This is a genomic window from Mesorhizobium sp. M8A.F.Ca.ET.218.01.1.1 (assembly GCF_004791165.1).
Taxonomy (GTDB): domain Bacteria; phylum Pseudomonadota; class Alphaproteobacteria; order Rhizobiales; family Rhizobiaceae; genus Mesorhizobium.
Map to the genome: position 1 here is coordinate 170332 of NZ_SRUZ01000007.1, position 54417 is coordinate 224748.

The following is a 54417-nucleotide window of genomic DNA, read 5'->3' on the forward strand; positions in this document are numbered from 1 at the left end:
CCGGCATCATCGCCAGCAGGAACGCCACCGCCGGGTCCTGGCTGACGATCTGCGTCGCCATGATGAAGGCGCTCATCGTCGCCACCGTGCCGACCGACAGGTCGATGCCGCCGGTCAACATGGTCATGGTCTGGCAGCCGGCAAGGATCGCCAGCGGAATGGCGAATTTGATGGTGTTGGCGATCCAGCGCTCGTTGACGATGCCGGGACGCAGGATCTGCAGGATCACCACCAGTATGACGAGCAGGATGATCAGCGGCACCAGCGGCCGGTCGGCCATGAAGCGCTTCAGGCGGCGGCCGAGGGGGACGGGGGTTATCGCTGATGTGCTCATGGGGTGGGTCCGATGTTCTGGGAGGGTAGCGCTCTACGGCGCCCCCCTCTGTCCTGCCGGACATCTCCCCCACAAGGGGGGAGATTGGCCGCTTTGGCGCCCCACTCTTTTCTGCAACGTTGAAGATTGGCGAAAGCCGCAACAACAGCCAATCTCCCCACAAGTGGGGGAGATGGCCGGCAGGCCAGAGGGGGGCGCCGTAGAGCGCTACGCTCTATATTTCTCTCTCCCATCATTGCCGCCCCCGCATCGTGATAAACGCGCCGAACATCACCACGGCGACCATGATCAGGCCTTCGATGATGGCGGTGACGTTGGGGTCGATGGCGAGCAGCGTCAGGTCCGTGCGCACCAGGCGCAGCACGAAGACGGCGACGATGGGGCCGAGCAGGCCGCCCTTGCCGCCGCCGAGCGCGACGCCGCCCAGCACCACGGCGGCGACGCTGGCGAGCAGATAGGGGCCGGGAATGGGAGCGCCGATGCCGGTGCTCATGGTCAGCGCCAGCCCGCCCATGGCCGCGAACAGCCCGGACAGCGCGTAGGCGATGATGCGCGTGCGGGCGACAGGCACGCCGCTGCGGAACGCCGCCAGCTCGCTCGAGCCGATGGCGTAGATGGAAAGGCCGAGGCGCGAGCGCCTGAGCGGGACCCAGATGACGCAGAGGCAGACGATCAGCACCAGCAGCGCCTTGGGCAGCCAGGCGTCGATGGCGTCGGGCAGGCCCGGTATCGGCACGGTGCCCGAGATCATCGCCTTCAGCCATTCTGCCGCGGCGCCGCCCGGCGCGCCGAGCACCAGCAGGGCCGCCCCTTGCAGCACGAACAGCATGGCGAGCGTAACGACGATGTCGGGCACGCGGGTGACGACGATGAGCAGGCCGTTGAGGGCGCCCAGCACAAAACCCATGGCGAGCACGAAGGGCACCACGAACAGCGCGTATTCCTCGCTGGCGCCCGCCATCATCGAGGCGGCGGTGACGCTGGTCAGTGCCATCATGGCGGCGACCGAGAGGTCGATGCCGCCGGCGATGACGACGACGGTCTGGGCCGCGACGGCAAAGGCGTAAGGCAGTACCGCCCGCGCCAGCGAGCCGAAATCGCCGCTGCCATAACCGGGCTGGATCAGTTTTGTGACGATGAACAGAACGATGAGCAGGGCGAACAGGCCTGACACCCAGCCCTGGCGGCGCAGGAAATGGTTCATGGCGTCGTCCCCGAAGACGGGGACTGGGGATCGGCCAATATGCCGATATCGGCCTTGGCGCCGCGCGGCAGGCCGTAGGCGGCCCGCATCAGCGCCGATTCGTCCGCTTCCTCGACCCGAAAGATGTCAACGAGACGGCCGCCGAAGATGACGATGACGCGGTCGCAGACGCGCTGCACCTCCTCGAGTTCCGAGGTGTAGAACAGCACCGACTTGCCGTGGCCGGCGAGTTCGCGCAGCAATTTATAGATCTCCTGCTTGGTGCCGACATCGATGCCGCGTGTCGGATCGAAGCACAGGATGGTGCGGGCGTCCGCCGCGATCCAGCGCGCGATGGTCACCTTCTGCTGGTTGCCGCCGGACAGGCGCTGCACCTCGCCCTGGGCGCGGGTGTCGATCTGCAGGCGCTGGATGGCGCTCTGCACCGTGGCGCGCTCCTTACGCATATGAATAGGCCCCCAGTTGCGCAGGGCGGCGCTGAAAGGGAGTGCAATGTTCTCACGCACCGAGCGCTGCATGGCGAGCGCCTCGGAACGGTCGCCGGGCACATAGGCGATCCCCGATCGGATGGCGTCGATCGGATGTGAGAATTTTACTGCCTGGCCGTCGACCTCGATCGTGCCGCCGGATGGCCGGATCGAGCCGGCAAGGGCGGCGAACAGCTCGTCCTGGCCCTGGCCTTCGAGCGCGACGACGCCGGCCACTTCGCCATCGGCGAGATCGAAGGAGACATCGCTGAGCTTGATGCCGACGCGCAGGTTTTTCACGGTGATGCGCGGTCGGGCAGGGGCGGATGCCGCCTTCTCGCTGACGCTTCGGGCGGCGACCTTGGCCTTTTCGATGCGGGTGCCCAGCATCAGCTCGACGATCTCTTCCTCGACGCCCGGCACGATGTCGACGACGCCGACGGTCTCGCCGTCGCGCAGCACGGTGGCGCGGTCGCAAAGGGCTGCGATTTCGACGAAGCGATGGGAGATGAAGATCACCGCGCGGCCGGCGTCACCCTGGCGGCGGACCACTTCCAGCACCTTTTCGGCAAGGTTGGCGGGCAGCGCCGCGGTCATCTCGTCGAGCAGCAGCACGTCGGGTTCAACGGCGAGCGCCCGGGCCAGATCAAGCACCCGCAGCACGGCCAATGGAATGTCGCGCGCGCTGTCGCGCAGGTCGAGGTCGGCGATGCCGAGTTCGCGCACCCAGGCGCGGAACGGCTCGACCGGCGTTCCGGTGAGCCGCAGATTGGACAGCACGTCGAGATCGGGGATCAGCGACGGCTCCTGGTAGACCGGCAACAGCCCGGCGCGGCGCGCGGCCGCCGGCGAGCGTATGTCGCGCGCCTCGCCACGGATCAGGATGCGCCCGGCATTGGCCGAAATCGCGCCGGTCAGGATCTTCACCAGCGTCGACTTGCCGGCGCCGTTGGCCCCCATCAACGCATGCACCTCGCCCGGCAGGACGGACAGCGACGCATTGCGCAGGGCGGCGACCGCGCCGTAGTTCTTGGCGACGCCCGTGGCGTCGAGGAGGGGGCTGGTGGTCAAATTGATTGGGTCTCTATTTATGAGGTCGAATAATTAGAAATGTCGGCGCCGCCCCTCACCTGCCTGCCGGCATCCTCTCCCCGTATAGAGACGGGGAGAGGGGGGCTTGTCGCCGGCATTGCGGCCAGCTTCTCTCTCCCCGTTTACGGGGAGAGATGTCCGGCAGGACAGTGAGGGGCAGCGCCGACGGATGGTCCGTTGGCAAACCTCAGCCTTACTCCCCCGGCCCCTTGCAGGCCACGATCTGCTCCTTGGTGTAGGTCGTCCAGTCCGGGATCGAGATCGAGACCGGCCATTCGGGGCTCAGCGACGGGTCGGCGGCCGCCTTCAGCTTGGCCTTGCCTTCGTCGGTGGCGTTGTCCCAGAGCTGCGGGTCGACCAGCACGGTCTGCTGGGCCGGCTTCTTGCCGTCGAGGATCTGCAGGGCCAGCGTCACGCCGGCACCGCCGATCGAGCCGGGGTTGGTGACGGCGGCACCGACGAGGCCCTTGACCGAGCTCAACTGGCCGACGAAGCCGGCATTGTCGGCGCCGACGACCGGCACCAGCGGCGCCTGCGATTCGACCAGCGCGTCGACGATGACGTTGTCGATGCCGGAGGTCCAGATGCCGTTGATTGGCGTGCCGGTGGCGAGGAACGACAGCATCTGCTGCTTGGCCTGGTCCTGCTGCCAGCCGGTGAAGACTTCCTGCGCGACCTTCACGTCGGGGAATTCGGCCAGCGCCTTCTTGAAGCCTTTGTCGCGATCCGAGTCGGCCGAGGCGCCGGCGGCACCGCGCATGTAGAACACCTCGCCCTTGCCGCCCATCTGGCCGAACAGCCATTTGGCGCCGAGATAGGCATACTGCTCCTGGTTGTTGGAAATGATGTAGGCCGATGGCTCGGTGACCGCCTGGTCGACGGCGACGACGACGATGCCGGCCTTGGTGGCTTCTTCAAGACCCGCCTTGATGCCGGCCGGATCGGCGGGGTTGACGACGATGGCGTCGACCTTGGCGCTGATCAGGTTGCGGATGTCTTCCAGCTGGCCGGCGGCATCGGTGTTGCGGTGGGCGATGTTGAGCTTGGTCACTTCGCCCGAGGCGAGCGCCTGCGCCTTCATGGCGCACACCATCTCCTCGCGCCAGCCATTGCCCTGCACGGTGTTGGAGATGCCGATCGTGTACTTGCCAGCCGCCGACGAGATGCCCACCGAGGCGAGCAGGGCGGCGCTGGCAAGCAGCGGAACCATGGTCAGATATGTCTTCATTTCAGTCTTCCTCCACATTGTTTTTCAGTTCAGTTCCAACCCGTTAAGCCGTGCCACTCACAAACGGAGTCAAGTGGCTCGCCTTGCCGTCATTTGACGAAGGGACGCAGCACGTCGCGGGCGAGCAGAAAACCCCGCTTCACCTGATCGTCGCTGCCTTCAAATCGCCTGTCCTCGTGCTCGATGATGACCGAGCCGTCATAGCCGGCGCGGTAGAGGCCGGAGAAGAAACCGCTCCAGTCGACATCGCCCAGCCCCGGCATGCGCGGCACCTGCCAGCCTATCCCGGCCGAAAGGATTCCGCGCTCGTACAAACCATCATGATCAATCATCAGGTCCTTGGCGTGGACATGCAGCATGTAGGGGCCGAATTCCCTGATGAAGCGGGCCTGGTCGATCATCTGCCAGACCAGGTGCGAGGGGTCGAAATTCATGCCGACATCGCCGCCCCAGCTCTCCAGGATGCGGCGCCAGACTTGCGGCGAATAGGCGATGTTGTGCCCGCCCGGCCATTCGTCATAGCTGAAGATCATCGGGCAGTTCTCGAAGGCAAGCTTCACCCCGTGGTCGCGTGCATGGGCGACGATCCCGGGCCAGACTTTCAGCGCATCCTGCCAGTTGACGTCGACGGTTTTGGAGGCATCGCCGCCGCAGAAGGTGTTGACGACCGGCACGCCCATATTGGCGGCCAGCACGATCACCTTCTTCAGATGGCCGATGACCGCCTCGCGGTGGGCCGGATCGGGATGCAGCGGGTTGGGGTAGTAGCCGAGGCCGGAGATGGACATGTTCTTTTCCGCCAGCGAAGCGGCAATCTCTTTCGCCTGCGAGGCCGAGGTGCCGGCGGCGTCGATATGGCTGGTGCCAGCATAGCGGCGGGTGGCGCCGGAGGTTTTCGGCCAGCAGGCGATTTCCAAGGCCTCGAAGCCGACGGAGCTTGCCCAGCCGGCGACCTCGCCGAGCGGCGTCTCCGCGAATGGTGCGGTGAGCAGTCCAAGTTTCATCATGCCTCCCCTGACCGCGAACCCGCGATCGATGCCTATAATGCCGATAGTTTGGATCGTTTCAACCTCGCGACCCCGTCTTGCTCCAGACTGTGTCGAACGGCCGCCATCGGATCGTCCGAAAGCAGTTCGCCCAGCGCTGAAGTCACCGTCTTGCGAAACGCCTCGTCGGCGGCAAGGCCAGGGTCGAAAATCGTGTCGATGGCCAGGATGGCCGAAGCCAGCGCCGGCGCGTCGCGTCCGGTTTCGTCGGCGATTTCCGCGACCTTGCCGGCACAGGGATCCGAAACCGGCCAGCGTTTGCCGAAGCGCGCCGAGGCCAGGATGAGATAGGCCATCCAGCCGGCGACCGGCACCGACAGCAGGCCGATGCTGGCGCCTTGGCTCAGCCGGTCGCGGATCGGGTTGAGCAGGCGCTGGACGATCTTTTGCGATCCATCGGTAGCGATCTGGTGGTTGCGATGGCGGATCGCTGTGTTCTTCAGCCGGCCAAGGCTCTGCTCGACATAAGCCAACGGCTCCATGCCGGGCACCGGCGTCAGTGTCGGAAGCGTCTCCTCGACCAGCATGCTCCTGACGAAGACCGACAGCAGCGGGTCGGCGATGGCATCGAATGTGTGTTCGAGCCCCGCCAGCACGCCGAGCGTGGCGAGCGTCGTCTGCGCCCCGTTCAGCACCCGCATCTTGAGATGCTCGAACGGCGTGACATCGTCGACGAAGGTCGCGCCGGCCAGGTCCCAGCGCGGCATGCGGCCGGCGAATTTCTGCTCGATCACCCACTGCCGGAACGGTTCGCCGACGGCAACGGCGCCGTCGCGATAGCCGAACCATTGTTCGACGCTGTCGAGGTCATCCGGCGACACAGCCGGCGCGATGCGGTCGACCATGGCGGAGGGGAAGGCGGCATTGGCCGCGATCCAGTCGGCGAGCCCATTGCCGCGCCGTTCGGCAAAGCCCCGCACGACATTTTCCAGGATGACGCCGTTGGTCGGAATGTTGTCGCAGGAGAGCAGTGTTAGCTTCAGGCCATGCGTGGCCCTGCGCTGCTCCAGCGCCAGCGCCAGGATGCCGGGCAGGCTGCGTGGCGCTTCCGGATTGGCGAGATCATGGACGATGTCGGGATGGCCGAGATCGAGCGCGCCGGTCGACGGGATATGGCAATAGCCTTTTTCCGTCACCGTCATCGTCACCAGTTCGATGTCGGGCGAGGCGAGCACCGCGAGCGCCGGTGCGGCGCTGTCCTGGCTGTCGACCACCTTCACGATGCTGCCGATGATGCGCGCCTCGACATGGTCGTTCTCGCGGATCAGCCTTGTGTAGAGGCCGCCTTGCCGGCCAAGGGTGTCGGCGAGCGCCGGCGGGCGGATGTTGATGCCGACAATGCCCCAGCGGTCGAACTTCAGCGAGAGCAGGTCGTCGGTGTATTCGGCCTGGTGGCAGCGGTGGAAGGCACCGACGCCGAGATGGGCCATGCCGGGTGACAGCGATGCGCGGTCGTAGGTCGGCTTTTGCACGGCGGCGGGAAGCCGCTCCAGCAGGCCAGGCCCAAGCGTTTCGATGGCGTTCACCGGTTCGCCCCGATCACCGACTGCTCCTGGTCGATCACCGCCCCGGTCATCGGCCCGGCCGCGTCGGAAAGCAGGAAGACGGCGAGGTTGGCGATATCGTCCGGCCCGAGCAGCCGGCCAAAGGGCTGGGCGGCGTTGGCGGCGTCAAGCCAGCCCGGGCCATGTCCGAGCGTCTGCGCCTGCATCACACGCTCGGTCGGCGTGTCGGTCCAGCCGACATTGATGCCGTTGACGCGGATGCGGTCGAAGCGGTGGGCGTTGGCGGCGTTCTTGGTCAGTGTCGCCAGCGCGCCCTTGGTGGCGGAATAGACGGCAAGCTCGGGTGAGCCGCAATGGGCGTTGATCGACAGGATGTTGACGATCGCGCCCCCCTGGCCGCGTTTCCGCATGTCGGCAATCGCCGCTTGCATCAGGAAGAACGGCGCGCGCGCATTGACGGCGAACAGCGCCGCCCAGTCTTCGGGGCTGGCGTCGAGGAAGGACGCGCGGTCGGTGAGGCCGGCGGCGTTGACCAGGCCGTCGATGCGACCGAAGCGCTCGATGCAGGCCTGCGCCAAAAGGGCCGGAGTTTCCGGGTCTCCGAGGTCCGCGGCGACGAAGAGTGTCGGCGTGCCCAGCCGCGAAAGCTCCGCCGCGACCGCATCGCCACGCGTCTTCTCGCGGCCGGTGACCAACAGCCCGGCCGCGCCGGAGCGCGCCAGGGTCTCGGCGATGGCACGGCCGATGCCTTGCGTCGACCCGGTGACCAATATCACCTTGCCTTCGAGCCTGATCTCCATTCCTCCTCCCGGAACAAAGTTTCTATTTTTCAAAATATGGAACGATAATTCCCGGTAGTCAATTGTGCCAGTGGCGGTTCATCAGATGACATCCTAAAGTCTGCACCGCCCCTCACCTGCCTGCCGGCATCCTCTCCCCGTATAGTGACGGGGAGAGGGGCGCTGTCGTCACCGATTTCGCCAATCACCAATGTTGCAAAGGGGGTGCCAGCGCTGAGGCCAGCCCCTTCTCCCCGTCACTATACGGGGAGAAGTGCCCGGCAGGGCGATGAGGGGCGGCGCGGGCGTCGATAATTTATGGTCGCCGCCACAAGTCGAAACTCTCCATCAAAACCTCCAATATTCACTTGCCGCGCTTTGCCGCCACGCCATGGACCAGCGCCATGCCGACCGCCAGCGACGCCGCCAGCGAGCGGAAACCGGCGAAGTCGGATTCCACCACCTCCAGCCAGCTGCCCGAGAGCCGGATCAGCGGCGAGAAGGTGCTGTCGGTGATGGTGACGATGCGGGCGCCGCGTTCGTGCGCCACCGCGACGAGGTCGGGCGTGATCGAATTATAAGGGCTGAAGGATACCGCCAGCACCGCATCCTGCCTGCCGATACAGCCGACCTGGTCGAGCGCGGTCGAGCCGACATTGTCGACCAGCACGTTGCGCACGCCTTGCTGCGAAAGCGTCAGCGACAGGTAGGTGGTGACGGGGAAGGCGCGCTTGGAGCCGATGACGTAGATCAGGTCGGCGTCGGCCAGCGTCGCCAACATCTTCTCGAAGCTTTCGACATCGAAGCCGCTTTCGATGCGGCCGAGCGAGGCCAGCGAGGCGCCGACCATGCCGCGCAGGAAATGCATGGCGGCGTTAGGCTCGGTCTCGGCGCGCTGCTCGCCACGGCCTTCCGGCCAGGATCCCTTGACGTGGTCCTTGAATAGGCCCTGGAAATCGGAAAAGCCCGAATATCCGAAGATCTGCGCGAAGCGCACCAGCGTCGAGGGCTGCACGCCGGCCTGTGCCGCCACTTGGGCGATGGTGCCGAGCGCGACCTCGCTCGGATGCTGCCACAGGAAGATCGCCACCTGGCGCAGGCGCTTCGGAAAATGCACCGTGCCGGAGGACAGCACCGCGCGCAGCTCTTCATAGGTCTGCGGCTGTATATAGCCAAGGGCCGCCAGCGAACGCCCGCGCTTGCGCGTTGCCGCCTCGTCGGCACTGGATCGTCCGGATGGTTTTCTCGCCCCGCTCATGAATTCAGGCTAGCGCGATACGATCGTTTTACAATATGGAAATTGGAAATCCTGTTCGAGGGTGGTAGGGGGGCTCGGTAAGTCCTTCCAACGTCGTCATCCTAGGGCGAAGCAGGAGCGAAGCTCCGTCGCGGAGACCCCTGGAGCTGCTCCGCAGCCCAAGGGATCCATGCCGTGACAGTTGCCGAGGAACGCGGCGGAATCAGAAGATTCTGCACCGTCGCAACGCCTTGAAGCCACGGCATGGATCCTGGGGTCTGCGCCGCGTCGCTGCGCTCCTTGCTCCGCCCCAGGATGACGAAGTGATAGGTGGAGGAGGAAACATGGTCTACGCAACATCGGACGGGTCGGCGGGCACGCGCTTGAGGGTGGGCATGGTCGGCGGCGGCCGCAACGCCTTCATCGGCGCGGTGCATCGGCTGGCCATGCGGCTTGACGACCAGATCGCGCTGGTCGCCGGCGCGCTGTCGTCCGACCCGGACAATGCCGCCGCCTCGGCCGCCGAAATCGGCATCCAGCCTGACCGCAGCTATGCCGATTATCGCGACATGGCCAAGGCGGAGGCCGCGCGGCCGGACGGCATCGAGGCGGTCGTCATCGTCACGCCCAACCATCTGCACGCGCCGATCGCCACCGCCTTTCTCGAAGCCGGTATCGACGTGATCTGCGACAAGCCGCTGTCGACGACGCTTGATGACGCGCAAGCGCTGGTGGCGCTGGCGCGCGCGAAAAAGCGGCGCTTCGTCGTCACCCTCAACAACACCGGCTACGCCATGGTGCGCCAGGCGCGCGAGATGGTGATGGCGGGCGAACTCGGCCGGATCGTGTCTGTGCATGGCGCCTATATCCAGGACTGGCTGACCAAGCCGATCGATGCCGATGGCCAGAAGCAGGCGGAATGGCGCACCGATCCGGCGAGGGCAGGGCAGTCGGCGGTGCTGGCCGATATCGGCGTGCACGCCTTCAACCTGGCAAGCTTCATCTCCGGCCGCGAGGCCGAGGCTGTATCCGCCGATTTGTTCACCGCCGTGCCGGGGCGCCGGCTCGACGACAATGCGCATGTGCTGGTGCGCTGGACCGACGGCGCGCGCGGCACGATCCTGGCCAGCCAGACGTCGCCCGGCCACTACAACGACCTCTCCGTGCGCATCTATGGCGACAGAGCCGGGCTCGAATGGTCGGGCACGCGGCCGGAGGAACTGCGCTTTTCCGTCCATGGCGAGGAAACCCGCACGCTGGTGCGTGGCGGCCATGGCTCGACGGCTGAAGCCCGGCGCGTCTCGCGCATGCCGGCGGCGCATCCGGAGGGCTATATCGAGGCCTTCGCCAATTTCTACCGCGACGCCGCCGACATCATCCGCGCCCACCGTTCGGGGGGCGTGGTCGATCCTGCCCGCGCGGCACAGGTGCCCGACGTGGTCGACGGCGCGCGCGGCGTGAAGTTCGTCGCCGCCGCCGTGGAGTCGAACGCGGCCAGCGGGGCGTGGACGGCGGCGCGGTTTGGGGGATGACAGCCAATCTCCCCCTCGTGGGGAGATGCCCGGCAGGGCAGAGGGGGGCGCCAAGGATCACTGCCTATCGGTATGATCCTCTTTCACGCAAGCCTCCGACGGACATACCTGATTGACCGAGACGTTGGCGGGACAGCGCCCCCCTCTGGCCTGCCGGCCATCTTCCCCTCTTGGGGGAGATTGGCAGCTTTGCCGTCGGCGATCATGCCACGCCCAGTTGCCCCGCCAGATCCGACAGCATCGGGCGCTGGCCCTGCAAAATCTTCACCTCGGCCTCGGCCAATGTGAACCAGCCGGCTCTGTCGACCTCCGGGAATTCCTTCATCGATCCGGATCGCGGCGGCCATTCCATGGTGAAGGTGTTGCTCCTGATGACGGCGGCATCGATGTCGGCCTCGACGGACCAGGCCGAGACGATCTTGCCGCCCGGTTGCCGGTAGTCGCCAAGACGCGCGAAGGGGCCTTCGACCTTCGTGCCGAGCTCTTCCCCGGTCTCGCGTCGCGCCGCCGCCAACTCGTCCTCGCCCTGGTCGACGAGGCCCTTCGGGATCGACCAGGCGCCATCGTCCTTCTTCGCCCAGAACGGGCCGCCGGGATGCACCAGCAGCACCTGGATGTCACCACCGCTGCGGCGATAGATCAGCAGGCCGGCGCTGCGTTTTGCCATGTTTGCATGTCCGTTTGCGGCACTGGTGCGAAGTCTGCCGATCTTGCACCGGGAAATTGCGACGCTATGTCAGGCGCATCCGGATTGCACCTCATGCGCGAGTCCGGCAATCTGATAGCATCGCTTTGGGGCGGCGTCGAAAAGTCAGGTGATTCGTTCGAATGCAGCTGGGTCTGATCGGCTACTATAGCGACTTCGTGGTCTATCCGCTGGTGATCGCCGTATTGGGCGTGGCCGGGCTGATCGAGGCCGGAGAGGAAGGCGCGCCGGACTGGATCGGCACGGCGCTGATCTGCCTTGGCCTGTGGACGCTGATCGAATACGTCCTGCATCGCTTCGTGCTGCACCACGTTCCCTGGATCCGGGACCTGCACGACCGTCACCATATCGAGGAGCGCAGCCCGGTGGGCACGCCCACCTGGCTCAGCCTCGGCGTTCATGCGCTGGTGGCGTTCCTGCCTGTCTGGATGGTCTCGGATTTCGCGACCGCCAGCGCGGTGAGCTGCGGTCTGATGCTGGGCTACCTCTGGTACATCAGCGTCCACCACATGATCCATCACTGGCATCCGACCCATCCGAGCTATCTCTACATGCTGAAGCGCCGCCACGCGGTGCATCACCATGTCGACGAGAACGCCAATTTCGGCGTGACGTCGATTTTCTGGGATCGGATTTTCGGCACCGCGCGGCTTTGATGTGGGGCTGCCGGGGCAATGAGAAACGCCGGGCCTGAAATCTAAGCCGAGCGATCTGGCCAGAACAACCAGATGAGCGCGGCGGCCATCAGAACCCAAATTCCAACGATGAATGCCAGACCGCCGCGGCTGGTCGGCCTGGATCGGCGAATGGCTGCCGCGCGAAACTCAGCCATCAAAGCGGCGGGGATCAACTTCACCGCAAGCAGGATGCCGAGCGGTACGATGATCAGATCGTCCAAATATCCGAGGACGGGAATGAAATCGGGTATCAGATCGATAGGACTGAGCGCGTAGGCGGCGACCGCGCCGGCGGCAACCTTGGCGTACCAGGGAACGCGGGGATCGCGGGCGGCCAGCCACAAGGCGACCACATCGCGCTTGATGGCCCTTGCCCATTGCTTTGCCTTGTCAAGGATGGTCACACGGCAACCCTCTTTTATTAGATCTCGACAGTCGGCGCCGCCGCTCCCTTCGCTTCGATCATTGCAACCATTTTCGCGATCTGCAAACTGCCCCGCTAGCCAATTTCGCCTCTTCTTGACAAGCGGTGCCTGCCGGATGCTAGTTGCCGCCAGACGCCTGGGTGTGGGGGAATTGCCGTGAGGAAGACCTATCAAAAGCCGGTGCTGGTGAAGCGCGAGCTGCTGTCGGCCGTGACCGCGGCGCCGCCTGGTTCGGCACGTTGATCCGCAAGGCGTGAGCGACGGGAGGGCTTCTCCGCTCACAGCTCCTTTTCCGCCAGTTCCCTGAATTCGTCGGGCACCGAACGGGCCGCCTCCAGCGCCACCGTGCCGTAGCCGACCGCCTGTTTGCCGAAGCGCTCGCGGATCTTGTCGACGGCGCGGTCGGCGCCGAAACGGGCGAGGCCCTTTCGGCTGCCGGGGCGGCGCTTTTCGTCGGCAAGGCCGAGCGGCAGGTCGAGCTGCAGCTCGGCGCTCTCTTCCAGATGCGAGACCGAGATCGCCAGCAGCGAGATGGTTTTCTCCCGTGGGTGATCGGCGAGCACGCCGCGCACCAGGTCGCCGGCGATCTCGGCCAGCATGATCGTCGCCGAGATCGGCTGTTCCAGCGTGATCGAGCGGGTGACGGCGCTGAGATCGGCGAAGCGCACGCGCACCGTCACCGTGCGGCCGGGGCGGTTCTTGGCGCGCAGCCGGCTGGCGACGCGGTCGGCCAGATGCAGCAGTGTCGGCACGATCACCCGCGCCACGGCCGGCTTTTGCCCAAGCGCCGATTGCGCGCCGGCCGAATGCGCCCGGCGCTTCGTCTCCAGCTTGCGCGGGTCGCGGTTCCACGCCAGGGCCGCGAGCTTGTCGCCGGCGGCGGGGCCGAGCAGCCGCGTCAGCGCGCCGCTGTGGGTGCGGGCCAGTTCGCCGATGGTCTCGACGCCGATCTCGGCAAGCCGGGCCCTGGTTGCCGGCCCGACGCCCCACATCAGCGAGACCGGCAAATCGTGCAGGAAGGCAAGCTCGGTGCCGGGGTCGACCACCACCAGCCCGTCGGGCTTGGCGACCTGCGAGGCGATCTTGGCCAGGTGCTTGGTACGCGCGACGCCGATCGAGATCGGCAGGCCGAGTTCTGCCCGCACACGGCGGCGGATCATCGTGGCGATCTCTTCTGGCTGTCCGAACAGATGCGTGCAGCCGGCGACATCGGCAAAGGCCTCGTCGATGGAGATGCGCTCGACCACCGGCGTGAAATCGTCGAGCACCTTGATCGCCGCGTCGCCCAGCCGCTGGTAGTGGCTGAAATTGCCGCCGACGAAGATCAATTGCGGGCAAAGCTCGCGCGCCTTGCGCCCCGGCATGCCGCCGCGCACGCCGAAGGCACGCGCCTCATAGGAGGCAGCGAGCACCACGCCGCCGCCGACCGCGATCGGCTTGCCGCGCAGCGTGGGGTCGAGCAACTGCTCGACCGAGGCATAGAAGGCGTCGAGATCGGCATGCAGGATGGTGGCCGTTGTTTCCATCCTGTTCCGCTCATCCGCGATTGCTGATAGACCGGAACATATAGAGAACAAAAGCGGACCATTGTCAATCGGGAGGCAGGTTGTGGAGGCATCTCGTTGGGGAGTGTGACCTAGTTCAAATGCTTCGACTGGCTACCCAGGCGGCAGTGCTGCCCTCATTGCCCTGCCGGGCATTTCTCCCCGTATAGTGACGGGGAGAAAGGCCGGCGGCTCCGCCGGCGACCCGCGGCGCCGACTTTCAAGGAAGCTGCTTCGCCCTTAGAACAGCGCTCCCGCCTACACCATATGCTCTGCCCGCAGTGCCACCTTCATCCGTTCCAGCGCCGGCTCGCCGCCGGCAGCCAGTTCCTCGGCGATACGGGCCAGCTTGTCATCGGCGTTGCGGTGCTTGCTGCCCCAGGCGCCGAGCGTGGCAAGCACCGGCAAGAGGTCGATACCGGCCTCGGTCAGCCGGTAGATTGCCTTCAATCCGTGGCTCGGGTCGTCGCTGCGGGTAAGGATGCCTTCGTCCTGCAGTGTCTGCAGCCGCTCCGCCAGGGTGCGCGAGGAGATGCCTTCATCGGATTGAAGGAACTCGCGGAAATGCCTTTTGCCGGCGAAGATCAGGTCGCGGATGATGAGCAGCGTCCAGCGGTCGCCGAGCACTTCCAGCGACAGGTTGATCGGGCAAGCGGATCGTTCGCGCGTCGACATCCCTATGGTTCCAATTTTAAATCACTTTACTATTGACATCATTTTTCCCGACAGGTCAAATGGTTCCGAAAGTAAACCATCCTTAGGCAAATCTGATGAGGACACCCGATGAAAAAGCTCATCCTGCAGATGCAGATGTCGGTCGACGGTTTCGTCGGCGCCGACGCCGATCACCCGTGGCAGCTCTGGGAGTGGGGCGACGACAATGGTTGGGACGCCGAGCTGAAACAGGATTTCAACGCCGTGTTCGCCGGCATCGACACCATCCTGCTCAGCCGCAAGATGGCCGAGGAGGGCTATCTCACCCATTGGGGCAATGCGGCGAGGAAATATCCGGCCGATCCCTTCTATGCTTTCGCCCGGCGCATCGTCGAAGCGCGCAAGGTGGTGCCGAGCGACAGGCTCGAAGCCTCGCGTTGGGAGCGCACGACGGTGGTGAGCGGCGACCTGCCGCGCGAGGTCAACGCGCTGAAGGCGGGCGAGGGCGGCGACATGGCCGTCTTCGGCGGCGCCGGCTTTGCGTCGGCGCTGATCGCGGCCGGGCTGGTCGACGAGTTCCAGCTGTTCGTCAATCCTGCCGTGCTGGGCGCCGGCCGCCGTATCTTCGACGAGGGCGGGTTCCGAAACCTGCGGCTGCTCGGCTCGAAGGCCTATGCCTGCGGCATGGTGGTCAGCCGCTACGCGCAGGCAGGCTGATCCGGCGCATACTGGCCTCGCCCCGATAAAAAAGACGTTTGGCCGGAATCCTTTGCCCGCTTCTCTTCGTCTTCAAGATGCGGTCGCCGAAAGGGCGGCCGCATCGATGCTGAATGGAGAGACAGACCATGATCCTGGTGACAGGCGCCACCGGCCTGAACGGCAAGGCAATCGTGCGCGAATTCGCACGGCAGAAGTATCAAGTGAGGGCGCTGGTTCGCGATCTGGACCGGGCATCCGCGGCAGGGCTCGGCGGACTTGCGGGCGTCGACCTGATCGAAGGCGATATGCGCCGGGCGGAGACGCTTGGCGCGGCACTCGACGGCATCGATCGCGTGCTGATGATTTCGACCGCCGCGCAAGACATGGTCGAGACGCAGTGCCGGTTCATCGACGCCTGCAAGCAGGCCGGCGTCGCGCATGTGGTGAAGTTTTCCGGTGCCGAATCCAACATCGGCTATGACGCGACCAAGTTCCGCTTCACGCGCATGCATGAGGAGGTCGAGCGCTATCTGGAGGGAGCGGGCATGGCGTGGACCCACCTGCGCCCCAGCCAGTTCATGCAAGTCTATCTGCGCGACGCGCCGACCATTGCCGCGGAAGGCGCTTTTTATCTCGCGCTCGGCGATACCGAACTGTCGCCGGTCGATGTCGAGGACATCGCCAAGGTCGCCGTCCGGCTGCTGCGCGATGGCGGCCACGAAGGCGAGAGCCTCGACATGACCGGACCCGAGGCGCTGACCATGAGCGACATCGCGGCGCGGATTTCGCAAGGGATCCGCAAGCCGGTCCGCTATGTCGATGTCAGCCCGCAGGAGCGCCGGCGCAATCTGCTGGCCGCCGGCGTCCCTGCCGACTTCGCCGATGCGCTCGACGAGCAACTGGCGGAGCGGCGGCGGCGGCCGAAATCGCGGGTGCATCTGGCCACGCATGAGATGTTCGGCGTGCGGCCGACGCCGTTCGTCGAATTCGCCCGGCGGCATGCCGCGATGTTTGGCGGCTGAGCGCGTCCGCAAAAAAAAGCGCCCACCGCCACGTATCCTTTTTGCCTGCCCGTACGTCTCTGCCTTCGAAGGTCGCGCCTTCCGCGATCCGCAACCCCAGGAGAATATCATGGCGAGCATCGAGAGCGAGGCAAACAGGAACCATTACGCGGCGATCGCGGCCAATGCGAGCAGGCTGACCAGCCCGCAGGCGATCATCGACCACAACGATGTCCATTGGACGGCGCTGACCGGCGAGCCGCGCGGCGTTGACTATATCGAGGTCGATGCTGGCGGCGTGCCGGCGATGTGGGTCATGCCCAAGGGCGCCGACGAGCAGCGGGTGCTGTTTTATGCGCATGGCGGCGGCTTCATCGGCGGCTCGATCTACACCCACCGCAAGCTGGTCGGCCATCTCGCCAAGGCCGTCGGCTGCCGGGCGCTGGTCTACGATTATCCGCTGGCGCATCAGGCCAAGCATCCGGCCCAGCTCGAGGCGGCGATGGCAGCCTGGAACTGGCTTGTCGACCAAGGCTTCGACCCCCGGCGGATCGTGATCGCCGGCGACTCCTGCGGCGCGGTGCTGACCTATGGCGTCCTGCAGCGGCTGCGCGCGCAGGGGCGGCCGCTGCCCGTTGCCACGCTGATCATCTCCGGCTGGTTCGACATGGCGATGACCGCTGCCAGCTACGAGACTAACCGCGAAAAAGATCCGGCCTTCGCCAAGGCTGGCGTCGACTGGCTGGCGGCCAATTTCATCGGCGATGCCGATCGGCGCGATCCCGAGGTCAGCGCGCTCTACGCCGACCTCTCCGGCTTTCCACCCATCTTCCTGCAGGCAGGCGCCGACGAGACGCTGGTCGACGAAAGCCGCATGTTCGCCGAGCGGGCGAGACAGGCAGGCGTCGAGACCCGGCTCGACGTCTTCGACGGCATGCTGCACTCCTTCCAGATGATGGCCGGGCGGGCGCCGGAAGCCGATGATGCCATTGCCCGCTTCGCCACCTGGGTACGGCCGAGACTGGGGCTGCCGGCAGCCGGTGAGAAGACCAGCGAAAGGGCGGCGTGAGCATGCGGCGGCTGATCGTGTCGAGTTTCGTCTCGCTGGATGGCGTCATCGAGGGACCCATGACATGGGCCTCGCCGTTCTTCGTCGGGGAGAATGTGGACCATGCCTTGCAGGCGCTTTCGAACGTCGAGTTCTTCCTGCTTGGCCGCGTCACCTACGAGATGTTCTTCGCACGCTGGCCAGATATCAGGGATAGCCCGTACATGGACCGCATCAACGGCCTGAAGAAGCTGGTCGCCTCGACGACGCTGAAGACGGTGGGGTGGAATGCCGCGCTGATCGAGGGCGATGTCGCCGAGGCGCTTGCGGCGCTGAAACGCCAGCCGGGCGGCGACATCCTCAAATATGGGGTGTCGCAGCTCGACCGCACCTTGCTTGGCGCGGGGCTGGTGGACGAGTATCATCTGTCGATCGTGCCGACATGGGTCGGGCAGGGCAAGCGCGCCTTCGACGATGTCGGACCGGTCGATCTCGATCTTGTCGGCACGCATCGTTTCGACAATGGCGTGGTGACCCTGACCTATGTGCCGCGATGAACCAGCAGATCCGCAAATCCCCCGACACGACGCAGGCCATGCGGGCCTGGCCTGAGCCCGACCGCGTGTTCGACCTGCGCTATGCCGCGTTCCTGGAGACGGTTTCGCATCTGCGCGCCAGGCTGCATCGCTATTGCGCGCGCATGACCGGCTCGGCGCTGGATGGCGAGGACATCATGCAGGAGGCGCTGTTCGAGGCCTATCGCAAGATCGAGCTGCTCGACGATGCGCAGGCGCTGCGGCCGTGGCTTTTCCGCATCGCGCATAACAGGTGCATCGATTTCATCCGCAATCGCCGCACGCGGTATGCGGCCGAAGCCTTCTATGCCAACGACGACATCGTGTTGCCGGTCGAGCCGGCCGGTCCGGGCGCCGGCCGCGCCATCGAGCGGCTGGTGGTGCACTTGCCGCCGAAGGAGCGCGCCTGCGTGCTGCTCAAGGACGTCTTCGACCATTCGCTGGACGAGATCGCCGATTTGGTCGGTTCGACATCGGGCGGCGTCAAGTCGGCGCTCAATCGCGGCCGCGCCAAGCTCGCCGCCTTGCCCGCGCAACCGGTCGCGGTGCCGCCGCATGATCCTGAACTGGAGCGGCTGCTTGGCCGCTATGTCGCGCTCTTCAATGCCAGGGACTGGGACGGGGTGCGGGCTCTGACCAGCGCCGACGCGCGGCTGCGGGTCTCGGACTGCTATAACGGCCTGCTCTCCCGCTCGCCCTACTTCGTCGAATATGAGCGCAGCGAGCTGCCCTGGCGCATGCGGCCAGGCACGATCGAAGGGGAGATCATGCTGGTCGTCGACAGGCAATATGGCGAGGTCTGGCGGCCGGCCTATCTGGTGCGAATCCGTGCGACCGGTGGGGCGATCGACCGCATCGCAGACTATTATGCCTGCCCGTGGATACTAGACATGATCGCCGCCGACGGAGTGACCCGATAGGCCGTTACCTGGAGAGGAAATCCGTGATCAGCTTGACGGTGGCATCGGGGTTTTCCTCCATGATCCAATGACCCGAAGCGGGCACGACGGCTCCGGTCACGTCACTGGCGACGAGGCGCAGGATGTCGGCCTGGCTGGTGCCGGCCGATTTTTCCGCACCCGCGGCGAGCACCGGCATGGACAGCTTGCCGCTGCCGGCCAGCATTGCCTGGTTGTCGATGGCGTCCTGGTCGAATGCCTTGAACTGCTCGAAGGCGTCATGCATGGCATGCGGCCGTGCATAGAGTTTTGCGTAGTGGACGCGCGTCGCCTCGTCGATCTTCTTCGGGTCGGCCGACAGTTCGTTGTAGAAGCGGTCGAGGTAGATGCGCTCGCGACCCGCGACCAGCCGCTCCATGTCGGGGCCTCGGAAGTTGAAGTGCCACAGCAGCGGGCTCTGCTTGATCTTGTCCCAGTCGCCGATGCCCGGCAGCGGCGCGTCGATGACGACCCATTTGGTGATGCGCTTGGGATATTGCGCGGCCAGCGCGTAGCCGACCATGTTGCCGATGTCGTGCGTCACCAGGTCGGCCTTGTCGATCTTCAGCGCATCCATCACGCCGGCGATGTCGACCGCCTGGTTCTTCTTGGTGTAGCCGTCGTCGGGATGCGCCGAAAGGCCCATGCCGCGCAGGTCCGGCACGATCACCGTGTGATCCTTCATCAGGGCTATCGCGGCCGGCGCCCACATGTCGCCGGTATCGGCGAAGCCATGCAGCATCACGATCGCCGGACCCTTACCGCCGACGCGGACGTGCAGGCTGGTGCCGTTGGTCTTGATCGTCTGCGTCTTGAAGCTGGCAGGAAAGGCGACCACGCGGGCCGAGGCCGGAACGCTCATTGCCAACAACCCGAGCACGATGACCAAAGGACGAAACATGTAAGCACTCCTGGAGATTTTGTTCTATCACCGCGGTATCGCGGTTTTGTGAACTATGACACCATGCCCTTGATTTCGTTAGGCGACGGACGCCTGATTGTGAATTCGGGAAAGCCGAACAATGCTGAAGCTCGAAGCCGCCGCCGCCTTTGTCGCCGTGGCGGAATCCGGTTCGATCACCGAAGCGGCCCGGCGCATGGCGCTGTCGAAATCCGTCATCAGCGAGCGGCTGTCGGAACTCGAACGCGGCCTCGGCACGAAGCTGCTGGACCGCACGACGCGCAAGCTTTCCATCACCGAGACAGGACGAAGTTTCTATGAACGCGCCAAGCGCATCATGCAGGAGGTGGCCGATGCCAGCGCCGAGATCGCCGAGCGCCGCGGTGAACTCGCCGGGCCGCTCAGAATAGCGGCGCCGACCAGTTTCGGAATCCTGCATCTCGGCCCGGCGCTGTATGGCTTCCTGGCCAAGCATCCGGGGATTGAGCTGACGCTCGATCTCGACGACCGCTTCGTCAGCATAGTGGCCGACGGCTACGACGCCATTTTGCGTCACGGGCCAGTGGTCGACGACGGCCCCGTCATCGTCAGGAAGCTGGCTTCCAGCCGGCGCTTCCTGGTGGCCGCGCCGGACTATCTCGAGACATTCGGGCGGCCCGGGACCGTCGAGGACCTGAAACGCCACAAGGGCATCATCTATTCCATACGGGGCGCCGCCGACTGGCGGTTCAAGGTTTCACGGCGGCTGACGACTGTCCGCCCTCAGACCACGTTGCGCGTCAACAACGGGATCCTGATGCGCGATGCCGCGCTTGCCGGCCTCGGCCTGGCCCTGCTTCCCGCCTATTTCATCCAGGCGGAAATCGCCGACGGGCGGCTGGTGAGCGTCGATGTCGGCGCCGAGCCGGAAGGAGCCAGCATCTACATGGCCTTTCCCGAGGACCGGCGCGGATCGGCCAAGCTGCGAGCGCTCACCGCATGGCTGCGCGATGTGTTTGGCGACCCGCCCTACTGGGAAGCATGAGGCCGGCATTCACCTGGCATCATGGAAGATAATGCCGACCGTGTGGCGCATGCCTGAGCGCAGCCGGCTGACGCCGTGGCGCAAATTGACGCGGTAATTGCCTTTCGTGCCCTGCACCGGCCGGTTGTGGACGGCGAAGGCCACCGCATCACCCTGGCGCAAGGGCACCACTTCGACCCGGCTCTGCATGCGCGGCCGCTGTTCGGTCAGCGCGAATTCGCCGCCGGTGAAATCCTCGCCGGGCTCCGAAAGCAGGATCGCCACCTGCAGCGGGAAGGCGAGGTCGCCATAGAGGTCCTGGTGCAGGCAGTTGAAGTCGCCAGGCACATATTGCAGCAAAAGCGGCGTCGGCCTGACCTGGCCGGCGGCATGGCACTGGTCGAGGAACGCGGCATGCGTGGCGGGGTAGCGCATGGCGATCCCCATGCGCTCGTTCCACCGATTGGCGACCTCGGCCAGCCTGGGATAGAGCGCGCCGCGCAGGCCGCCGATCAGGTGGGGCAGGGGATAGCGGAAATAGCGGTATTCGCCTTTGCCGAAGCCGTGCCTGGCCATGTGAATGTGGCTGCGGAAATGCTGTTCCTGGGGGTAGAGGCCGGCGAGCTGCCGGCACTCTTCGGGTGAGAGCAGCTTTTCCATCACCGCGCAGCCGAAGCCGTCGAGCTCGGTGGTGAGCGCCGGCCAGTCGTAGGCGGCGAGCCGTGTCTCGGCGGCTTCGACCAGCGATGGGGCAACCCTGGCGTCGGCGTTCATATCGCCGACTCCCGCTCGAGCAAGGCGCGCTTGCGTTCGATCCCCCAGCGGTAGCCGGACAGCGAGCCGTCGGCGCGCAGCACGCGGTGGCAGGGAATGCCGAGCGCGATGGGGTTGGCGGCACAGGCCGTCGCCACGGCGCGGGCGCCGTCCGGCATGCCGAGGCGCCGGGCAAGGGCGGTGTAGGTGATGGTGGCCCCCCATGGGATCGTGCGCAGCGCGTCCCACACGCGCCGCTGGAAGCGCGTGCCGTGGCTGAGATCGAGCGGCAGGTCGAGGCCGGCGCCGGGCATTTCGATGAAGCGCGCAATCGCCACGAGATCGTCGCGCAAGCCGGCCTCGTTTTCGAGCGGCACCCTGCCGGGGAAGCGGTTGGCGAGGTCCTGTTCCAGCGTATTGGCGTCGGAACCGATCAGGATGGCGCAGATGCCGATAGGACTGCGCGCCACGAGGATGCGTCCAAGCGCGGACTGGCCGATGGCATAGGTGATGGTCTCCAGGGCGGCGCCGGCGCCCGTCGCCGGCATATGGGTTTGCATGTGGTTCATTGCCTTCACTCCTTCTGTGTGCCTGAACCCTAGCGACGGGCCGGATGTTCCTCACTCCGATGCTTACTTTCAAATTCAAATCTCGGGCGCCTGACGACGCGGAGGCAGGTGCTCTACGGCGCCCCCCTCTGTCCTGCCGGACATCTCCCCCACGAGGGGGGAGATTGGATGTCATCATCGCCTTCGCCAATTTCCAACGTTGCAAGAATGAGCGGGGCGCCAAAACTGCCGATCTCCCCCCTTGTGGGGGAGATGTCCGGCAGGACAGAGGGGGGCGCCGTAGAGTGTGAGGTGTACTAGGCGACACGCGTGACGCAGGCCTCGCCGAGCAAGAACACCTCGCCTGATAACAGCCGCAGCTCGATCTCGCCGGTGGCGGTGCGGTTCCACTCAGCCTTGCCTCCGTGGACCAGTTCGCCGATGGCGGCCATGACCAGCGCCTTCGCGTCCTCTCTGACGGCAGCGCCGTTGGCGATCTGGCTGTTGGCACCGGTGGTGGGAGACCTGGCCATCGCGCGCATTGCCGAATCCTCGTCAGGCCCGCGAGGACCGGTAGGTCGTCGCCGTCCCGCCGGCCTCGCGGTCGAGCAGCGCGCGTTTGCGCTCCGCGCCCCAGGCATAGCCCGACAGGGCGCCGTCCTTCCTGATCACGCGGTGGCAGGGAATAGCGACCGCAAGGGCGTTGGCCGCGCAGGCGGCGGCGATGGCGCGGGTCGCCTTCGGCGCGCCGATACGCCGCGCGATCTCGGCATAGGAAACGGTGTGGCCGGCCGGGATGTCCCGCAAGGCCTGCCAGACGCGCTGCTGGAACGCGGTGCCGCGCACGTCGAGCGGCAGGTCGAGACCGAGCGCCGGCGCCTCGACGAAGCCGACGACGCGGGCGACCAGCGCCTCGTAGTCGCCGTCGCCGCCGACCAGCCGCGCCTTGGGGAAACGGTCCTGCAGGTCGCGCACCAGCGCGTCGGGATCCTGGCCGAGCAGGATGGAGGCGACGCCCTTGCGGCTCGATGCGACCAGGATTGTGCCGAGCGAAGTTTCGCCGACGGCGAAGCGGATCTCTTCGTTGGCGCCGCCGGCGCGATAGCGCGTCGGCGTCATGCCGAGCATGCCGGTCGACTTTTCGTAGAAACGCCCGCTCGAATTGAAGCCCGCATCGTAGATCGCCGATGTCACGCTGACGCCGTCTTCCAGCCCCTGGCGGACGCGGGCGGCACGCCGGGCCGCTGCATAATCTTTCGGCGTCAGCCCCGTGAGCGCCTTGAAAACGCGGTGGAAATAGCCGGGGCTGCGGCCGGCGGCATCAGCCAGTTCGGCGAGCGAGGGCTCGTCCTCGCTCGCCTCGATCCTGCGGCAGGCATCGGCGACCATCGCGGCGTTGGCGGCTTCGAGCGAAGGGCCGTCCGGATTGCAGCGCCGGCATGGGCGAAAGCCTGTCGCCTTCGCCTGTTGTAACGTGTCGTGCAACTGGACATTGGCGGGGTTGGCGCGCCGCGACGGGCAGGACGGCCGGCAATAGACGCCGGTCGTGGCCACCGAATACCAGAATGCGCCATCGGCCGACTTGTCGCGCGCCACGATGCGCGCCCAGCGCGGATCGTCGTCCACCGGCAGTGGCGCGGGTTGCAGATGTTTGGTCAGGGTGATGAACATAAGCGCATAGAAGCCGCCAAAAGGCCGCCTCGCCACCCGTTTCCTGCCGAACGGCGCAGATCGCGTCCGACGACCCCCCGGCCTGTCCTACGCCGCGCGCTTGGGCTCCACCGCGAAGGGGCTGAGGCCGAGCCAGGTCTGCATTTGCCTGCCGATGGCCTGGTCGCCGGTCAGGACGACCTTCGCGCCGGCCTTCTCGACGGTGAGCAATCCCATCCAGATCGCCGTCATCGTGTGCAGGTCGGTCGAGACATAGAGGTCGACGTCGAAGCCCGGATCGTACCAGCACAGGTCGACCTCGCCGTGCTTTTCGACGATCAGCCACCAGGAGCGTTTGGAAGCGGGGAGTTCCTGATACAGAAATTGTATCACCGTGCGTCCTTCCGGCAGCGGCGAAGGGTTCAAATTGCGCCGCATGTCCCACATCAGCAGCGACGGATCGAGATTCTTCAGCGACAGCCGGGACTCGACCCATTTCTGGCCCCAGAACCCCATCGCCTCGACGACCGGACGCAGATCGCGGCCGGCCTCGGTCAGCCGGTAGTCGAAGATCCCTTTTTCTCCCTGGACCTCCTTGCGCTCGACGATCCCCGCCAGCTCAAGCTCCTTCAGCCGTTGCGACAGAAGGGTCGGCGACATTTTCGGCACGCCGCGGCGCAGGTCATTGAAGCGGGTCGACCCCGCCACGAGCTCGCGCATCAGCACCATCGTCCAGCGGGTGCACAGCACCTCGGCGGCCATCGATAGCGGGCAGAACTGTTTGTATCCGTGCTGGGTCATGACTGTGCCTCTCCCTCGAACCTGCGGCCAACATTAGTCCTTCGTGATTGAAGCGGCGAGTACAGAAACTGTACCGGCCCGGTACAGATCGCGGACTGGCTGGCGCTGGCCCTGCCATGCGAGCCCTTTGGCCGGTGCACGGGATACCCCTGTGCGCCGCAACCAGGAGACCACAATGACTGCTTACGTTATCGCGGACATCAAGATGAAGGACCCGAAGTGGGTCCCGGCCTACGCCGCCTCGGTGCACGACCTCGTCCACAAGCATGGCGGCAAATATCTGTCGCGAAGCGGCAATGTGACGACGCTCGAAGGCATGCCGCTCGACACGACGCTGATCGCCCTGATGGCTTTCCCGTCGGAAGCCGCGGCGCGCGCCTTCACCAGCGATCCGGCCTATGCGCCTTTCGTTTCGGCCCGCCAGGACGGCAGCGACAGCCGTTTCCAGCTGATCGACGACACCGATCTGGCCGGAACGATCCCGTACCTGCCGAAGGGATGACCGGCATTCGCCGCGTTTTCGGGATCTCCACGCAACAACAGCCACGGCGCTTGCCTGTCGCGCCGCCGTATTGTCGGCGGCCGGCCAGCCGTGCCTTTTCAACAGGAATGGATATGGAATCAAACTTTCGCAACGGGCTTCTCATGGTGGGGGCCGTGCTGGCCGTCTGCACGACCTTCGCACAGGCGCATCAGGAGGCGGCGGGCGCGCAGGATGCCAATCCGCTGGCCGAAAAGGTGCGGGCAGCCAACAGCCGGTTTCTCGACGTCAACGCCGCGACGGCGGAAGGCTATGCGCCCATTCCCTGCGCCAGCGGCATCACCGGCGGCGCCATGGGCATCCACTATGTCAATGGCGGGTATCTGAAGGACGACAAGATCGACATCGCCCGTCCCGAAGCGGTGATGTACGAGCCGATGGCCGACGGCACGCTGAAGCTGGTGGCGGTCGAATACATCACCTCGAAGGGGCCGGCGTCGCTCGAGGGACAGCTGTTCAACTTCAACAGCGCGCCCAACCGCTATGGCCTGGGTGAATTCTACGAACTGCATGTCTGGGCCTGGAAAGGCAACCCGACCGGCACCTTCGCCGACATGAACCCGAAAGTGTCATGCGAGCACGTGATGGCACCGAGCCAGTAAACGGCACGGCCAGGCGGCGACAACGCCGCCTGGCCGAACTCTCGAATTGCATGAGGCTCTCAGGCGGCCTTGATCAGGCCGAGCTGGGCGAGGGCGGCGACGCCGTCGTCGAGGCCGATTTCCTCGACGATCCTGCCGTCGATCACCTTCAGCACCGTGGTGCCGGTGAACCGCATGGTGCGGCCGGTGGCGGCGGGCAGCGAACCGGTGAGGAAATCGCTGAAGGCCGGGCCGGTATGCGTGCCGCCGCCCTCCCACTGGCCGACGACATAGTCGCCCTCGGCGATGAGATCGGCGGTCGCCCAGAAGTTGAGATCCGGGAAAGCGGCACGGAAATCGGTCATGAAGGCCTTGATGTCGTCGCGGCCGCGGCGCGGCTCGTGCAGCGAATATTTCAGCAGCATGTCGGGCGCGGCGACGGCGTCGACGACGGAGAGGTCGCAGGTTTCACCCCAGAAGTCGGTGAACCATCTGACGACGACGGCCTTGTTGTCTTCCTGCTTGGTCATAGGGAGGTCCTCTTCTTGTCTGGTTTGGAGATCACCTGTGTCGATGATCCCCAGCCATCCCTAGGACGACCCGACGCGCGCAAAACTCCGGATCTTGCCGGCCAATCGAAAGGCTCAGAGCAGCAACGGCCGGTCATGGCGGCGCACCTCCGCCGCCTTGCGCGACAAGTAACGCTTTCTTCTCTGGTTTTGCCGCAGATTGCCCCGCGGGATGGGGCAGGCGAAACGGACGATGGCGCGGCAGGGCAGGAAAAATCGCAACGGAGCGTTCTGGGCCAAGGCCCTGGAGAGCGCCCATCTTGGCGTCTGGGACTGGAATCTTCGCACCGGCGACAGCTTCTATTCGGCGACCTGGGCGCGAATGCTGGGTTACGGCGAGGATGAACTCGCCAACACCAGCGACCTGTGGCTGCAACTGACCCATCCCGACGACCGCGAGCGGGCGCTGGCCAGCGGCGACCGCCACATTGCCGGGCTGACCGACGCCATCGAAACCGAACTCAGGCTCAAGCACAAGCAGGGCCATTGGATATGGGTGCTCGACCGCGGCGGCATCGTCGAGCGCGACGTCGACGGCAAGCCGCTCAGGCTGATGGGCGTGCAGACCGACATCTCGAAGCAGAAGGCGGCCGAGGCCGCGCTCGAACAGGTCAATGTGCGCTTCCGCCTGGCGCTCGCCGCCAGCGGCACCGGTATCTGGCACTATGACATGGCCACCAACAAGAGCTATTGGGACGCCCGCACGCGGGACATATTCGGCCTCGTTGCCGACACCGACGAAGTGTCGGGCGGCCTCTGGCATACCTATCTGCATCCCGACGACAAGGAAGCCACCGAGCAGGCGCATTTGCCGACGCCCGGCTCGGACAAGGTTACCGCCTCGCAATACCGCATCATCAGGCGCGACGGCGCCATCCGCCATGTCGAGTCGCTGGTGCGCTTCGTTGCCGCGGCGGGCGCGGCCGGCCTGGTTCTCGGCACGGTGCGCGACATCACCGAGGACAAGCTGCGCGAACAGGAGCTTGCCTTCGCCGCCCGCCATGACGCGCTGACCGGCTTGTGGAACCGCGCCGCCTTCGACAGGCTGCTCGCCGACCATATCGCCACGGGCGTGCCGCTCGCGGTGTTCTACATCGACCTCGACTACTTCAAGGCGCTCAACGATTTCGCCGGCCATGCCGCCGGCGATCTGGCGCTGAAGAGCGTCGCCGCGGGCATTGGCCGCTGCCTGCCGCCATCGGCGCATGCGGCGCGGCTCGGCGGCGACGAGTTCGCGCTGATGGTGCCCGATTGCGACGCCGTGCAGGCCGAGCGGCTGGCCGGCGCCATCCTGGCGGCCGTGCGCGACGCCGATCTCGGCGTTGCCGCGACCTCACGCCGGCTGGCCGCCAGCATCGGCATCGCCATCGTCCGCGACCGCGTCACCACGGTGGCCGACGCGCTGGCCTGCGCCGACGATGCCTGCTACGCGGCCAAGGCCGCCGGGCGCGATCGCTTCGCGCTGTTTTCGACCGATGCCGTCTCCGGCTCGGGCGGCCTCAACGCGGCACGGCTCGCCGCCGACACGGTGGACGCCATGGAGGATGGCAGGCTGAAGCTGTTCGGCCAGGAGATCCACCGGCTGGGCAGGCCCTGGGAAGAGAACCGCCATGTCGAGGTGCTGGCGCGGCTTGCCGGAAAGGACGGTCGGCTGATCCCGCCCGGCGAGTTCATACCGGCGGCGGAGCGCTTCGGCATTGCCGCGCGGCTCGATCGCTGGATCATCCGCACCGCGCTGTCGCGGCACGGCGCGACGATGAAATCCGGCGCGATCACGCTCGGCTTCAACCTGTCGGCGCAGACGCTGAGCGATCCGGGACTATGGGACTTCGTCGACAGCATCATCGAGGAAACCGGGGCGCCGCATTCGGGCATCGGCTTCGAAATCACCGAAACCGCCGCCGTTACCAATTTCGATGCCGCCGAAACCTTCGTGCGCAAGGCGCGCGAGCGGCACTGCAGGGTCAGCCTCGACGATTTCGGCGCCGGCATGAGCTCGTTCGAATATCTCAGGCGCTTTCCGGTCGATGCCATCAAGATCGACGGCTCCTTCATCGAGCACGTCACGGAAAGCCGCTTCGACCGCGAGATCGTGCTGGCAATCACCAGCATTGCCCGCAGCCTCGGTTGCGCAGTCGTCGCCGAGAAGATCGAGCGGCAGGACACGGTGGCCATGCTGGATGACATGGGCGTCGAGTTCGGCCAGGGTTTTCTGCTGCACCGGCCCGAACCGCTGGAGCGGATCGTGGCGCGGGCGGCGCGAATGGCCGGCGGCGCATCGAGACGCATGGCGTCCTGATGGACAAAACGCATGTCGCTCCAAAAGCGACCTGGATAGCGACATGCGTGAAGACGAAGACTTGATGCGCAGACTGAATCCGTTCAGCGCGACGCGTTCTGTTCAGCCGAGCCGGCGCGCCGCCACTCGCGAAAATTCCAGTACCCCCGGTTCCGGCTTCCTGTGCTGTGCTTCCGCCACGGTCTCGATCAACAGGTCGAGGGCCTCGCATGTCGAACGGCTCGTCTCGTCATTGCCGCGCAGATAGTGGTAGGCGCGTTCGAGATGGAGCCGGGCGGCTGAAAAATCGCTGGTCAATGGTCCCTCCATGATCCCGCCCTAATGTATTTTGGCCGGCCTGGCGCAAGGTGGGGTAAATATCCACAGGCGCTTTTAATTCAAATGCTGGCAAATGCCGCGCGGCGATGGCGCCGCCGTGTCAGGAGTGGCGGCGCCGCGGCTTTGCGCGGTGTGGCGGCGCGGCTAGACTGCGCTCTTTTGTCCGAGGTGAAATCGATGATCGTCCAAGCCTGCATCAACGGCGCGCGTCCGCGCGATTTCCATCCCAGCCTGCCGCTGACGGCGCAAGCGATGGCCGGCGATGCGGCGGCCTGCGTTGCCGCGGGTGCGGCCGAACTGCACATCCATCCGCGGGGCGCCGACGGGCGCGAAAGCCTGGCGGCGGTGGATATGACGGTCCTTGCCGTGCGCCAGGCCTGTCCGGGCACATTGATAGGCGTATCGACCGGCGCCTGGATCGAGAACGATGTGGCGCGGACCCGCGCGGCGATCGCGGCCTGGCGCGAGCTGCCCGACTATGCCTCGGTCAATCTCTCCGAAGCCGACGCGCCTGCTGTGATGGAGTTGTTGCGCAGGCAGGGCGTCGGCATCGAGGCGGGGCTTGCCACCACGGAAGATGCCGAGCGCTTCGTGGCGCTCGCCGATCACGGCCGCGTGCTGCGCATCCTGATCGAGATCGACATGCCGGACCTGCCCACTGCCCTCGACGAGGCGCACGGCATCGCCGCCGTGCTCGAGCGCGCCGGCGTGCGGCGGCCGATCCTGCTGCACGGCGTCGACGGCACTGTCTGGCCGTTCGTGGAGCTTGCGCGGCAAAGGCGCTGGTCGACACGGGTCGGGCTGGAGGACGGCAAGACGCTGACCGACGGAACGGTGGCGAAGGACAATGCGCAGATCGTGGCCGCGGCAGTGGCGATGTTTCGCTCCACGAGTATGAGCTGAACCGCGGCCCGCTTCAGACTCGCTGGCCGTCCGGTGCTGTCCAGGCACGCAAAATGTGTTTCTGGATCTTGCCGGACGCGGTGCGCGGCAGCGCCTCGACGAGCAAGAACTCCTTCGGCACCTTGTAGCGGGCGATGTGGGCGGCGCAGTGACTTGCCAGAGCGGCCGGATCCAGGACCCGACCGGATTTGACCACGACGAAGGCGCGGCCGACTTCGCCCCAGCGCTCGTCGGCGACGCCGATCACGGCAGCTTCGGCGATGTCGGGATGGTCGAGCAGCACCATCTCGATTTCCATGGGATAGACGTTCTCGCCGCCGGAGATGAACATGTCCTTGCGGCGGTCTACGAGGGTGACGAAGCCTTCGTCATCGCGCCGCGCGATGTCGCCGGTGCGCAACCAGCCATCGCTGGTGAAGGCGCGCGCCGTCTCTTCCGGCCGGTTCCAGTAGCCCGGCGTGATCGAGGGGCCGGACAGCCATATCTCGCCCGGTTCACCGGCGGCGACGTCCTGGCCGTCGTCGTCGACAATGCGCAGGCCGATCGTCGGCGCCGGCAGGCCGGCCGAGCCGGCCTTGCGGGCGATCCGTTCGGCCTCGACCGGCATGCCAAGCACGGTGCCGGCTTCCGTCATGCCGAAGCCATCGACCATGCGGACGCCTTGCGCCAGCCACCAGTTGATATCGATGGCCGGGTTCGGCGCGCCGCCGGTGAAGATGGCTGTGAGGGACGTCCAGCGCGCCGGCGCGAAGTCGGGGTGTTCCCGCAGCATCCTGGCCATCTGCGGCACGCAGAAATAATGGGTGACGCCAAGCGTGGGGTCGGCCAGGCGGCGGTTGGTGGCAGCGGCATCGAAACCGGGCGAGATCATCACCGTGCCGCCCTGCAGCAGCGGCGGGCGCAGGCTGGTGACGAGACCGATGACGTGGAACATCGGGGCATCGCAGAGGAAGACGCTGGCATTGCCGACGCGCCCGAGCACACCGAAATTGACCGCCGTGGCCAAGGCGTTGCGCTCCGTGACGACGACGCCTTTCGGGCGGCCCGAGGTGCCCGACGTGTAGAGGATGATCGACGGTGCATCGCTGTCCGGCAAGGGACGGCGCGGCGCAGGTGCCTGGGCCTCGACCGCCCTTGCGAAGGCCGCGACTTCGACCGACAGGCAGCCTACCGGCAACGCTATTTCGAGTGGCGCGTCATGCAGCAGCAACACCGGGCCGCAATCGGCCAGGATCGCCTGCCGTTCGGCGCCGGCGAGGCGCCAGTTGAGCGGCACGAAGACGGCGCCGAGCCGCATCGCGGCCTGCTGCAGGATAAGCAGGTCGGCGCTGTTGCGGGCAAGCGTGGCGATCCGCTGCCCCTGTTCGAGGCCCCAGGCGGTTTCGAGGACGCCGACGGCGCGCTGGATGGCCCGGTCGAGCGCCGCATAAGTCCAGCGCCGGCCGGATGCCAGGTCGACGCAGGCAAGACGATCCGGCTGCGTCCCGGCGTGCAGGGCCACGGGATCCGATGTCGTCCAGGCCGGCATTCGCATCTCCTCCCAGATTGCGTCGATGGTTTATTGCGTCATCTGGCCTTGTCGTAGGCGCCAAGACCCGGTTTGTAGCTCTTCTCGTCGATGAACTGGCGGATGCCTTCCTTGCGGCCGTCATTGTCATGGAAGTTGGCCGCTTCCTGCGCCCGCACGAGATAGTCCTCGGCATTGTCGTAGGTCATCTCGGCGACACGGCGGATGGCATCCTTGGTCGCCTTCAGGGCAATCGGGTTCTTCTTCAAAAGAACGTTCGCGACCTCGGTGACACGCGTCTTCAGATCGGCCAGCGGCAGGCTTTCATTGACCAGCTTCCAGGCGGCGGCTTTCCTGCCGTCGATGAGCTCGCCGGTCAGCGCGTGGTACATGGCGTCGCGCATCGACAGGAGATCGACCACCACCTTAGTGGCGCCGCCGCCGGGCAGGATGCCCCAATTGATCTCGGACAAGGCGAATTGCGCCTCGTCGGCGGCAAAGGCGAGATCGCAGGCAAAGAGCGGACCATAGCCGCCGCCGAAACACCAGCCATTGACCATGGCGATGGTCGGCTTGCCATACCAGCGCAGGCGCCGCCACCAGCCATAGGCTTCGGACTGCGCCTTGCGGATGGCGCCGAGGCCCTTGGCTTCGGTCTCGCGGAAATACTCCTTGAGATCCATGCCCGCCGACCAGGCGCTGCCTTCGCCCGATAGCACCAGCACGCCGACATCGTCGCGGAATTCGAGCGCGTCCAGAACCTCCATCATGCGCCGGTTGAGCGGCGGGTTCATGCAATTGCGCTTGTCCGGCCGGTTGAATCGCACCCAGGCGATGCCATTCTCGACATCGAAGGCAACGGGCTCTTCGGTCATGGTCAGTGTCCTCCCTTGGATTTCACATGCACGGAAATTGCTATGATGCATAGCTATATATTTGCTATGTCGCATAGTCTTTTCTGCTTGACAAGGACTTTGATCGCGGCGATCGGTTCAACATGGAAGAGATTCACACCGGTCCCAGTGCGCGCCCCGATCCCGGTGAGCCGGGGGCGATGGCCGAAGACGCGCTCGACGCGCAGATCGGCTACAATCTCAGGCGTGCCTCGACCTTGGCCTTGAGTGATTTCGCGGTCGAACTGGCCGATGCGGCGCTGCGCCCGGTGACCTACGGCATGCTGGCGCTGATCGACGAACAACCCGGCATCCGTGCCGCGGAACTTTGCCGCCAGCTCGGCATGAAGAGCGCCAACATGGCGCCGCTGCTCGCCGAACTCGAGGGGCGGGGGCTGGTCGAACGCGACGACCATGCCGACGACAAGCGGGTACAGGTGCTGACCCTGACACCGGCCGCACGCAAGGCCATGCCCGGATGGCGGCAACAGGTTCGCCGGCACGAAGACCGCTTCCTGCATCGGCTGACAGCCAAGGAGCGGGCAACGCTGCTTCGCCTGCTGCGCCTCATCTGGACGGAGCAAGGCTAGGACCTTGCCAGCCGCCGGCGAACACAGCGCCGCCAGCCGCGCGGCAACCCATGTCATTTGAGGACAGATGAAATAAGGCCACATTCGAGGGCGATGGAGATGTCAAACAGCTTTGGAGCTCTCGCATGTCGCTATCCGGTACGACAACCCGCTACGGACGCCTCGCTCAGGCATTTCATTGGCTGACGGCACTGCTGGTGCTCATTGCCTTCCTGGTCTCCGCGGGTGGCCCTCCGGAGCGGGTCTATTCAGCGGCCAGGGCATCGACGCTGTTGCTGCACGAGTCGCTCGGCTTCGCCGTTTTCTGCTTGCTGGCCATTCGCCTGATCTGGCGCCGCTTCGATCGCATTCCCGATGCTCCGGTCATGCCGGCCTGGATGGAGGTCGCCTCCAAGGCAACGCATTGGGCGCTCTATGCGCTGCTGTTCGCGGTGCCGGCGACAGCCATGGCCGGCGCCTTGTTCGGCGGCCATCCGGTCACTGTCTATGGGCTGGGAGCGATCGGTCCGTTTTCCGGCACCTGGGGCGCTCCGCTGACCGAGATCCACGGCACGCTCGGCGATATCATGATGTGGCTCGCCGGCCTGCACGCGGCCGCCGCCATCTTCCATCACGTCTTCCTTCGCGACCGGGTGCTGAGCCAGATGCTGCCGGGCCTGCCCGATCCATCGTCCGGGCAGGGCGGCTGAACGCGGTCAGTCGAGAATGATGCGGATCGCCTGATCGACGACCGGATGCAGGCCGCTGGCCTGGAAGGAGAGGCGATTGCCGGAGCCGACATTGCTGGTCATGGCGATGGTGAGGTCCGTCTCGGGATCGTGCAGCATGACGGCGACATAGCCTGGAATGCTGCCCTGATGCCCATAGAAGGCACGGTCGGCATAGGTGCTCTGGAACATGCCGGCACCCGTCTCGCGCATGCGCGTGCCTGGAAAACTCGCCGGCACGCGGTGTTCGAACATCTCGGCGAAGAAGGGCTGATACAACAGCTTGCCGCAGAACAGGCCCCGCATGAAGCCCACCATGTCGGATGGCGTCGACACCATGTCGCCGCAGCCATAGGCGGCGCCGAACGGGAAGGAATCCGAAGAGTCCTGCAGTTCGTCGGAATAGGGCAGCACGCCGTCCATGCGCCACATCTCGCCGCCCGAGGCGATGTCGGTGGGCGCGTTCGGCGCCGGCGGCGGCCGGTGGTAATAGCCGCGCACCATCGATGTTTCCGGGAAGGGTTCGGTCGCCGGCGACCAGGTGTTCTTCAGGCCAAGCGGGTCAAGGATCGCGCTTCTGACATAGGCGCCCAGCGGCTGGCCGGTGACGGCCTCGATCACCATGCCGGCCAGGACATAGCCGGTGTTGTTGTAGACGGCGGGTCCGCCCGGCGCCTTCTGCTTGTCGGAGGCGAAGGCGATGTCGACCAGCTGTCGCGGCGTCCATTGCCGGCCCGGGTCCATCGGAATGTAATATTCGAATTCCGGCAGGCCGCTGCGATGGTTGATCAGCTGCCGCACCGAAATGTCTTTGGCGCCGGGCAGGTCCGCGAACCAGGAGGAGATCGGCGCGCCAAGGTCGAGCTTGCCGGTCTCGGTGAGCTTGACCAGGGCGGCGGCGACGAAGGTCTTGGTGCAACTGCCGATCTTGAACAGCTGGTCTGAATTGACAGGGGTGCCATGCGCGCGGTCGGCGAGGCCGGCGGTAAGGGCCGTTGGTGTTGAGCCACCCTTGGCATAGGCGAGCGAAGCACCGACAGCGCCGTCGGCGAGGTAGGTGTCGAGTAGGGCGTTCAGGTTCTTTGTCATGGATGTCTCGCTTTCCTTTTTTCCTTCTCCCCTTGTGGGAGAAGGTGGATCGGCGCGCAGCGCCGAGACGGATGAGGGGTGCGTGACGGAGTGAGGCGTTGGCGTTCCCTGGAACACCCCTCATCCGACCTCGCTTCGCGAGGCCACCTTCTCCCACAAGGGGAGAAGGGAAGGGCGGCGCTCCGCTCTATTCCGCCATATCGACCGCAGCGAAATTCTGCCGGCCGAAGGGGTCGAGCACATAATTCAGCACGCTCTTGCGGATCGGGATCGCCACCATCGAATGGGCGATCGGCGCCACCGGCACCTCGGCCTTCAGGATCGCCTGCGCCTTGCCGTAGATCGCGGCGCGTTCTTTCGGGTCGGCGGCGACGCGGCCTTCGTCCAGCAGTTTTTCGAAATCCTTGTCGCACCAGCGCGAGCGGTTGGAGCCGCCCTTCACGCCGTCGCAGGACAGGAGATAGCTCAGCATGTTGTCGGGGTCGCCATTGTCGCTGCTGCCGCCGAGCAGGAACGTGTCCTGTTCGCCCGCCGCGGTGCGCTTGAGATATTCGCCCCATTCGAAGCTGACGATCTCCGAGTGCACGCCGACCTTTGCCCAGTCGGCCTGGATCATCTCGGCCATGCGCTTGGCGTTGGGGTTGTAGGGGCGCGACACCGGCATCGCCCACAGGCTGATCTTGAGGCCGCTTTCGTGGCCGGCCTCCTTCAGCAGCTTCTTGGCGCCATCGGGATCATAGTCGATGCCGGCATCGGTGACGGCTCCGAGCTGTGCCGGCGGCACGACGCTGCCGGCTACGGTGCCGGCGCCGGCATAGACCGCTTCGACGATCGCCTTGCGGTCGATGGCCTTTGCCAAGGCCATGCGCACGCGCACGTCGCCCAGCGGCTGGTGGTCGACGTTGAAGCCGAGGATGCCGATGTTCTGGCCCTTGAGATCGAGCACCGTGATGTCGGGGTCGCCGCGCAGATCGGCGACCGCGCTTGGCGGCGGCGGCGCGGCGACCTGGCATTCATTGGCCTTGATGCGCTCGACGCGGGTGGTCGGCTCGGGCGTGACGGCGAAGACCAGCGTGTCGATCTTCGGCGCGCCGCGCCAGTAATCCTTGTTGGCGGCGTAGCGGACCTGGCTGTCGGGAACATAGGCCTGAAGCACGAACGGGCCGGTGCCGACAGGCATGCTGTCGATCAGTTCGGGTGTGCCGGCCGCGACCATCTTTTGCGTCTGCTCCAGCGACAGGATGGAGAGATAGTCGAGCGCCAGCCCGGCCAGGAAGGTGACGTTGGGAGCCGTCAGCGTGAAGCGCACCGTGTGGTCGTCGACCTTGTCTATCTTGTCGATCAGCGTGCCCATGCCCAGTGCGTTGAAGTACTCGTAAGCGCCGCCGCCGAGCTTGTGGTAGGGATTGTCGGCGTCGCGCTGGCGGTTGAAGGTGTAGAGCACGTCGTCCGCGTTGAAGTCGCGCGAGGGCGTGAAATGCTCGTTCGACTGGAATTTCACGCCGTGCCTGAGATGGAAGGTGTAGGTCTTGCCATCGGGCGAAACATCCCAGCTTTCGGCCAACGCCGGTCCCACCTCCGTCGTGCCCGCCTTGAACTCGACCAGCCGGTTGAAGATCGTCTTGGCGGCTGCGTCCATGGTGGAATCGGCGATGCCGATCGCCGGGTTGAAGGTCTCGGGATTGGCTTCCGAGCAATAGACCAGGGTCTTGGCATAGGCCTGCCCGCCGAGAAGGACGGACCAGGCCAGAAGGGACGAAACCAGAAGGGACGGGGCAAGCACTGTGCGCAGAACGGTGGATTTCATCGCAAACGCTCCTGATGACACTTTACGGGTTGAGGGAAGGGCCTGAATTTCATGGCGCCGCTGCCGGGGCAAGGAAGCGGTCGGGCGCCAGCGCCGCGGCGGTGACGCCGAGCGCCGCCGCGGCATCCGCGGGCAGGGGCTCGCCGCGTATCAGCGCCGCGCTCATCCTGGCCAGTGTCAGCGACACCTGAAAACCGTAGCCGCCCTGGCCGCCGAGCCAGAAGAAGCCGGGCAGGCGCGGGTCGAAGCCGGCGACAGGCGTGCGGTCGGGCGCGAAGGTGCGCAGGCCCGCCCATGGCGTCGACGGACGGCCGATGCGCATCGACGTTGCCTGCTCGATGCGGTCGACCGCGATGGCGACGTCGATGTCTTCCGGCCAGGCGTCGCAAGGCTCTGAATCGGTTTCGTCGGCAAGCGAACCGATCAGCCTGCCGGCATCCGGCTTGAAATAGAACTGTTCGTGCAGGTCGACCACCAGCGGCCAGTTGGATATGTCCGCCCCGGCGGGCGCATCGAACAGGAAGGCGGTGCGCCGTTTCGGCTGGAAGCCGAGGCCGGAAAGACCGGCCAGGCCGGCGACGACATCGACCCAGGCGCCGGCGGCGTTGACGACGATGTCTGCCGAGTAGACCCCGGCGCTCGTTTCCACCCGCAGGCCGCGGCCGTCGGGCGAGATGGCGCGGACTTCCTCGCCGGTGCGGATGATGCCGCCGCCGGCTTTCAGCGCCGAGGCGCTTGCCGCCAGCATCTTGCCCGTGTCGACATCCACCGCGTCCGGCTCGTAAACGCCGCCGCAGGTGGCTTCCCTGGCTATGACCGGGACCAGCGCGTGAAGCTCGGCCGCCGACAGGCGGCGCACGCTGGGCACCAGCGCCTGCAATTCGCCGGCCAGCCGGTCGATGGCAGCGTCGTCACCCGTCCAGCCGACATGCAATGCGCCGCGCCGATGGGCGGCGAAGCCGCCGTCGGCTATTGCCTGCCGGCTGGCCAGCGTCAGCGCGCGCACCAGGCGGTTGCCATAGGTCTCGCTGAACAGGGCGGCGGAGCGGCCGCTGGCATGGTAGCCGAGATGCGGTTCGCGCTCGATGACGGTGACTTCGGCCCAGTCCGCCATCTCGGCGGCAAGCGAGAGGCCGGCAATGCCGCCACCGATGACGATGATCTTTCCGGGGGAGTTCGACCGCATCCTCCAGTCGTAAAAATAATTTCGTATCCAGTCAATATTTAGCGTATAAGAAAATTGTTGGTGTTGTTGATGGCGGTCGGGAGTTCGACTACCTAGGGCGGACAAGCGGCCCGGCTGCCGCGCCATGGAGCTGACAATGTCGGAGCAACCGAACCTCGGTGATTGTCTGCGTGCCCTGAGAAAGAGACATGGGTGGACCTTGCAGGAGGTCAGCACTCTCACCGGCGTCGCGGTGTCGACGCTGTCCAAGGTCGAGAACGACCAGATGTCGCTGAGCTACGACAAGCTGCTGCAGATCTGCGAGGGGCTCGGCATCCATGTGACGGAGCTGCTCAGCGGCGACCGCAAGCAGCCCGCGGCACGCACCCGCCGCTCGGTGACCTCGCAGTCCAACACGCTGCGCCAGCTGACCCGCAACTACGACTACCGGTATCTGGCCACCGATCTGGTGCGCAAGCGCATGGTGCCCATCCACGCCTATGCGCGCGCCCGCACGCCGCAGGAATTCGGCCCGCTGACCAGGCATGCTGGGGAGGAATTCCTGATCGTGCTCAAGGGCGAGATCGAACTGCACACCGACCAGTACGCGCCGGTGCGGCTGAAAGTGGGCGAGAGCGTCTACATCGATTCCACCATGGGCCACGCCTACCTGTCGGTGGGCGAGGGCGACGCAGAGATGCTGTGCGTCTGCTCCGGCGACGAGCCCGACATGGAAGGGACGCTGCTTTCCGTGCTGGAGACGGTGGAGGGGTAGGGGGCGATTGGCCGCGTCGGTTGCAATCGGCTGATGTCGGCGCTGCCCCTCACCTGCCTGCCGGCATCCTCTCCCCGTAAAGTGACGGGGAGAGGGGGGCTGTGGCGGATGATTTCGCCAATCCCCAACGTCGCAAGTAAGGGCGCCGGCGTTGCGACCGGCTTCTTTCCCCCCGTCACTATACGGGGAGAAATGCCCGGCAGGGCAATGAGGGCAGCGCCACCCGCCCAAGTTTTTTGCAGATCGATTCAGTCTTTCTGGTTCGAACTGCCTGGCGAAACCGGCTATAGGACCGCTGAAACCGCGACTCCCGCCAACCCAAAAAGGAAAATCCATGAGCTCAGAAAAGACAGCCGTCATCGTTGCCGGCGGCAGCGGCATGGGGGCGGCGGCGGCCAAGCGGCTGGCGGCGGACGGGTTCAAGGTCGCCATACTGTCCTCGTCGGGCAAGGGCGAGGCGCTGGCCAAGGACCTGGGAGGGCTCGGCGTCACCGGCTCAAACCAGTCGAATGACGACCTGCAGCGGCTCGCCGACCTGACGCTGGAGCGCTTTGGGCGCATCGACGTGCTGGTTAACAGCGGCGGCCACGGGCCGCGCGCGCCGATCCTCGAGATCAGCGACGAGCAGTGGCACACCGGCATGGACGTCTATCTGATGAACGTCATCCGGCCGGTGCGCATCGTGGCGCCGCAGATGGTCAAGCAGAAGGGCGGCGCCATCATCAACATCTCGACCGCCTGGGTGGCCGAGCCGAACGCGATGTTCCCGACCTCGGCCGTGTTCCGCGCCGGCCTTGCCGCCTACACTAAGATTTTTTCCAACACCTATGCATCGGACAATGTGCGCATGAACAATGTGCTGCCCGGCTGGATCGACAGCCTGCCGGCGACCGAAGAGCGCCGCGACAACGTGCCGATGCAACGCTACGGCACATCGGAGGAGATCGCCGCGACCATCGCTTTCCTGGCGTCGGAAGGGGCGGGCTATATTACGGGGCAGAGTATCCGCGTGGATGGGGGCGTTATCCGGGCGCTGTGACATATTAAGGGGCGTCGTGTTCCTTCGCGCCCCCCTCTGTCCTGCCGGACATCTCCCCCACAAGGGGGGAGATTGCAGTGTTGGCGCCCCGCGCCTTTTTGGAACGTTGAAACAATGGGCGAGAGCCGCAATCAAAGCTGATCTCTCCCCTCGTGGGGGAGATGTCCGGCAGGACAGAGGGGGGCGCTGTCCCGCCGCGTCTCAGGTTATTTCGCTGCCACCTGGTCTGCATCCGTCAGCGTCTGCAGGAACGCGACAATGTCGTCTATCTCGACATCCGTCAGCGCCGGCTTGTCGCCGGGTTTCTTGCCGTCGAAGGGCGGGTCCTGATTCAGGTTTGGCCAGTAAGCCTTTGGCAGGTCATCATATTTCCTCACCGTGCCGTCGGCGTTGCGGGGATACCAGCGGCCAGGGTCGGTATCGCGGCTGGCGTAGAAGGCAACGGCGTCGCGCAGCGTGTGGAACTCGCCATTGTGGAAGAAGCTCCTGCGCAGCGCGACGTTGCGCAGCGTCGGCGTCTTGAACAGACCGCAATAGTCGGTGCGGCCGTGAAAATCTGTGCGCAGCGGGCCGCACAGGCCGAGATCGGCATAGGCCGGGTCGGCATTGGCCGGAATGGCGGGATTGCGAGGCACGGCGATGGCGATCAGGCCGAAATCGGTGAATTGCGGCGGCTCGCCGTCATTGGCGGGTTCGCTGAGATGGCAACTGGCGCAATTGCCTTTTTTCTCGTCCTCGAACAGAGCGCGACCATGCAGCTCCTGCGTCGACAACGTCGCCTTGCCGGCGAGGAAGGCGTCGTAGCGGCTGGAATAGGGATAGAAATCGGCCGCGCTCTGCTCGAACGTGCCGAGCGCCTCGGCGGCGGCGTCGAAGGCATCGTTGGGATGGTTGAAGACATCCTGCCCGAACACCGTCTTGAACTCGCCGGCATAGGCCGACTTGCGCAAGGCGGCGGTGACCGCCCCGGCACCCTTGTTGGCCATCTCGAAGGGCGAGAGCAGGGGGATTTTCGCCTGGTCCTTGCCGTGGTCGGCGTGGCAGTCCCAGGTCAAGCCGCCGGTCGGACCGTTGTCGACGCTTTCGTCGCCCTCGTCCTCGGAATCATGGAAATGCTCGGTGAAGGCGGGCGCGGCCTGGAGATAACGCAGCGACGGCACCGCGCGCTGGCCCGGCAGGTCGAGGTTCGGTCCGCCCATCTCGACCGGCGCCGCCGAGGCCGGCCCGAAAGCATGGCTAGGATCATGACAGGACGAGCAGGCCTGCTTGCCCGAGGCCGAGAGCGAGGGGTCGAAGAACATTTTTCGCCCCAAGGCGGTCAGCGCCTTGGCGCGCGCGAAGGCTTCGGCGCGCGACAGTGGGCCGGGATGGAAGCCATCCGGCCCCGCCGAATTCGCGGGCGCGGCAAGGCCAAAGGTCGAGATCGCGGCAATGGCGATCGCCCGAATTTTCCATCGTCTTCTGGTCATGGGGCATGGTCCGCTTTGGCCCGGCAATAAGAACGCAGTGCAACGGATTGATGACCGGCTCCAGTGCTCACGAAACCGTGTTCGCCGTGGCGGCGGCTGTCACAAAGGTGACAAGGCAGCCACGTTAGCTGCCCTATGGTTCCCGCACCCCTCTAGCCACGGTCAAGCCACGAGGTCTTCCCATGACGAGGCTTAAGCTCTTCACTTCCTTCGGTCTGGCCGGTTCGGCCCTGCTTCCCCTGGCGGCGGCCAATGCCGCCCCTCCCGGCTTCGACAAGATCGACACCGTCGTCGTCATCTATGCCGAAAACCGCAGCTTCGATAATCTCTATGGCGGCTTCCCCGGCGCCAATGGCCTGGCCAATGTCTCGGCCGACCAGGCGCGCCAGCTCGACCGCGACGGCAAGCCGCTTACAGAACTGCCGCCGGCATGGGGCGGACTGACCGGCAAGGGGGTGACGCCAGTGGTGACCGAGGCGCAATCGGCGCATCTCGCCAATGCCAGCTTCGCCATCGACGACCCCCAGGGCTTCAACGAGAAGACCTCCGTCGTCACGCGCGACCTCTGGCACCGCTTCTACCAGGAGCAGATGCAGATCAATGGCGGGAAGAACGACAAATTCGTCGCCTGGGCCGATTCCGGCGGCCTCGTCATGGGCCACTATGACGGCTCGAGCCTGCCGATGTGGCAGGTGGCGAAGAAATACGTGCTGGCCGACAATTTCTTCCAGGGCGCATTCGGCGGCTCCTTTCTCAACCATTTCCAGCTCGCCTGCGCCTGTACGCCGGTCTACCCGCACGCCGACACCAGTCCGATCAAGGGCCAGATCGCCGTGGTCGATGCCGACGGCGCGTCGTTGAAGGTCGCCGACAATTCGCCGGCATCGGCGCTCGGGGGCGTGCCGAAATTCGTCAATGATGGCGCCATCACGCCCGATTTCCGTGCCGTCAACACCATGCAGCCGCCCTATCAGCCGAGCGCCAACAAACCGGCCGAGGGCGGCGACAAGGCGCTGGCCGACCCGACCGCGCCGACCACGCTGCCGCCGCAGCACGACATCACCATCGGCGATCTCCTGTCGCTGAAGGGCGTCGACTGGGCCTGGTATAGCGGCGCCTGGCAGGCAACGCTGGACGGCAAGAACGCCACTCCGGTGCCGAACTTCCAGTACCACCACCAGCCCTTCAACTATTTCGCCGCTTACGCACCCGGCACCGCCGCGCGGGCCGAGCATCTGCGGGACGGTGGCCTGGATGGCGCCGAGTTCATCAAGGCGATCGACGACGGCAAGCTGCCCTCGGTGAGTTTCTACAAGCCGCAAGGCAATCTCAATGAACATGGCGGCTATGCCGACGTGGCGAGCGGCGACCAGCATCTGGCCGACGTCGTCGCGCATCTGGAGAAGAGCCCGCAATGGGGCCACATGCTGGTGGTCGTCACCTATGACGAGAATGGCGGCTTCTGGGATCACGTCGCGCCGCCCAAGGCCGACCGCTGGGGCCCGGGCAACCGCATCCCGGCCTTCATCGTCTCGCCCTATGCCAGGATGGGCACGGTAGACCACACCCAGTACGACACGACGTCGATCCTGCGCTTCATCACCGCGCGCTACGACCTGCCGGTGCTGACCGGCATCGTCGCCCGCGACAAGGCGCTGGCCGCCAATGGCGAACCGCCGATGGGGGATCTGAGCGAGGCGCTGGACCTGAGCCGGTAGAGCGGACCGCGGTCATGCCGCCGCGCCGTGTGGCGCGGTGGCCGTTCTCAGCCGCCATTCACCAGCGCAAGGATAAGCTTCTGCAGATTGCCGCCCTGGCCGAGTTCGACGCGGTCGAAATCGCGGCTTGCCTGGCGCTGCGCCTGCGAGAGCGCGGCCAGGCGTCTGGTCATCTCGGCCCGGATCTTGCTGCATTTGGGGTCATCCGCGACGGTCAGGCCGACTGTCACCGCCTCGATCTTGCGCACCATGTCGACAATGGTCGCGCCATGCACCTTTTCGTGGGCGCTGACCCCGGCGAGGAAAACCTCCCAGTTCTTCTGGATGGCTGAAGGCAGCGGCGAGGAAGGGCTGGGCAAGGTGTAGGTGATGATGAGCCTGGGCTTGGCCGAGACCAGCACGCAGGCTCCGGCACGCGGCTGATAATCCCTGGTCCAGGTCAGCTTGAAATTGGTGTGGGCGATAGCGCGGCCGACGCCGACATTCGGCCCATTCTCGCCGATCGAGCGGTAGAGCTCCGGTCCGGACTGGCCTGAAATGGCATAGGTCTCGACCTTCTCGACCGGCTTCCATTCGGCATGGGCGGCGAGCGGCAAGGCCACCAGGGCGGCGGTCAGAAGACACAGGCGAACACAGGCTCTCGACACCGCTCTCTCCAAGGCGCGCGGCCTTGCCGGACGGCAATGCCATTCAACGGCTTTTCCTATATGCTGCCGGCGGGTGCTGCAAATGCCCGGAGGGGGAAGTCATGAGAAGATATTTCGTTGCCGCTGGCGCCTTGGCGGCATTGCTCGGCGTGCAGCCGGTTCTTGCCGCGTCCTGCGGCTGGAGCGCCAAGATGGAGGAAGACGAGGGCGGCAGCGTGCTGACCGCCTCCGTCTGCGGCGGGCCGAAAGGCGATGCGCAGCTGATGCTGGCCTGTTTCGACAATCCGGTGCTGAGCTACGATCTGGGTGACAGCGGCCAGCAACTGGAGCCGGGCATCAGCGGCGAGTTCGACTTCAAGGCCGATGGCAAGACGGTGACCAAGACGCTGCAGCTGGAGGCCATGTACAATTATTTCGTGGTCGATCTGGCGAAAGCCGACCCGCTGCTCGACCTGCTGCGCTCGAAGGGAGATGTGTCGGTCAGCGCGGCCAAATATGGCGATATCAGCTTTCCCCTGAAGGGGTCGAGCGCGGCCATCGGCAAGGTGCTGGCGCAGTGCGGCAAGGCCAAGCCTGCCGATGGGGATTGATTGGTGATACTGTGCGGCGGCTGTGGCAGCTACAATTGGGCTGAGCATCCGTACCGTCGTCATCCTAGGGCGGAGCAAGGAGCGAAGCGACGCAGCGCAGACCCTAGGATCCATGCCGTGACGTTCGCCGAGGAACACAGCGGAACCAGGATGTTCTCCCGACGCGTTACCCGATAGCCTTAACTTATGACCGGCTATGTCTACATGACCGCGAGCCAGAAGGGTGGCACCATCTATATCGGCGTCACGAACGATCTCGGTCGCCGCATGCCCGAGCACAAGTCCGGCAAAGGCTCGTATTTCACAAGTCGATATGGTGTGCAGCGACTGGTCTGGTATGAAGAATATTTCGACATCACCGATGCCATTCAGCGCGAGAAATCGCTAAAACGCTGGTCGCGACAATGGAAGATCGAACTGATCGAAAAAGCAAATCCGGAATGGTTCGAGTTGTTCCGCGGCACTGGGTGGTAGCGTTGTGTCCTGCCCCGCTTTGGTCGTTGCAGGCGTCCCGGCATGGATCCTAGGGTCTCCGCGACGGAGCTGCGCTCCTGCTTCGCCCTAGGATGACGAAGATGGGATAGCTTAGGCTAACCTTCGAAGGTGCCTCATCATCCTAACATCTGATGTCAGCCTGCCACTAGCCCATTGTCGTGAGAAGCATGTTGCCAAGCCGGAACATCCCCACGAAGGGGGAAGGGGAGCCGAACCTTGCCGCCGGTGACGGCTAGCCGTATCTCATCCGCCATGACCAACATCCAATTCCGCAAGGCGCAAGCCTCCGACCTGCCGGCCATCGTCGCCATGCTCGCCGATGATCCGCTGGGAGCGAGCCGCGAAGATGCCTCGTTGCCGCTGGCGCAAGGCTATGTCGATGCCTTCGACGCCATCGACGCCGACCCAAACCAGCTGCTGGCGGTGGCCGTCGACGGCGCCGTGGTGATCGGTACCTTGCAGATCACCTTCCTTGCCGGGCTTTCGCGCAAGGGCGCGTGGCGGGGGCAGATCGAGGCGGTTCGCGTTGCCGGCGGCAGGCGCTCCGGCGGCATCGGCAAGAAGATGTTCGAATGGGCGATCGGACAATGCCGGGCGCGCGGCTGCGGCCTTGTCCAACTCACGACCGACAAGGGCCGGGCGGATGCGCACCGCTTCTATGAAGGGCTCGGCTTCACCGCCAGCCATATTGGTTACAAGAAGAGCCTTTAGACACGGACGCCGACGGCGACTGGCGTATAGCGGAAGCCTTTCAGGCACTATTCAAATCGGCTGACAAAGCGGATATAGGTCAGTCAGGTTGACCTATTGTAAATACGTCCGGGAGGCGTGTCTTGACCCTTTTGAACCTGTTGGCGTCGCGTTCGTCGCGCATGAAGGCGTCGGAAATCCGCGAGCTGCTGAAGCTGCTCGACCAGCCCGACATCATCTCGTTCGCCGGCGGCATTCCCGATCCCTCGCTGTTTCCGGCCGATGCCATCCGCGACGCCTATGCCGATGTGCTGGGCGGGGCGGAAGCCGGGGCGGCGCTGCAGTATCAGGTCTCGGAAGGCTATCTGCCGCTGCGGAAGTGGCTCGCCGGACAGATGGGCAAGCTCGGCATCGCGTGCGACGAGGCCAACATCTTCATCACCTCCGGCTCGCAGCAGGCCCTGGATTATCTCGGCAAGCTGTTCTTGTCGCCGGGCGATACGGCGCTGGTGACATGGCCGACCTATCTCGGTGCGCTGCAGGCCTTCAACGCCTATGAGCCGCGCTACGACCGGCTGCGCCCCGAAGGCGGCAACATGACGCCGGCGGCCTATCGCGCCGCTGCCGCCGCCAATGGCGGGCGTGTGAAGTTCGCCTATCTGGTGCCCGACTTCGCCAATCCGACCGGCAACACGCTGGACCGAAAGCAGCGCGAGGCCGTGCTCGACCTTGCCGGCGAGCTCGACATCGCCGTCATCGAGGACGCCGCCTACCGGGCGCTGCGTTATGACGGCGAAGGCGTGCCGCCGATCCTGGCACTGGACTGCGCGCGCTCCGGCGGCATCGACAAGGCACGCACGCTCTATTGCGGCTCGTTCTCGAAGATCCTGTCGCCGGGCATGCGCGTCGGCTGGGTCTGCGCGCCGCGCCACGTGATCGAGAAGCTGGTGCTGATGAAGCAGGCCTCCGACCTGCACAGCCCGTCGGTCAACCAGATGGTCATGCACCGCGTCGCCGAATCCGTGTTCGACGGCCAGGTGGACAAGCTGATCGGCGCCTATCGCGAGCGCCGCGACGGGCTGCTCGGCGCGCTGGAAGCGAACATGCCGGAGGGCGTGACCTGGAGCCGCCCGGAAGGCGGCATGTTCGTCTGGGTGACGCTGCCGGAAGGCGCCGACGCCACCGAACTCCTGGCGCGGTCGGTGAAGGAGGCGCGCGTCGCCTTCGTGCCCGGCAATGCCTTTTACGCCGACGGCACCGGGCGCAATACGCTGCGGCTGTCCTTCACGCTGGCCAATCGCCGCGCCGTGACCGAGGGCATTCCACGGCTGGCGGCGCTGCTCAAGAGCTAGGCCCGCGCCCGGCGCCTACGCCGGCACGTTCACCAGATATTTGAGCTTCGCGAGCCTGGCGCGGGCGAGCTTGCGGATCGGCTTTTGGAAACCCTCTACGCCGGTCTCGACGACGAAGACCAACGTCTTGAAGTCCAGCATGAACTCATCGATGGCCCGCGTCGTCTGTTCGGACCTATCCTTGAACCGGCGCAGCAATGCGTTCGCTTCCTCGATGCCGTCGGCATCGGCGCTGTCGATTAGCGCTTCAAGCTTCTGAAAACAATCCAATCGCAAGTCCTCCCGCCGCGCCCCCAAACTCGCCGTCAGCCGAATGGTTCCATCGCGCCCGAAGATTTGTCGCTGGTTGTCAGCAGATGCACGTGCCGCGCGTTGACGCCCTGCCGCCCGGACCTAAATTCGAGACCTTGCGAGGATGAGCTTTCATGGAAACCCAGGAATTGCATCGCGGCCGGCTCATCGACCACCTCCAGCTCGTGGTGCGGGATCTCCCCGCCAGCCGGCGCTTCTACGAAGCGGTCTTCCAGGTGCTCGGTGTCCCGATCGGCGGCACCGGCGAGGATTATTTCTGGGCCGACGAATTGTTCATCTCCAGCGCCGACAGCCGGGCCGCACAGGGAAAGCTGACCGGCCGTCATCACCTGGCCTTCCAGGCCAGGGATCACGCGATGGTCGATGCCTTCCACAAAGCCGGGCTGGCGGCCGGCGGCACGGACAATGGCGCGCCGGGCGAGCGGCCCTATCATCCCGGCTACTATGCCGCCTTCGTGCTCGACCCCGACGGCAACAACATCGAGGCCGTCCACCACGGCCCGGCCAACCGCAGTGCGGCTTCCGTGAAGATCACATTCTAGGTAAGGGCACTCGGCCGGCAGACGCCACAGCGCCGAGCGATGCGGGTGATTCCGCGCCGCATTTTTCCGGGTATTTGGAAATTCGAGCCCGCGCTGGCGAATCCGCTCGGATTCTTGACCTGTGCCGCACTGAAATTGTCCTGCAGGGCATGGATAGCGCCGCCTCTGGACAGGAGGCAAATCGGTCCCATAGGGTGCGGCTTCAGGGAGGACGCGTGCGCGGGAAAGGCCGGTTGCTCGTTGAAAAAGAATGTCTTCTCGTCGGTCGATCTGCCGCCGCATCTCGACGACCGCGCGCGCTTCGCGCTCTGGCAGGACATCCACGTCGCGGAGATATGGTCGGTCGAATACGCCATCTCCGCGAACGTGCCTTTCCAGGCGGATATCGAAGCCACCGCGATCGGGCCGCTGGTGCTCGGACGGATGGCCGGGACGATCAGGCACGCCAGCCGCAAGACCCGCAACATCGCCGATGACGGCCGCGACGGTTACCTGCTGCTGGTCAACGATGGCGACACAAGCCTGAGCGGCGTGCAGACCGGCCGCGACTACAGCATCGGCAGGGGCGAAGGCGCGCTGGTCTCGGCTTCGGAAGCGCTGGAAATGACCGGCGGCGACCACAATGTCTGGACCAATGTCGTGGTGCCCCGCGAAATCCTGGAAAATGCCTTTGCCCATGTCGAGGATCGCCTGGCGCTGACCATCGGCGCCGACAATGAAGCGCTCGACATGCTCAAGCGCTACTGCGGCTTCCTGGAAGCGGGACCGGCGTTGCTCTCGCCCGATCTCGTCGCCCACGCCACCGAGACGATCGTCGACCTGATCGGGCTGGCGACAGGCGCCAAGGGCGAGATCGCCGAGCTTGCGGGCGTGCGCGGCCTGCGCGCGGCAAGGCTGCGGGCCATCCTGCAGAAGATGCGGGACAACTTCGCCGATCCCGGCATCTCGGCCCAGCACATCGCCCAGCAATTGCGGCTTTCCGCGCGCTACGTCCATGATCTCTTGCAGGAAACGGGCTCCAGTTTCGCCGAGCATATTCTCGAACTGCGCCTGCAGAGAGCCCATCGCATGCTGCGCGACCGGCGCAACGACCGCATGCGGGTCAGCGAGATCGCGCTGTTGAGCGGCTTTTCCGACGTCTCCTATTTCAATCGCTGTTTCCGCCGCCGCTTCGGCTCGACGCCAAGTAGCGCTAGGTAGCGTCTCCGACAGCGATCCCCCGTGGGATACCCGACACATCGATCGAGTGAGGCCGAATGGCCACACGGACGGGGAAAGCACAGCCGCGCTTTCCCCGACAATTCGGGTGCGGCCCAGCCCAAGACGCGGCCGGTGGACAATGCAAAACCGGGTTCTCGACAACAGCTGGATCTCCGGGGGCATCAACGCGGCGGAGAACGACAATTGGGGCAGCAGACAACAATGAAAACTCTTCTTCTTGCTACGGCCATCCTTCTCGCGCCGGTCGGCGCGGCATGTGCGGCGGACATCGGCGAAACCGCGCCGGCCGGTTACGACTGGTCCGGGCTTTATGCCGGCGCCGACGTCGGTTACGCCGCCGGAAAGTCCGGCGGGACACGGCATCTTTTTGGGGGCGGCAAACAGTGAAGACGATCCTTCTGGCAACGATCCTTGCAACGGTGCCAGCCGGCATGGCGTTCGCCGCCGACGCCACTCAAACCTTGCCCGTGGCTGCCAGCTACAGCTGGTCCGGCGGCTATGTCGGCGCGCAGGCCGGATATGCCTGGGGGAACGCCAGGGTCGGGCAGACTTTCGCGCCAGGGGCCTTCGACGATTATGGCTGGGGCTACGGCCCGTCCGGCGGTTTCGGCGGTCTCTATGCCGGCTATGACAAGCAGTTCGACGGCGGCCTGGTCCTCGGCATCGAGGGCGACTACAGCTTTGCCAGCGTCAAGGACACCACACTCTATCGGGCGGCTGGCGTAGACGATCCCGGCTTCGGCGGCGTGCTCGAACTGGAGGCAGTCGGATCGGTTCGCCTGCGGGCCGGCTATGCGATGGATCGCTGGCTTCCCTTCGTCACCGGCGGCCTGGCGATGGCGAAGTACAAGCACACTACGGTCGCCCTTCCAGGCGGAGCCGCTTATGCCGATGTCGAGGACACCGTCAGCGGTTATACGCTGGGCGCGGGTGCCGAATACGCCGTCACCGACAATTGGCTGGTTCGGGGCGAATACCGCTTTGCCGATTTCGGCCGCCACCCCTCGACACGCATCGCGGTTCCCAGCGGGGTTCCCTTGCATGATGAGATCGACCTGAAGACGAACGATATCCGGCTCGGCATCGCCTACAAATTCTGAACAGTGCTTATCTTTCGCCGCTGGCGCAGCGTCGGAAATTCGTATTCGAGGGCTCCAAATGCATCGCTTTTCCATCTGCCTCGCGTCGCTGATCGTCGCGACATCGGCTCGCGCGGCGGATATCCTGCAGCCGCTTGCCACCGAGACGGCGGTGGCGCCGCGTATTTCCGGTTATGGCGAACTCTATCTCGGCGGACTGCGCTTCGTCGGCGACGATTACACGACGCGGGCCGGCGGCGGTGCCCTGCGCGTCAACATCCCGTTTGCACAGCGCTGGAATTTGCAGGGCGACCTGACTTACGACCGCATATGGGGCCACTACGACGCGCTGGATGAAACGCGCGGTGCGATCCATGGCTTCTACCGCGATCCCGACCGTTTTGCCGCCGGCATCTTCGCCGCCTACACATCGGTCGGCGAAAGCGGCGTCACCGTGAACAATTATGCTGTCGGCCCGGAAGCACAACTCTATCTCGGCAACCTGACCCTCTATGGCCAGGCCAGTGTCGGCCAGCTCACCATCAGCGACTTTCACGGCGACCAGTGGGGCGTGCGCGCCGTGGCGCGTTATTTCGTCCGCAAGAACTTTCGCCTCGATGCGGAACTCGACTTCAACCGAACCGACTACGACGGCACCAACGAGGACGTGGTCGGTGCGGCCGTCCAGGCCATGTACCGGTTCGACGAGACGCCCTGGGCGGTGTTCGGACGCTATGAATTCGAACGGAGGAAGTTCGAAACGTCCACCCAGGACCTCAGGGCAAACAAGGTCGTCATCGGCCTGCGCGCCAGCTTCGGCAGCGACTCCCTCTTCGACGAGGACCGCAACGGCGCGACCATGGACACTTACCGGCCCGCTTCGGTGGTCAATACGAAGTGAGCCGGCGGCACGGCTGAAAGCGCGGCCGTGATCGCATCGCAATTGGCTGCATGACTGGAGGCAATCGCGTCCCGCCGCTCACGCTTGGGCGGTGCGTCGCTTCGAAAGCGACTGCCACAACTCGGTTTCCTCGGTGAAGCCACCTTCGAAAGCTTCCATGACTTCGCGCGCCAGCTGGTCTCTCTGATCCTTGTCCTTGAGGGCCAGACGGCGCTCTCGGCACAGCTGGTCGAACACCTTCTGGAGAAGGTCCAGATCGTCGGACGTGAACATGCTGGTGAATTTTGAGAAAGCCATGGCGCTCTCCTCCCTCGTCGGGCGAAAGCACCTGAGTTGACTTTCAAGCGTCCGTTTGCCTGGGTTGGTGCGGACGACAAGGCACACTACACCCGCGGCGGCGGCTTTACGAATCTTTTGTAGTCGTAGAACCAAACCGGCCCAATACCGATCGCTGCCTTGCGTTGCCAGATCGGTGGCTGCGGTGCTAACCGAAAAAGGCGGACGGGAATCGGCGTTGAAGCAATGCGCGCCGCCTTTCTCAACAACATCCCGAACAGAACATCTCTTGCCCACCGTGGAGAAACAATTTTCATGCAAAAATCAACCAAGGCGATCCGGGTCGCCGCGCCGTTGCTTGCGATTTTGGGCATGGTCGCACCATTCATATTACCAATGACTCATATATCTTCGGCGCAGGCTCAGGAGGAATATCTTCCGACCCAGAAGGACTTTGTCGGCAAATGGCAACTCAGCGGCGCCACCACCCGGCCGCCGCGCGACATGAAGGATGCGCCCACGCCGGAACAGGAAGCCGCCGCCAATGAGTTCCAGCAGACGGTGACCGCGTTTTACGACGCGTTCGATTATCTGGAGATCACGGCGGATGGCCGCTACAATTTCCATCAGCCCGGCGACCCGACATCGGGTTCCTGCGTCTGGTGCGGAACCTGGTCCTTCAGCAAGAGTTCGCTATGGCTCGAGCTGGACACGGCGCCCAGGCTCGATATCTACGCCAAGGGCGGCGACATCCAGATGACCTACACCGCCGAACCCGACGAAAAATCGAAATACGCCTGGCTGGTCTTCGGCTGGACGAAGGTTGATTAGACGGCGCCCCGCGACGCCCCCGAGCAAATTCGACGGGGTCCGAGCGGCTTTTCATCCATCTCGTATTCTCGTATACGAGATTGATTGGCTACCCGAGGAATCCGCATGAGTCCACTGCCTGAAGCCGTGCCGTTTTTCAGTCAGTGGGAGACGCCCGACATGACGCTGGCGGTGCTCGCCGATGGCGCTGAGGCCGCGTTGCGGCGGGATCCGCTATGGCAGGGATCGGGTGCCGCCACGCGCGACGAATACGCGGTCTGGGCCGCCAATGTCTGCGGCATGGCGTGTCTCAAGATGATCCTGGCGACGCGTGGCCAGATCGTGCCGACGATCGAACTGGCAAGACGGTGCACCGGATATGGCGGCTATGTCGTCAATGAAGGCTCGATCAAGGGGCTGATCTACGCGCCTTTCGTTGCCTTCGTGAAGCAGGAATTCGGCCTCGAGGCCGAGGTGATGACCAATGTCGCGACGGCGGACATTCCAGCGATCCTCGCCCGGTCGCGCTTCTTCATCGCTTCGGTCAGCAGTTCGATCCGCTGGCCCGAGCGCGAGGCGCCATCGAAGGGCGGACACCTGGTTCTGGTCACCGCCGCGTCGGATGAGGGTTTTCGCTTTCACAACCCATCCGGCCATACCAGCGCCACACAGGCAAACGCAGTGTTGGCGCCAGGCGATTTCGATCGTTTCTTCGCCAATCGCGGCATTGCCGTCGCCATTTGATTTTCGACAGTTGAGGGATTTCGATGACCGGAAAGATCAGGGTTGCCATCCTCTATGGCGGGCGCTCGGCCGAGCACGACGTGTCGCGGCTGTCGGCGGCCAACGTGCTGAAGGCGATCGACCGGACGCGCTACGAGGTGGTGCCGATCGCCATTTCCCGGGAGGGCAGGTGGCTGCTGCAATCCTCGTCCGAGGCTGGCGGCGATGGGGCAGGGGCTCCGGTGTCGGAGGACGGCGTGGAGGTCGCCCTGCTGCCCGGCGGCAAGGGCCGGCTGATCCCGGCGTCGCACGAGGGAATACGGGCTGACCTTACGCCTGTCGATGTCGTCTTTCCCGTGCTGCACGGTCCCTTCGGCGAGGACGGCTCGGTGCAGGGCTATGCGGAAGTCGCCGATGTCGCCTATGTCGGCTGCGGCATTCTGGCTTCCGCCGCCGCCATGGACAAGGACGTCGCCAAGCGGCTCATGCGCGAGGCCGGCCTTGCCGTCGCCCGCTCGGTCACCGTGCACAGAGGCGATGTCGGTTCGTTCCAGGAGATCGCCGGGGCGCTTGGGCTGCCTTTCTTCGCCAAGCCGGCACGCCAGGGCTCGTCCTTCGGGGTGAGCAAGGTGAACGACGGGGATGGCTTTGAAGCGGCCGTCGAAACGGCTTTCCGCTACGACGGCAAGGTGCTGATCGAGGAGTTCGTCGAAGGCCGCGAGATCGAGTGCTCGGTGTTGCAACGGGCAGGCGGCTCGCTCACGGTTTCGCTGCCGGGCGAGATCATCCCGGCCGGCAAGCATGGCTTCTACACCTATGAGGCCAAATATCTCGATGCCGACGGCGCGATGGTCAAAGTGCCCGCCGACGTCCCCGCCGCGATCGCCGACAGAGCGAGGGACATGGCTGGGCAAGCCTTCAAGGCGCTGGGCTGCGAGGCCATGGCGCGCGTCGACTTCTTCCTGCGTGCCGACGGCTCCCTGCTGGTCAACGAGGTCAACACGCTGCCCGGCTTCACCGACATCTCGATGTACGCCAAGGCGCTGGCGGCGATCGGCATCGGCTACGCGGAGGTCATCGACGCGCTGATCGAGCACGCGCTGGCGCGGCACGGCGTGCGCTGATCCGATCCGGGCAGGCAGCCCGTCGGAAGGCCGGTGCGCCCTTTCAGCACGGTCGCCACGCCGGATAAACTGCGCCTTGAACGACGTGTGTTTCACCTCTGGCTAATGTTGTACGCCGGCTCTATATGCCCGATCATGGAGCCGGCAGGAGGGACAGGGAATGGCGGCCAATCGTCGAAACGGGATGGCATCGCCGCCTCATGGATTGGAGGATATTCTTTCGCCCGCCGCCCCACACCCTCGAACGTCATTGCCCAATGTGGCCACCATCGTCACCACGGTGGCGGCGCTCTATTTCGGGCGTGAGGTTTTCCTGCCGATAGCAATCGCGCTGTTGCTGACTTTCGCGCTCGCCCCTCTTGTGTCCGCGCTCAAACGGGCCGGTATTCCCCGGATTGCCGCCGTCATCGTCAGCGTTTTGGGGGCGTTCGCCGCCCTTGCCCTGTTCAGCTTCATTCTCGCCACGCAGGTCAGCGAACTGGCGCAGAACATCCCGGTCTACCAGACCAACATCCTGACCAAGATCCGCTCGCTCAAGGAGACCGGAGTCGGCGGAGGGATCATTGCCAGGTTGGGCAAGGTTGTCGAACGTGTCGGCCAGGAGATCGACAGGCAGGAGACGTCGCCGCCGGCCGCCACCCCGGAAAAGCCGCCGCGTGAGCCGGTGCCGGTCGAGATCGTCTCGCGCGAAAGGCCGCTGGAGGTCCTGCAGAACATAGTCGGGCCGCTGATCAGCCCGCTCGGATCGGCCGGGCTGATCATCGTGGTCGTCATCTTCATGCTGCTCGAGCGAGAGGACTTGCGCGACCGCTTCATCCGGCTTGTCGGTTATGGCGACCTTCACCGCACCACCGAGGCGCTTCAGGATGCCGGCAAGCGTGTTGGCCGGTACCTGCTGATGCAACTGGTCGTCAACATTTTGTACGCGATACCGATAGCGATCGGGTTGTGGATCCTCGGCATTCCAAATGCCTTGCTATGGGGATTGCTCGCGTTAGCCCTGCGGTTTGTTCCTTACATCGGGCCTGCCATAGGCATGCTGCTGCCGCTGTTCCTGGCGCTGGCCGTGGCGCCAGGCTGGTCGCTCGTGCTGTGGACAGCCGCCCTGTTCGTGGTGATGGAACTGGTTACCGGCAATGTCGTCGAACCCTGGCTTTATGGTTCGCGAACCGGGCTGTCATCCCTCGCCATCATCGTAGCGGCCATCTTCTGGACGTGGCTCTGGGGGCCGCTTGGGCTGGTCCTGTCAACACCGCTCACCGTGTGCCTGGTGGTGCTGGGCAGGCACGTGCCGCAGTTCGAGTTCCTCGATGTGCTCTTCGGCAACGAGCCTGTGCT

The 54417-nt window shown here is 65.2% G+C and carries 59 protein-coding genes (2 of these 59 cut by a window edge); 30 read left to right on the plus strand and 29 right to left on the minus strand.

All coding sequences use genetic code 11. The annotated features are described in order from the left end of the window. From EN861_RS24535 to EN861_RS24575, 8 genes are all read right to left on the minus strand, one after another. A protein-coding gene (locus EN861_RS24535) for an ABC transporter permease (protein WP_135866093.1) crosses the window boundary here: on the minus strand, window positions 1–334 show its 5' portion. 647 nt of this gene lie to the left of the window's left edge; 334 of the gene's 981 nt are visible here — the first part of the coding sequence; it begins with the start codon at window positions 332–334; the stop codon falls past the left edge of the window. A 232-nt stretch (window positions 335–566) separates the two neighbouring features. Then, window positions 567–1538: an ABC transporter permease gene (locus EN861_RS24545; RefSeq protein ID WP_135866096.1), complete on the minus strand. Its 972-nt coding sequence runs from the start codon at window positions 1536–1538 to the stop codon at window positions 567–569. Then, window positions 1535–3076 carry a sugar ABC transporter ATP-binding protein gene (locus tag EN861_RS24550; RefSeq protein WP_135866098.1) on the minus strand — a complete coding sequence of 514 codons (1542 nt, stop codon included), beginning with the start codon at window positions 3074–3076 and terminating at the stop codon, window positions 1535–1537. Before EN861_RS24550 ends, EN861_RS24545 begins: the two co-directional genes overlap by 4 nt. A 214-nt stretch (window positions 3077–3290) precedes the next feature. Continuing rightward, window positions 3291–4325 (minus strand): ABC transporter substrate-binding protein, encoded by a 1035-nt coding sequence (locus tag EN861_RS24555; RefSeq protein ID WP_135866100.1) that lies wholly within the window; start codon window positions 4323–4325, stop codon window positions 3291–3293. A gap of 89 nt (window positions 4326–4414) precedes the next feature. Then, the gene (locus EN861_RS24560; RefSeq protein WP_127870345.1) at window positions 4415–5329 is read right to left on the minus strand and encodes a sugar phosphate isomerase/epimerase; all 915 of its coding nucleotides are present in this window, start codon (window positions 5327–5329) and stop codon (window positions 4415–4417) included. 35 nt (window positions 5330–5364) lie between these two features. Next, window positions 5365–6897, minus strand: a complete 1533-nt coding sequence (locus tag EN861_RS24565) for a mannitol dehydrogenase family protein (protein WP_135866102.1) — start codon at window positions 6895–6897, stop codon at window positions 5365–5367. After that, complete coding sequence (locus tag EN861_RS24570) at window positions 6894–7676, minus strand: SDR family oxidoreductase (protein WP_135866104.1); 783 nt, start codon at window positions 7674–7676, stop codon at window positions 6894–6896. The genes EN861_RS24565 and EN861_RS24570 overlap by 4 nt, the downstream gene beginning before the upstream one ends. 343 nt (window positions 7677–8019) lie before the next feature. Next, on the minus strand, window positions 8020–8913 hold the full coding sequence (locus EN861_RS24575; protein WP_135866106.1) for a MurR/RpiR family transcriptional regulator: 894 nt from the start codon (window positions 8911–8913) through the stop codon (window positions 8020–8022). 323 nt (window positions 8914–9236) lie between these two features. On the opposite strand from EN861_RS24575, the gene EN861_RS24585 reads away from it, so the two are divergent. Next, complete coding sequence (locus EN861_RS24585) at window positions 9237–10424, plus strand: Gfo/Idh/MocA family oxidoreductase (RefSeq protein ID WP_135866111.1); 1188 nt, start codon at window positions 9237–9239, stop codon at window positions 10422–10424. 202 nt (window positions 10425–10626) lie between these two features. Here the strand turns inward: EN861_RS24585 and EN861_RS24590 are convergent, their stop codons facing one another. Further along, window positions 10627–11091: an NUDIX domain-containing protein gene (locus tag EN861_RS24590; protein ID WP_135866113.1), complete on the minus strand. Its 465-nt coding sequence runs from the start codon at window positions 11089–11091 to the stop codon at window positions 10627–10629. A 161-nt stretch (window positions 11092–11252) separates the two neighbouring features. Between EN861_RS24590 and EN861_RS24595 the strand changes: the two genes are divergently transcribed. Next, a complete protein-coding gene (locus tag EN861_RS24595; RefSeq protein WP_127278498.1) occupies window positions 11253–11786 on the plus strand; it encodes a sterol desaturase family protein in 534 nt (177 codons plus the stop codon). A 41-nt stretch (window positions 11787–11827) separates the two neighbouring features. Here the strand turns inward: EN861_RS24595 and EN861_RS24600 are convergent, their stop codons facing one another. The 3 genes from EN861_RS24600 to EN861_RS24610 all read right to left on the minus strand — a co-directional run bounded on the left by EN861_RS24600 (window position 11828) and on the right by EN861_RS24610 (window position 14451). Continuing rightward, on the minus strand, window positions 11828–12211 hold the full coding sequence (locus EN861_RS24600; protein WP_135866115.1) for a YkvA family protein: 384 nt from the start codon (window positions 12209–12211) through the stop codon (window positions 11828–11830). A 299-nt stretch (window positions 12212–12510) separates the two neighbouring features. Further along, complete coding sequence (gene dinB / locus EN861_RS24605; RefSeq protein WP_135866117.1) at window positions 12511–13758, minus strand: DNA polymerase IV; 1248 nt, start codon at window positions 13756–13758, stop codon at window positions 12511–12513. A 276-nt stretch (window positions 13759–14034) separates the two neighbouring features. Then, a complete protein-coding gene (locus tag EN861_RS24610) occupies window positions 14035–14451 on the minus strand; it encodes a helix-turn-helix domain-containing protein (RefSeq protein ID WP_135866120.1) in 417 nt (138 codons plus the stop codon). Between the two features lie 108 nt (window positions 14452–14559). Between EN861_RS24610 and EN861_RS24615 the strand changes: the two genes are divergently transcribed. The 5 genes from EN861_RS24615 (at window position 14560) to EN861_RS24635 (ending at window position 18673) form a co-directional block, all read left to right on the plus strand. Then, the gene (locus tag EN861_RS24615) at window positions 14560–15147 is read left to right on the plus strand and encodes a dihydrofolate reductase family protein (RefSeq protein WP_127278501.1); all 588 of its coding nucleotides are present in this window, start codon (window positions 14560–14562) and stop codon (window positions 15145–15147) included. Window positions 15148–15275: 128 nt separating this feature from the next. Further along, window positions 15276–16151, plus strand: a complete 876-nt coding sequence (locus EN861_RS24620; protein WP_135866122.1) for an SDR family oxidoreductase — start codon at window positions 15276–15278, stop codon at window positions 16149–16151. Window positions 16152–16260: 109 nt separating this feature from the next. Beyond that, window positions 16261–17199, plus strand: coding sequence for an alpha/beta hydrolase (locus EN861_RS24625; protein WP_135866124.1), 939 nt, complete (start codon window positions 16261–16263; stop codon window positions 17197–17199). A 2-nt stretch (window positions 17200–17201) separates the two neighbouring features. After that, window positions 17202–17735 carry a dihydrofolate reductase family protein gene (locus tag EN861_RS24630; RefSeq protein ID WP_135866126.1) on the plus strand — a complete coding sequence of 178 codons (534 nt, stop codon included), beginning with the start codon at window positions 17202–17204 and terminating at the stop codon, window positions 17733–17735. Further along, window positions 17732–18673, plus strand: coding sequence for a sigma-70 family RNA polymerase sigma factor (locus EN861_RS24635; protein WP_135866128.1), 942 nt, complete (start codon window positions 17732–17734; stop codon window positions 18671–18673). Before EN861_RS24630 ends, EN861_RS24635 begins: the two co-directional genes overlap by 4 nt. 4 nt (window positions 18674–18677) lie before the next feature. On the opposite strand, the gene EN861_RS24640 is transcribed toward EN861_RS24635, so the two are convergent. Continuing rightward, window positions 18678–19592: an alpha/beta hydrolase gene (locus EN861_RS24640; RefSeq protein ID WP_135866130.1), complete on the minus strand. Its 915-nt coding sequence runs from the start codon at window positions 19590–19592 to the stop codon at window positions 18678–18680. Between the two features lie 121 nt (window positions 19593–19713). Between EN861_RS24640 and EN861_RS24645 the strand changes: the two genes are divergently transcribed. Next, the gene (locus EN861_RS24645; RefSeq protein WP_127279721.1) at window positions 19714–20616 is read left to right on the plus strand and encodes a LysR family transcriptional regulator; all 903 of its coding nucleotides are present in this window, start codon (window positions 19714–19716) and stop codon (window positions 20614–20616) included. A 9-nt stretch (window positions 20617–20625) separates the two neighbouring features. Here EN861_RS24645 and EN861_RS24650 read toward each other — a convergent pair whose 3' ends face one another. The 5 genes from EN861_RS24650 to EN861_RS24675 all read right to left on the minus strand — a co-directional run bounded on the left by EN861_RS24650 (window position 20626) and on the right by EN861_RS24675 (window position 24347). Continuing rightward, complete coding sequence (locus EN861_RS24650; RefSeq protein WP_135866133.1) at window positions 20626–21369, minus strand: 2OG-Fe(II) oxygenase; 744 nt, start codon at window positions 21367–21369, stop codon at window positions 20626–20628. Continuing rightward, window positions 21366–21917 carry a methylated-DNA--[protein]-cysteine S-methyltransferase gene (locus EN861_RS24655; RefSeq protein ID WP_135866135.1) on the minus strand — a complete coding sequence of 184 codons (552 nt, stop codon included), beginning with the start codon at window positions 21915–21917 and terminating at the stop codon, window positions 21366–21368. Before EN861_RS24655 ends, EN861_RS24650 begins: the two co-directional genes overlap by 4 nt. Before the next feature lie 296 nt (window positions 21918–22213). Then, window positions 22214–22429, minus strand: coding sequence for a hypothetical protein (locus EN861_RS24665; protein ID WP_245464454.1), 216 nt, complete (start codon window positions 22427–22429; stop codon window positions 22214–22216). Between the two features lie 22 nt (window positions 22430–22451). After that, the gene (ada, locus tag EN861_RS24670; protein WP_135866419.1) at window positions 22452–23567 is read right to left on the minus strand and encodes a bifunctional DNA-binding transcriptional regulator/O6-methylguanine-DNA methyltransferase Ada; all 1116 of its coding nucleotides are present in this window, start codon (window positions 23565–23567) and stop codon (window positions 22452–22454) included. 87 nt (window positions 23568–23654) lie between these two features. Continuing rightward, the gene (locus EN861_RS24675; RefSeq protein ID WP_127279717.1) at window positions 23655–24347 is read right to left on the minus strand and encodes a helix-turn-helix domain-containing protein; all 693 of its coding nucleotides are present in this window, start codon (window positions 24345–24347) and stop codon (window positions 23655–23657) included. A 175-nt stretch (window positions 24348–24522) separates the two neighbouring features. Between EN861_RS24675 and EN861_RS24680 the strand changes: the two genes are divergently transcribed. After that, on the plus strand, window positions 24523–24849 hold the full coding sequence (locus EN861_RS24680) for a DUF1330 domain-containing protein (RefSeq protein WP_127279716.1): 327 nt from the start codon (window positions 24523–24525) through the stop codon (window positions 24847–24849). A gap of 107 nt (window positions 24850–24956) precedes the next feature. Then, a complete protein-coding gene (locus EN861_RS24685; protein WP_189343721.1) occupies window positions 24957–25490 on the plus strand; it encodes a hypothetical protein in 534 nt (177 codons plus the stop codon). Window positions 25491–25549: 59 nt separating this feature from the next. Here the strand turns inward: EN861_RS24685 and EN861_RS24690 are convergent, their stop codons facing one another. Next, window positions 25550–25999, minus strand: coding sequence for an ester cyclase (locus EN861_RS24690; protein WP_135866140.1), 450 nt, complete (start codon window positions 25997–25999; stop codon window positions 25550–25552). A gap of 232 nt (window positions 26000–26231) precedes the next feature. On the opposite strand from EN861_RS24690, the gene EN861_RS24695 reads away from it, so the two are divergent. Beyond that, on the plus strand, window positions 26232–28337 hold the full coding sequence (locus tag EN861_RS24695; protein ID WP_135866142.1) for an EAL domain-containing protein: 2106 nt from the start codon (window positions 26232–26234) through the stop codon (window positions 28335–28337). A 102-nt stretch (window positions 28338–28439) separates the two neighbouring features. Here the strand turns inward: EN861_RS24695 and EN861_RS24700 are convergent, their stop codons facing one another. Continuing rightward, complete coding sequence (locus tag EN861_RS24700; protein ID WP_189343722.1) at window positions 28440–28634, minus strand: hypothetical protein; 195 nt, start codon at window positions 28632–28634, stop codon at window positions 28440–28442. 198 nt (window positions 28635–28832) lie between these two features. Here EN861_RS24700 and EN861_RS24705 point away from each other — a divergent pair, with 198 nt between their 5' ends. Next, the gene (locus EN861_RS24705; RefSeq protein WP_135866147.1) at window positions 28833–29558 is read left to right on the plus strand and encodes a 3-keto-5-aminohexanoate cleavage protein; all 726 of its coding nucleotides are present in this window, start codon (window positions 28833–28835) and stop codon (window positions 29556–29558) included. Between the two features lie 13 nt (window positions 29559–29571). On the opposite strand, the gene EN861_RS24710 is transcribed toward EN861_RS24705, so the two are convergent. Next, window positions 29572–31086: an AMP-binding protein gene (locus tag EN861_RS24710; RefSeq protein WP_245512101.1), complete on the minus strand. Its 1515-nt coding sequence runs from the start codon at window positions 31084–31086 to the stop codon at window positions 29572–29574. A gap of 38 nt (window positions 31087–31124) precedes the next feature. Further along, on the minus strand, window positions 31125–31940 hold the full coding sequence (locus tag EN861_RS24715; protein ID WP_127279308.1) for a p-hydroxycinnamoyl CoA hydratase/lyase: 816 nt from the start codon (window positions 31938–31940) through the stop codon (window positions 31125–31127). A 122-nt stretch (window positions 31941–32062) separates the two neighbouring features. Here EN861_RS24715 and EN861_RS24720 point away from each other — a divergent pair, with 122 nt between their 5' ends. Together EN861_RS24720 and EN861_RS24725 are read left to right on the plus strand one after the other, a co-directional pair. Then, a complete protein-coding gene (locus EN861_RS24720) occupies window positions 32063–32548 on the plus strand; it encodes a MarR family transcriptional regulator (protein WP_245464426.1) in 486 nt (161 codons plus the stop codon). Window positions 32549–32673: 125 nt separating this feature from the next. Then, window positions 32674–33237: a cytochrome b gene (locus tag EN861_RS24725; RefSeq protein WP_127279307.1), complete on the plus strand. Its 564-nt coding sequence runs from the start codon at window positions 32674–32676 to the stop codon at window positions 33235–33237. A 6-nt stretch (window positions 33238–33243) separates the two neighbouring features. Here EN861_RS24725 and EN861_RS24730 read toward each other — a convergent pair whose 3' ends face one another. The 3 genes from EN861_RS24730 to EN861_RS24740 form a co-directional block, all read right to left on the minus strand. Then, complete coding sequence (locus EN861_RS24730) at window positions 33244–34344, minus strand: serine hydrolase domain-containing protein (protein ID WP_127279306.1); 1101 nt, start codon at window positions 34342–34344, stop codon at window positions 33244–33246. A gap of 187 nt (window positions 34345–34531) precedes the next feature. Beyond that, the gene (locus EN861_RS24735; RefSeq protein ID WP_127870369.1) at window positions 34532–36151 is read right to left on the minus strand and encodes an ABC transporter substrate-binding protein; all 1620 of its coding nucleotides are present in this window, start codon (window positions 36149–36151) and stop codon (window positions 34532–34534) included. A gap of 49 nt (window positions 36152–36200) precedes the next feature. Further along, window positions 36201–37337: an FAD-binding oxidoreductase gene (locus EN861_RS24740; protein WP_127870370.1), complete on the minus strand. Its 1137-nt coding sequence runs from the start codon at window positions 37335–37337 to the stop codon at window positions 36201–36203. Between the two features lie 136 nt (window positions 37338–37473). Between EN861_RS24740 and EN861_RS24745 the strand changes: the two genes are divergently transcribed. Beyond that, entirely contained in the window at window positions 37474–38091 is a 618-nt protein-coding gene (locus tag EN861_RS24745) for an XRE family transcriptional regulator (RefSeq protein ID WP_135866151.1), read from the plus strand. A gap of 334 nt (window positions 38092–38425) precedes the next feature. Further along, window positions 38426–39130: an SDR family oxidoreductase gene (locus tag EN861_RS24750; RefSeq protein WP_135866153.1), complete on the plus strand. Its 705-nt coding sequence runs from the start codon at window positions 38426–38428 to the stop codon at window positions 39128–39130. Window positions 39131–39336: 206 nt separating this feature from the next. Here EN861_RS24750 and EN861_RS24760 read toward each other — a convergent pair whose 3' ends face one another. Continuing rightward, window positions 39337–40599 carry a cytochrome-c peroxidase gene (locus EN861_RS24760; protein ID WP_135866157.1) on the minus strand — a complete coding sequence of 421 codons (1263 nt, stop codon included), beginning with the start codon at window positions 40597–40599 and terminating at the stop codon, window positions 39337–39339. Window positions 40600–40781: 182 nt separating this feature from the next. On the opposite strand from EN861_RS24760, the gene EN861_RS24765 reads away from it, so the two are divergent. Continuing rightward, window positions 40782–42317 (plus strand): acid phosphatase, encoded by a 1536-nt coding sequence (locus EN861_RS24765; RefSeq protein ID WP_135866160.1) that lies wholly within the window; start codon window positions 40782–40784, stop codon window positions 42315–42317. 47 nt (window positions 42318–42364) lie between these two features. On the opposite strand, the gene EN861_RS24770 is transcribed toward EN861_RS24765, so the two are convergent. Continuing rightward, complete coding sequence (locus tag EN861_RS24770; RefSeq protein ID WP_135866162.1) at window positions 42365–42964, minus strand: DUF922 domain-containing protein; 600 nt, start codon at window positions 42962–42964, stop codon at window positions 42365–42367. A gap of 101 nt (window positions 42965–43065) precedes the next feature. On the opposite strand from EN861_RS24770, the gene EN861_RS24775 reads away from it, so the two are divergent. The 4 genes from EN861_RS24775 to EN861_RS24790 all read left to right on the plus strand — a co-directional run bounded on the left by EN861_RS24775 (window position 43066) and on the right by EN861_RS24790 (window position 46091). Then, complete coding sequence (locus EN861_RS24775; RefSeq protein ID WP_245512103.1) at window positions 43066–43554, plus strand: hypothetical protein; 489 nt, start codon at window positions 43066–43068, stop codon at window positions 43552–43554. Window positions 43555–43740: 186 nt separating this feature from the next. Continuing rightward, the gene (locus tag EN861_RS24780) at window positions 43741–44028 is read left to right on the plus strand and encodes a GIY-YIG nuclease family protein (protein WP_127280753.1); all 288 of its coding nucleotides are present in this window, start codon (window positions 43741–43743) and stop codon (window positions 44026–44028) included. 273 nt (window positions 44029–44301) lie between these two features. Beyond that, complete coding sequence (locus EN861_RS24785) at window positions 44302–44760, plus strand: GNAT family N-acetyltransferase (RefSeq protein ID WP_135866423.1); 459 nt, start codon at window positions 44302–44304, stop codon at window positions 44758–44760. Window positions 44761–44921: 161 nt separating this feature from the next. Continuing rightward, complete coding sequence (locus EN861_RS24790; protein ID WP_189343734.1) at window positions 44922–46091, plus strand: PLP-dependent aminotransferase family protein; 1170 nt, start codon at window positions 44922–44924, stop codon at window positions 46089–46091. Between the two features lie 15 nt (window positions 46092–46106). Here EN861_RS24790 and EN861_RS24795 read toward each other — a convergent pair whose 3' ends face one another. Then, window positions 46107–46361 (minus strand): hypothetical protein, encoded by a 255-nt coding sequence (locus tag EN861_RS24795; protein WP_245464337.1) that lies wholly within the window; start codon window positions 46359–46361, stop codon window positions 46107–46109. A gap of 155 nt (window positions 46362–46516) precedes the next feature. Between EN861_RS24795 and EN861_RS24800 the strand changes: the two genes are divergently transcribed. The 5 genes from EN861_RS24800 (at window position 46517) to EN861_RS24820 (ending at window position 50146) form a co-directional block, all read left to right on the plus strand. Further along, window positions 46517–46945: a VOC family protein gene (locus tag EN861_RS24800; RefSeq protein WP_127278007.1), complete on the plus strand. Its 429-nt coding sequence runs from the start codon at window positions 46517–46519 to the stop codon at window positions 46943–46945. A gap of 240 nt (window positions 46946–47185) precedes the next feature. Beyond that, entirely contained in the window at window positions 47186–48145 is a 960-nt protein-coding gene (locus tag EN861_RS24805; RefSeq protein ID WP_127278006.1) for an AraC family transcriptional regulator, read from the plus strand. Between the two features lie 222 nt (window positions 48146–48367). Continuing rightward, window positions 48368–48553: a hypothetical protein gene (locus EN861_RS24810; protein ID WP_245464336.1), complete on the plus strand. Its 186-nt coding sequence runs from the start codon at window positions 48368–48370 to the stop codon at window positions 48551–48553. Then, window positions 48550–49266 (plus strand): outer membrane protein, encoded by a 717-nt coding sequence (locus EN861_RS24815; RefSeq protein WP_127278005.1) that lies wholly within the window; start codon window positions 48550–48552, stop codon window positions 49264–49266. Before EN861_RS24810 ends, EN861_RS24815 begins: the two co-directional genes overlap by 4 nt. Window positions 49267–49324: 58 nt before the next feature. After that, a complete protein-coding gene (locus EN861_RS24820; protein WP_127278004.1) occupies window positions 49325–50146 on the plus strand; it encodes an outer membrane beta-barrel protein in 822 nt (273 codons plus the stop codon). 78 nt (window positions 50147–50224) lie between these two features. Here the strand turns inward: EN861_RS24820 and EN861_RS35550 are convergent, their stop codons facing one another. Then, complete coding sequence (locus EN861_RS35550) at window positions 50225–50443, minus strand: hypothetical protein (RefSeq protein WP_189343723.1); 219 nt, start codon at window positions 50441–50443, stop codon at window positions 50225–50227. A gap of 294 nt (window positions 50444–50737) precedes the next feature. Here EN861_RS35550 and EN861_RS24830 point away from each other — a divergent pair, with 294 nt between their 5' ends. The 4 genes from EN861_RS24830 to EN861_RS24845 all read left to right on the plus strand — a co-directional run. After that, window positions 50738–51253, plus strand: a complete 516-nt coding sequence (locus EN861_RS24830; RefSeq protein ID WP_127278009.1) for a hypothetical protein — start codon at window positions 50738–50740, stop codon at window positions 51251–51253. A 105-nt stretch (window positions 51254–51358) separates the two neighbouring features. Continuing rightward, window positions 51359–51976 carry a C39 family peptidase gene (locus EN861_RS24835; RefSeq protein ID WP_135866164.1) on the plus strand — a complete coding sequence of 206 codons (618 nt, stop codon included), beginning with the start codon at window positions 51359–51361 and terminating at the stop codon, window positions 51974–51976. Between the two features lie 23 nt (window positions 51977–51999). Continuing rightward, window positions 52000–53079 carry a D-alanine--D-alanine ligase family protein gene (locus EN861_RS24840; RefSeq protein WP_127278002.1) on the plus strand — a complete coding sequence of 360 codons (1080 nt, stop codon included), beginning with the start codon at window positions 52000–52002 and terminating at the stop codon, window positions 53077–53079. Between the two features lie 160 nt (window positions 53080–53239). Further along, window positions 53240–54417: the 5' portion of an AI-2E family transporter gene (locus EN861_RS24845; protein WP_135866166.1), read on the plus strand. It continues 811 nt past the right edge of the window; the window shows 1178 of its 1989 coding nt (coding positions 1–1178); it begins with the start codon at window positions 53240–53242; the stop codon falls past the right edge of the window.

Excerpts from the sequence above, each read along its gene's own strand:
- EN861_RS24545 (WP_135866096.1), bottom strand. The coding sequence starts at position 1,538 with ATGAACCATTTCCTGCGCCGCCAGGGCTGGGTGTCAGGCCTGTTCGCC.
- EN861_RS24555 (WP_135866100.1), bottom strand. The coding sequence starts at position 4,325 with ATGAAGACATATCTGACCATGGTTCCGCTGCTTGCCAGCGCCGCCCTG.
- EN861_RS24560 (WP_127870345.1), bottom strand. The coding sequence starts at position 5,329 with ATGAAACTTGGACTGCTCACCGCACCATTCGCGGAGACGCCGCTCGGC.
- EN861_RS24570 (WP_135866104.1), bottom strand. The coding sequence starts at position 7,676 with ATGGAGATCAGGCTCGAAGGCAAGGTGATATTGGTCACCGGGTCGACG.
- EN861_RS24575 (WP_135866106.1), bottom strand. The coding sequence starts at position 8,913 with ATGAGCGGGGCGAGAAAACCATCCGGACGATCCAGTGCCGACGAGGCG.
- EN861_RS24585 (WP_135866111.1), top strand. The coding sequence starts at position 9,237 with ATGGTCTACGCAACATCGGACGGGTCGGCGGGCACGCGCTTGAGGGTG.
- EN861_RS24590 (WP_135866113.1), bottom strand. The coding sequence starts at position 11,091 with ATGGCAAAACGCAGCGCCGGCCTGCTGATCTATCGCCGCAGCGGTGGT.
- EN861_RS24595 (WP_127278498.1), top strand. The coding sequence starts at position 11,253 with ATGCAGCTGGGTCTGATCGGCTACTATAGCGACTTCGTGGTCTATCCG.
- dinB (WP_135866117.1), bottom strand. The coding sequence starts at position 13,758 with ATGGAAACAACGGCCACCATCCTGCATGCCGATCTCGACGCCTTCTAT.
- EN861_RS24610 (WP_135866120.1), bottom strand. The coding sequence starts at position 14,451 with ATGTCGACGCGCGAACGATCCGCTTGCCCGATCAACCTGTCGCTGGAA.
- EN861_RS24615 (WP_127278501.1), top strand. The coding sequence starts at position 14,560 with ATGAAAAAGCTCATCCTGCAGATGCAGATGTCGGTCGACGGTTTCGTC.
- EN861_RS24620 (WP_135866122.1), top strand. The coding sequence starts at position 15,276 with ATGATCCTGGTGACAGGCGCCACCGGCCTGAACGGCAAGGCAATCGTG.
- EN861_RS24625 (WP_135866124.1), top strand. The coding sequence starts at position 16,261 with ATGGCGAGCATCGAGAGCGAGGCAAACAGGAACCATTACGCGGCGATC.
- EN861_RS24630 (WP_135866126.1), top strand. The coding sequence starts at position 17,202 with ATGCGGCGGCTGATCGTGTCGAGTTTCGTCTCGCTGGATGGCGTCATC.
- EN861_RS24635 (WP_135866128.1), top strand. The coding sequence starts at position 17,732 with ATGAACCAGCAGATCCGCAAATCCCCCGACACGACGCAGGCCATGCGG.
- EN861_RS24640 (WP_135866130.1), bottom strand. The coding sequence starts at position 19,592 with ATGTTTCGTCCTTTGGTCATCGTGCTCGGGTTGTTGGCAATGAGCGTT.
- EN861_RS24645 (WP_127279721.1), top strand. The coding sequence starts at position 19,714 with ATGCTGAAGCTCGAAGCCGCCGCCGCCTTTGTCGCCGTGGCGGAATCC.
- EN861_RS24650 (WP_135866133.1), bottom strand. The coding sequence starts at position 21,369 with ATGAACGCCGACGCCAGGGTTGCCCCATCGCTGGTCGAAGCCGCCGAG.
- EN861_RS24655 (WP_135866135.1), bottom strand. The coding sequence starts at position 21,917 with ATGAACCACATGCAAACCCATATGCCGGCGACGGGCGCCGGCGCCGCC.
- EN861_RS24665 (WP_245464454.1), bottom strand. The coding sequence starts at position 22,429 with ATGGCCAGGTCTCCCACCACCGGTGCCAACAGCCAGATCGCCAACGGC.
- ada (WP_135866419.1), bottom strand. The coding sequence starts at position 23,567 with ATGTTCATCACCCTGACCAAACATCTGCAACCCGCGCCACTGCCGGTG.
- EN861_RS24675 (WP_127279717.1), bottom strand. The coding sequence starts at position 24,347 with ATGACCCAGCACGGATACAAACAGTTCTGCCCGCTATCGATGGCCGCC.
- EN861_RS24680 (WP_127279716.1), top strand. The coding sequence starts at position 24,523 with ATGACTGCTTACGTTATCGCGGACATCAAGATGAAGGACCCGAAGTGG.
- EN861_RS24685 (WP_189343721.1), top strand. The coding sequence starts at position 24,957 with ATGGATATGGAATCAAACTTTCGCAACGGGCTTCTCATGGTGGGGGCC.
- EN861_RS24690 (WP_135866140.1), bottom strand. The coding sequence starts at position 25,999 with ATGACCAAGCAGGAAGACAACAAGGCCGTCGTCGTCAGATGGTTCACC.
- EN861_RS24695 (WP_135866142.1), top strand. The coding sequence starts at position 26,232 with ATGGCGCGGCAGGGCAGGAAAAATCGCAACGGAGCGTTCTGGGCCAAG.
- EN861_RS24705 (WP_135866147.1), top strand. The coding sequence starts at position 28,833 with ATGATCGTCCAAGCCTGCATCAACGGCGCGCGTCCGCGCGATTTCCAT.
- EN861_RS24710 (WP_245512101.1), bottom strand. The coding sequence starts at position 31,086 with ATGCCGGCCTGGACGACATCGGATCCCGTGGCCCTGCACGCCGGGACG.
- EN861_RS24715 (WP_127279308.1), bottom strand. The coding sequence starts at position 31,940 with ATGACCGAAGAGCCCGTTGCCTTCGATGTCGAGAATGGCATCGCCTGG.
- EN861_RS24720 (WP_245464426.1), top strand. The coding sequence starts at position 32,063 with ATGGAAGAGATTCACACCGGTCCCAGTGCGCGCCCCGATCCCGGTGAG.
- EN861_RS24725 (WP_127279307.1), top strand. The coding sequence starts at position 32,674 with ATGTCGCTATCCGGTACGACAACCCGCTACGGACGCCTCGCTCAGGCA.
- EN861_RS24730 (WP_127279306.1), bottom strand. The coding sequence starts at position 34,344 with ATGACAAAGAACCTGAACGCCCTACTCGACACCTACCTCGCCGACGGC.
- EN861_RS24735 (WP_127870369.1), bottom strand. The coding sequence starts at position 36,151 with ATGAAATCCACCGTTCTGCGCACAGTGCTTGCCCCGTCCCTTCTGGTT.
- EN861_RS24740 (WP_127870370.1), bottom strand. The coding sequence starts at position 37,337 with ATGCGGTCGAACTCCCCCGGAAAGATCATCGTCATCGGTGGCGGCATT.
- EN861_RS24745 (WP_135866151.1), top strand. The coding sequence starts at position 37,474 with ATGTCGGAGCAACCGAACCTCGGTGATTGTCTGCGTGCCCTGAGAAAG.
- EN861_RS24750 (WP_135866153.1), top strand. The coding sequence starts at position 38,426 with ATGAGCTCAGAAAAGACAGCCGTCATCGTTGCCGGCGGCAGCGGCATG.
- EN861_RS24760 (WP_135866157.1), bottom strand. The coding sequence starts at position 40,599 with ATGACCAGAAGACGATGGAAAATTCGGGCGATCGCCATTGCCGCGATC.
- EN861_RS24765 (WP_135866160.1), top strand. The coding sequence starts at position 40,782 with ATGACGAGGCTTAAGCTCTTCACTTCCTTCGGTCTGGCCGGTTCGGCC.
- EN861_RS24775 (WP_245512103.1), top strand. The coding sequence starts at position 43,066 with ATGAGAAGATATTTCGTTGCCGCTGGCGCCTTGGCGGCATTGCTCGGC.
- EN861_RS24780 (WP_127280753.1), top strand. The coding sequence starts at position 43,741 with ATGACCGGCTATGTCTACATGACCGCGAGCCAGAAGGGTGGCACCATC.
- EN861_RS24785 (WP_135866423.1), top strand. The coding sequence starts at position 44,302 with ATGACCAACATCCAATTCCGCAAGGCGCAAGCCTCCGACCTGCCGGCC.
- EN861_RS24790 (WP_189343734.1), top strand. The coding sequence starts at position 44,922 with ATGAAGGCGTCGGAAATCCGCGAGCTGCTGAAGCTGCTCGACCAGCCC.
- EN861_RS24800 (WP_127278007.1), top strand. The coding sequence starts at position 46,517 with ATGGAAACCCAGGAATTGCATCGCGGCCGGCTCATCGACCACCTCCAG.
- EN861_RS24810 (WP_245464336.1), top strand. The coding sequence starts at position 48,368 with ATGAAAACTCTTCTTCTTGCTACGGCCATCCTTCTCGCGCCGGTCGGC.
- EN861_RS24820 (WP_127278004.1), top strand. The coding sequence starts at position 49,325 with ATGCATCGCTTTTCCATCTGCCTCGCGTCGCTGATCGTCGCGACATCG.
- EN861_RS35550 (WP_189343723.1), bottom strand. The coding sequence starts at position 50,443 with ATGGCTTTCTCAAAATTCACCAGCATGTTCACGTCCGACGATCTGGAC.
- EN861_RS24830 (WP_127278009.1), top strand. The coding sequence starts at position 50,738 with ATGCAAAAATCAACCAAGGCGATCCGGGTCGCCGCGCCGTTGCTTGCG.
- EN861_RS24835 (WP_135866164.1), top strand. The coding sequence starts at position 51,359 with ATGAGTCCACTGCCTGAAGCCGTGCCGTTTTTCAGTCAGTGGGAGACG.
- EN861_RS24840 (WP_127278002.1), top strand. The coding sequence starts at position 52,000 with ATGACCGGAAAGATCAGGGTTGCCATCCTCTATGGCGGGCGCTCGGCC.